Below are 57671 nucleotides of genomic sequence, written 5' to 3' on the forward strand. Positions count from 1 at the left end.
CGGAGAGGTAGGCGGCTGACGAGCGCGGTCCACACGGGGCGGCGCGCCAAGGTTCGGCGCCTGCGACCGGTCGGCGGGCCGAAGACGCCGGAGAAACGGTCTCTGCGCCCGCCAGCAGATCAGCCGGCGGGCGCAGAGCCCGGACCACCACATCAGCCGACGCGGGCGGGAGCACTGCAACCGTCCTCAACACTGGAGGATCGTTTGAACGGTACGACCGACAAGTACCGAGAGCCTGTCGTCACGGCGATCACCGGCAACCTTGAGCATGACGGCGGCGCCGAGGAACTCGGTAAGCCTCCCGCCCGGTGGTGCGACTGGCACGAACTGATCGCAGAGCACCGCCCGGACGTACTCCTGAGGCAGGAGATGACCTACAGCCGGGCGGAAGGCCACCGCCGTCTCCACGCGGCCGAACGCCGTCTGGGGATGCGGGGCTTCCTCGGCGCGCAGGGGTCCGGCCGCAACGGGACCGGGCTCTTCGTCCGGCCGGAAGTCTTCGACGTGCACCAACAGTTCGAGCACCCCAGGCTGTGGCGCACTCCCCCGACCAACATCATCGCCAGCCTGCACGAGGTCCCTGTCCCACGCATCGTGATGGCCAGCTGGCATCTCGCCTTCAACTCGCCCCACGACCGGGAGAGAGAAGCCGACGAGATCCTCGCCCTCGCGGACAAGGTCAACGGAGGTGCGGCGTTCATCGGCGGCGGCGACTGCAACGAGTACCCCCACCCCGCAGGCGAACGCGTCCTGCCGATCGACTGGACCAGCAAGACCATCACCGACCGGTTCCACATGATGCACCGCACCAACCAGGGCCTGGGCGGCAGTCGCGTCAGCTGTACCTACGCCGACGAGGCCCTGCTCGGTGCCGGCCTACACGACCCCGCCCGCTACGCTGCCCACGGCCCTCTCGCGCAGAAGGACGCTCTCCTCCCCACGGCCGGACATGGCAAGCCCACCCAAGGGGGCGACCGACGCATCGACCGCATCTACGTCGACCCCTGGCTGATCAACGCCGTCATCTCGGTCTACGTGATCGACACCACCGGTCTCAGCGACCACCACGCCGTCGCTGTCGTCTTCTCGCGCGCCGCCATGGCCGCATCACTGCGCCGCAAGATGACCGCCCTTGAGCCGTACGACCTCTCTGCATAAACCCCAGCCCTCCCCGCCGTGCCTTCCCTCGCGGGGAGGCAATGGGGCCAACCTCTCAGATGGTCTGGAGGCCACCGTGCAAGAGCTGACCAGGCCGGTAGGAGCCGACGCCGTCGACTTCACGGCCCTGCACAACTTCGCTGCCCTGCGCGGGCAACTCCGCGTGTCCTTCACGCCGCGGTGCAACATCGCGTGCTGGTTCTGCCACAACGAGGGCGACGTCCCGCCCCCGTTGACGCGGGCAGACCGCTCCCGGCAACCGCGTACCCGAGCACTGGATCCGGACGGCTACCTGAACTTCATCCGCGCCCTGATGGCCGCGGGACTCAAGCGCGTGTATTTCACCGGCGGGGAGCCCTTAACTTCCCCTATGGCCCGCCCGGTTCTCGAAGGCCTGCCGGGGCAAGGCCCGGATGCCTCGTACACCCTGATCACCAATGGAACCCGCATCCGCACCCACCAGGCGTGGCTGGGGCGAACCCGCCTGGACAAGGTGAAGGTATCGCTGCACTACTTCTCCGACGAGAGCCTGCGTGCCATCGCCGGTACCCGCATCACCATCGACACCGTCCTCGACGGCATCGAGGCGGCCCGGGAAACCTTCCCTCAGGTTGAGCTGAACACGCTCCTCCAACAAGAGAACGCGCATGAGGTGACGCACATCCTGGACTTCGCTCTGGAACGACGCCTGCCCGTGCAGTTCATCGAGCTGGTGGACACCGACTTCAACGAGGCCCGAGCCTCCTCGGCTGCTTCGGCCGATGCCATCCTGGCGTACCTGCGCACGCTCACGTCGGACGAGCGCATTGAGATCGCTGGGGTCGGCCAGGGCCGGCGTGTCTTCCGCATCGACGGCGTCGAGATCGACGTCATCCACCGCGACCTCGGCCGTCACCACGTTGGCCAGTGCGGCACCTGCGCGCTGCGCAACCGGTGTGTTGAGGGCTTCTGGGCCCTGCGCGTGGACCACAACGGCGGCGTACAGCCCTGCCTGCTGCGCGATGACCTGCGCCTGGACGTGGCTGAGCTTCTCTCCGATCCGGACCGACTGGTCGCTGCCGTCGCCGGGCATGTCACGTCATTCACCGAGGGGACACTATGACCCGCACGCCGCCTACGTACCAGCCCTTCTACTACGAGGCCGACCCGTACCCGGTCGTCGTCCTGGAGGGCGTCTCCGGCATCGGCAAGTCGACCTTGGCCGGCCTGCTCGCCAAGCGGCTCAAGGCCTCCCGCATCCACACGCTGACCAATCCGCACACCGAGTGGTCCTCCACCATCAACTCCGAACTGCGATCACTGCCTCAGTTCGCGTTCTACCTGTCCGGCGCGCTGCACACCTCCGACCGGATACGCCACGCCCGCGTGCACGGCGCGGTCGTGGCAGACCGTTACCTGTCGTCCGTCATCGCCTGCCACGCTGCAGTCCACCGTGTGCCCGTCGACGCCGTCACCGCTCTCCTGGAGCCCTTCCGCTTCTACATGGAAGCGCCCACTCGTACCTACTACCTTCGCTGCGCGGAGGACGCGCTGCGCAAGCGGATGGCCATCAAGACGGACGTGAAGAGCGACGACACCGACCTGCTCAACGTGCCCGATCGGCTCCCGCGACTGCTCGCCAACTTCGCCCAGGTGGCCGAAGAAGACGACACCGCGGTCTGGCTCGACACCGACGACAAATCGCCGGCAGAGCTGGCCGACTGGGTCATCGCCGACTTGGAGCGCAGCCTTGATTAACCCCATCGACACGGCCGCCGTCATCCGTGACGGCGGCGCAGTCGGGCAGTACCCCGGCCAGATCCACGAAGGCGTCGGTTGGTGGCTCGGCGCCTGCTTGGTGGTCACGGCCAAGGCCTCTCGCCTCGCGGTGGCCCACGACGGGCACCCGGTCAGCGCCGAATTCGCTGACCGCGTGTGCCAAGGCGCGATCAACGCCCAGCACTACGCCTGCACCGTCCGCTACCTCGGGTGGCAGCCCGAGGAGGAGCTCCTGGCCGAACTGGGCGCCATTGAGGCCCCGGGCGCGTGGCTGTCCTCGGAGACCGCAGGTGGCGTCACCACCGTACGGATCCGCCTGTACACCGCGCAGGGCACACTCCTGGACAACGCCAACGGGCTCGCGGCCATCCGCAGCCTCATCACCCAGGACCGCGTTCCTCGTCCTGTGAACTCCCAGGCCAAAGGCACGATCGAGACGTGGCTCCCCGCTTCGGCCGACGGAGGCCGCCCGTGATCGACACAGCGCAGATCATCGACTCCGGTACCAACATCCTCTTCGTGACGTTCGATTCCCTGCGCCACGACGTCGCCCACGCCGCTGCGGAGAACGGCCTTACGCCCCGCCTCGCCGGGCTGCTGCCCGGCGGGCAGTGGGAACGACGACAGACACCCGGGACGTTCACCCTGCCCGCGCACATGGCGTTCTTCTCCGGCTTCCTGCCCAAGCTGCCGCAGCCGAAGCAACCGAGCCGCCTGTGGGAATGCCGCCCGCCGACCTTCAAGGAGGTTCCCCCCGAGACGTTCGTATTCGACGCCCCGAATCTCCTCGACGGACTCGCCATACACGGGTACCGCACCGTGTGCGTGGGCGGTGTCACCTACTTCTCCCAGGAAACACCCCTCGGCTCGGTGCTGCCGGCGATGTTCCATGAGGCGCATTGGCACCCCGAGTTCTGCTCCCCCGAGCCCGACTCCACCCGCTACCAGGCGGACCAAGCCCTCGAACTCGCCGACCGGTACGACGGCCGACAGCCGATGTTCCTGTTCGTCAACGTCTCCGCCACACACGTGCCTCACGGTCATTACCTGGACAGCAGCATCGACAGCGCTGCCTCTCAGGCCGCGGCACTCGCCTACGCCGACGCTCACATGGGCCGACTGCTCGACAGGCTGTCCGGCTACGGACAGTGGCTGGTCATCATGTGTGCCGACCACGGGGACGCCTACGGCGACAATGGTTACCACGGCCGCGGTATCGCCCACCCCGTGGTGTTCAATGTGCCTTTCGCCGCCTGGGTGCACGCCTGCCGTTACTCAGGTTGAATTGGCGATGTCCGGGTGGTCGTGACGAGTGGTGATCCCTGCGGTACGACGGACTCATGCGGTATGCGCAAGGGGGCGGGCTGACGCCCGCGGAGCAGGAGAAGCGGGAGGCCGTGCGGGTGGAGGCGGCCAAGTGGTTCGAGGCCGGGGCCGGTACGGTGCGGATCGCGGCGGAGCTGCGGGTGACGGACCGGTCGGTGCGCCGGTGGCGGGCGGCCTGGCGGCGGGGTGGAGTCGCGGCGCTGGTGTCGGCGGGGCCGATGGCGGTCGAACGGTTATCGCCGGCACAGTGGCAGAGACTGGAGGGGGAGTTGAAGCGGGGCCCGCTGGCTCACGGCTTCGATGATGAGGACCAGGGCTGGACGCTCAAGCGCGTGAAGTTGCTGATCGGGCGACTGTTCCACGTCGGCTACACGATCCAGGGGGTGTGGCGGCTGCTGCTGCGGCATGGCTGGAGCTGCCAGGTGCCGGTCCGTCGGGCGCTGGAACGGGACGAGGCGACGATCGAGGTGTGGAAGGCCGAGGTGTGGCCGCGGGCAAAAGTACCGCGCACGACCTGGGCGCCCATATCTGCTTCGCGGACGAGAGCGGGCAGTCGCTGATCCCGCCGAAGGGGCGCACGTGGGCGCCGCGCGGGGCCCGGCCGGTGGTGCGGGTGGCCGGTCGCCGCGGTGGGCGGGTGAACATCGCCGGCGCGGTGTGCTTCCGGCCCGGGTACCGCCCGCGGATGTTCTACAAGCTGCACGTCTACCACGGCCGCAGGGGCGAACCGAAGTCGTTCGCCTGGAGCGACTACCGGGACTTCATCCGCATGGTGCACCTGCAACTCGGCACCCCGGTGGTGTGGGTGTGGGACAACCTCAACGTGCACCTGCAGCAGGAGCTCTTCGACTTCGAAGCGGAACACAAGGACTGGCTGGTCATTTTCCACCTGCCGCCGTACGCGCCGGAGATCAATCCGCAGGAAGGGATCTGGAGCCTGCTCAAGCGGGCCCTGGCCGACTTCGCCGCTGCTGATCTCGCCCACCTGACCCGAGCGATCAAGCGGAAGCTGAAGAGGATCCAGTACCGGCCGCACCTGATCGTCGGCTGTCTGCCGACCACCGGTCTGGACCTCGACGGGCTGATCGACGAACCGGACATCGCCGATTCAACCTGAGTAGGCTCATCCGGCATGAGCACTGAAGTGATGCGTGACGCCTCCGTGGTGGTGGCGCGCGACGCGGAGGGCCTGGTAGCCCTGCTGAGCGCCGACTTCCCCATCCACGGGGGCGAGTTCCTCTTCCTGCCCGGTGGCCGCCGCGAACACGGCGAAGACCCGCTTAAGTGCGCCCGCCGCGAACTGCGCGAGGAAGCAGGAATCACCGCAGAATGCTGGCGCCCACTCGGCGCGTACGCGATCACCCTCGGCTCTACCGCGCGAGTCCATCTATTCGAGGCCCGTGAACTCACCCTCGGCGAACAAGAACTCACCGAGACGGAACGAGACTACAAGCTCATGTGGTGGCCGATGGACGACGCCGTGCAGGCCGCCCACGAGAGGCGATTCCTCTTGCCCGCCGGACCACTGGCTCTCTTTTTGGCCAACCACACGACCTAGGGGGGATAGGCCCAGGCAGACCGCCGACTATCTAAATATGCCAACCACTTGGGTATCGAGACGCACCTAAACTGGGACTTGTCGCGTACAAGTTCGGGAACGGTCGTACCACGAAGCTGCAGTTCAAGATCGCGAACGTACGACATGCGGTTTCTGCTCCAGCACGACACACGCCACGAAACCTACGTCACGGAGGATCCGGGCCCTGCCCGCCCGGTCGTCGCCCGCGAGGTCGTCCGCGATCACCACGGCCGTGTCCTCCGGCCAGCCGAGCTCGGCGGCGATGAACCGGGCGGTCTACGGATGACCGCCGGCGAGCTACACCATCCCGCCGCTCACCACAATGCGCCAGGACGTGGAATACATAGCAGGTCCAGTGCTGGGTTCCTCAAACGGAGTACACGTATCGGCGGCGTAGAGCGCGGGTTGAAGGTGTGGGTCTTCCCCATACCCAGGGCTGGGCGCGGGTATTGAGCTGGGCTGTTGCCAGGCGAGTGGCTTGGTCGATCTCGGGTGGTCCGGCGAAGGACTAGCCTGCGAGGGCAGCCTTGCGGAAGATGCGCCACCAGCCTTCCTGGAGGTTGAGCCAGCAGGCTCCGACGGGGATGAAGACGTGCTGGATTTTGGTGTGGTCCTCACTGAGCGTTTGGTCCCTGACCTCGGTACGAAGGCCCTCTCGCGCCTTCCGGCAGAGAGGTTCTCCGGCATCGTCGGCGGTACCTATCAGCCCCGCGGAGGACCGTTCGGCCCTGTCGCCGCGTACGCCGCACGCGCGAGGAGGACATCTGGGAAATGGTCACCGTAAGTGCGGAGACCCGGCGCCAGTCATGCAGGCAATCGATATCCTGATATTGGTGGTCGAGGGTGCCTGCGCCGCCGAGATCGCGCACGATGACTGCCAGTACCGAAAATCAACGCGCTGGCACCCGCAGCTCGCCGCCGCTGGCGTTCCGGGGGCCGATTCCTACGCCAAGAAGGCCCGTCTGAAGGCTCCACAAACCACAGTTGAGGGACAGGGCCCTCCCGGGCGTGGCGCGTCCCGGAAACTCCCGACGAACTACGCGTGCTCCTGCCGCAGCCGAAGCTGGACGATCCCCCTGCGGACCACGCTTCTCAGCACCCGATCTCCGCCCAGATCGTCTTCCCCTGGGCATGGTGACGTGTCCCCCAGCGATCGGCGAACTGGGCGACGAGCAGCAGGCCGCGGCCGCCCTCGTCATAGGTGCGGGCACGCCGCAGGTGCGGCGCGGTGCTGTTGCTGTCGGAGACCTCGCAGATGAGGGCACCGTCGCGGATGAGGCGCAATCGGATGGGGGGTTGCCCGTAGCGGATCGCGTTGGTGACGAGTTCGCTGATGACCAGCTCCGCGGTGAAGGCCACCTCGGACAGCCGCCAGGCCGCCAGTCTGGCCTCGACCCCCGCGCGGGCTCCGGCCACCGCGGCGGGGTCGGAGGGCAGGTCCCAGGTGGCCACCTGGCTGGCGTCGAGGATTCGGGTGCGGGCGACAAGGAGAGCGACGTCGTCTTGGGGCTGTTGGGGGAGCAGGGCCCGGATCAGGTCGTCGCACACGGCTTCCGGCGAGTGCGCGGACTCCTCCAGGCACCGAAGCAACTGTGCGAGGCCCTTGTCGAGGTCATGCTCGGGTCCTTCGACGAGGCCGTCGGTGTAGAGCGCGAGGAGACTCCCTTCAGGCAGCTCCCACTCGACCGTTTCGAAGGGCAGCCCGCCCACGCCCAGCGGAGGTCCAGGGGGTACGTCGACGAAGTACGCCGTACCGTCGGGCGTGACGACGGCCGGAGGCGGGTGGCCCGCGGTGGCGGCCGTGCAGCGGTGTGCAACCGGGTCGTACAGCACGTAGAGGCACGTGGCGATGAGCTCGGTGGGAACCCCGAGATCGGACTCGATCTCGGGGTCCGGAGTGGGATCCTCTTCGGTCGCCAGGTGGCTGACGAGGTCGTCGAGGTGGACGAGCAGTTCGTCGGTGGGGAGATCGACGTCGGCCAGCGTGCGCACTGCGGTCCGGAGCCGGCCCATGGTGGCGGAGGCGCGCAGGCCGTGGCCCACCACATCTCCCACCACCAGCGCGACCCGCGCACCCGACAGGGGGATCACATCGAACCAGTCGCCTCCCAGCCCTGCCCTGGTACGGGCCGGGCGGTAGCGATGAGCGACCTCGACCGCGTTCTGGGCGGCGAACCGCCGAGGGAGAAGGCTGCGCTGCAGGGCCAGTGCGGTGCCACGTTCGAGGGTGTACCGGCGGGCGTTGTCCACTGCGACAGCGGCCCGCGCTGCGATTTCCTGCGCCAGGAGCAGATCGTCGTCCTGAAACGGCTCCTGGCGCTGGTGGCGGGTGAAAACGGCTACGCCCAGGGTGATACCACGGGCACGCAGCGGGACGACCATGATCGAGTGGACTCCGAACGTCCGGACCACCCGCGACCGCTCGGGGTCCGCCTCCCCCCAGTCCCTGATCGCCCGGTCCAGGGCCCGGTGGCGCGAGGGACAGCCGGTGGCCATACAGCGCACGGGCGGCGTGGACTCCGGGTAGTAGTCCACGTCTCCCGGCCGGATCACCGCTTCGGGCACACCGGGGAGCACGGACTGCTGCCCGGCGCGGCGCAGGGCGACGGTGCCGGTCGCGGACGGGCTCGGTTCGACCCCCCGGAACAGCGAGTCGAGGAGGTCGATGGTGACGAAGTCGGCAAGCCGGCCCACAGCGACATCGGCCATCTCCTGGGCCGTCTGCATCACGTCGAGAGTGCTGCCCACCTGTGTGCTGACGTCGTTCAGCAGGGCGAGTCGCTCCCGGGCCAGATGTTGTTCGGTGACGTCGAGCGCGGTGAGTTGCACACGTCGCACCTGCCCCGCCGGAGTCTTGAGCGGAGACACGGTGATGGACCAGACTCTCTCGCGCGCCTCGGGCCGGGCTCTGCCCCGCACGTGGAACTGCTCGGGTTTCCCGGTCTCGAACACATGGCGCATACCGTCCTCGACCGAGTGGCAGATGTGGGGCGGCATGATCTCGGTGACCCGCCGACCGCGCAGTCGGTCTTCGGTGAGAGCAAGTTCGCGAACGGCGCCGGCACTTGCTCGCAGGGCCCGCAGTTCGGAGTCGTACACCATGACGGGCACATGGCCCTGGGCGAAGGCTTCCTCTGTCGTCGCAGTGCCCTGTTCTGCTTCGCCCGGCTCGGTGGCCACGACGAGCCGTTGTGCATGGCCTTCGCCGTCCAGCGACGGATACGTGCGCAGCCACGCCTCCAGTCGCCGGCCGTCCCGGTGCCGGAGCAGGACGGCGCCGCTTCGCCGGTCGAGGACCTCGGTGAATCCGCCGTCTATGTGCGCGTCCGCATCAAGGAGACGGGTCGCAGGACGGCCGACGACGTCTTGGCAGGAGTAGCCCAGCAGTCGCTCGGCGCCTGGGCTCCACCCCGTGACGATCCCCCGCGCATCGACCACGGCCGAGGCCGCCGGATCCGGGAGCGCTCCAGAGCCATTACCAGCGGTGTAATCGCGCATTTGGATCATCGCCCATCCGGCACACGGAATCCGGAGCCGTGGGGAACCGGCGCCGCGGCTGCCGGCCGTCCCTGCCGCCCCCTGTCCTCCTCCACTTCTACCGTTCCCCGCGCACGCTCGCAGGTCGGCGCTGTGCCTGTCGTGTGGCCCCGCGCCGGACCGAGTTCGGCGAACCCGCAGTCGGGACGCGGGGCGGGGCCGCGTGTGGGGCCTGGCCGTGTCTTGCGCATGGTCTCCGAGGCCGAGCTGTCGGCCAGCCCCGGGAAGGCCGGAACCCCAGGTCAGGCAGCGGTGAGGAGGTTCTTCACCTCGACGACGTCGGCGATGGCCTCCACCTCCGCCACGAGGCGGGCCGCGCCGGCCGGAGTCATCCGCCCCGCCAGCGCCACGATCCCGTCGTGAACGGTCACCTCCACGGCGTCCTGGTCGCCCGGCGAGCAGCACGCTTCGATCCGGTTCTCGACCTCCGACCGAATTCCGGAGTCGTCCCTGATCAGGGCCTGCAGCAGGGCATCGCGGCGCACGACGCCGACCAGGCGGCCGTCGCGGTCGGTGACGGGGAGCCTCTTCAGCCGGGACAGCGCCGCGAGCCAGGCTGCCTCGGCGACGGTCGCGCCCGGCAGCACCGTGATCGCGGGGCTCGTCATCAGGTCGGCGGCCGTCTCACCGCGCGCCTTGCCGTAGAGCCGTCGCTCGCGCAGCCGCCCGATGGGGCCGGGCCGGTGACCGGAGGCCTCGAAGGCCACCTTGGCGAGCAAATCGGATTCCGAGACGACGCCGACGACAAGGTCCTCGTCGTCCACCACCGGGAGTGCGCCGACCTGTTCGCGCGCCAGCAGCCGGGCGATGTCGCGGTACGGCAGGTCGTCGCGCAGTGCGGCGGCGGGCACGTCCATCACCTCCCGCACCAGCCCCGGCCCGGGAGGGGGCGGGGGCAAGGCGGTGGAAGGCTGGGAGCGGGTGGTGCCCCCTACCGGTGCCGTCAGGGCCTGCGCCTCGCTGCCGGCGTGTCTGGCGGCGGCCGTGGCCACGGCGCCCAGATAGCGGAGCAGCATGTCCGGCCGTTGCGACTCGCCGGGGCTCCAGGGGCGGGCAGGCCGGTCCCGACGGGCCTCGGCCTCCGCGGAGAAGTTCTCGTGTTTGTTCACGGTGGCCTCCCGATTCCGTGGACTCGCCTTCCGTCCCAGTCTTTCGCTCCGACCGGTCCTGCCAAGAGCCGAACGGCCCAGGGAAACGGCGTGACGGCCCTGTCCGGTGCGGCATGCGCCGGGAACGGTGAGACTGAAGAAGCAGCCGACCGGGCAGAGGCCGCGATGAATATGCGGGACCTTCCGGAACGGTTCCGCCCGGCGGGGACACCGGGTGCATCCGCTGCCGGGGTCCCTGCCGACCGTACGGGAGAGAGGGCCGCGGAGCTGGGGCCCGCCCTCGCCCACTCCGCTGGGTGCCGCTGGGGCCGGACGCCGGTTCCGTAGGGACGTTCGGCCCTGGAAACCGGGCGCGCCGCCGTTCGACGGTGGGACACGGAGGGGGAACCGGACGGCGACCCGCCGTCGGATGTTCCGTGGTGAGGAGGAAGCCATGCCGCACACGGCGCAGTGGAAAGTGAGTCTCCGACTCTTCGAAGAGGACGACGGGACGACGAAGGCGCACGTGGTGCTCGACACCGGCGCCTCCGCGCTCACCGCGATCGGAACCGCACACTGTCATCCGGCGGACACGAACGTGCCCGAGATCGGCGACGAACTGGCGGCGGGCCGGGCCATGAACGCCCTCGGCCGGCAGCTTCTCAACACCGCCGAATGCGACATCGAAGGCATGGGTGCACCTCTGCCGGGCGACAGCCAGAGGACAGGATGGGCCATCTGAAGCCAGCCAGGGTGACGAGGCGGGTCCCGAGCCGCGGTACCGCCGAAAGCGGCCCACGCCACGTTCCTGATGCCCGGTTTCCGTCCCATGCGGCGACACGGCACACGTGGCACGTTGGATACAGCGGCATTCTGAGGAGAGGGTGGCGATCATGCATGCTCACCTCGGCGACCAACTCGTCGTCGAGAGCCCGGCGACCGGCGCGGCCCACCGCGACGGCGAGATCGTCGGACTCCACCACGAGGACGGCACGCCTCCCTACGACGTGCGCTGGTCGGACACAGATGAAGTCACGCTCGTGTTCCCAGGTCCCGACGCGCACATCCGCCACCTTGAACGAGAGGATCCCGCGCTGGTGCGAGAGACGCGGCCGGAATCCACGTCCGCCGCCACCGTACCCACGGGGACGGCAGACCCCGGCGACATCGGCCGGCGCGTGGCCGTCGAGCGCCGTAGACGAGGGATAACCCGGGTGGAGACGGCCCGCCGCGCCAGGATGTCGCCCGACTATCTCGCCTATCTTGAGGAGCACCCCGCGGACCCGGGGCTGGGGACTCTCGTCAGGCTCGCCGACGCGCTGGGTACCACGGTGACCGCACTCCTGGGCGCCGGCATCGGTCGCCCGCCCGGCCAGGGACATGCGCTGCTGCACCCCCGGTTCCGGGAACTCGGCCCCGAGGAGTGCCGCACCCTGCTCTCCACGCACGGTGTGGGGCGCGTCGCCGTGTCGGGGGCCGACGACCGCCCGGTGGTCGTCCCGGTCAACTACGAGGTCGTCGACGAGGCCATCGTCTTCCGGACCGCGCCGGACTCGGTGGCCGCCAGGGCCGCGGAGACCGAGGTCGCGTTCGAGGTGGACCGCCTGGACGAGGCGTTCAGCCAGGGCTGGAGCGTCCTCGCCGTCGGTCCGGCCGGCGTTGTGACGGACCCCGACGCCGTACGCAGGCTCGCCCAGCGTGCCCACACGACCCCCTGGCCGGGTGGCGAGCGCGAGATGTGGGTGTCGATCCGGCCCACGAGCCTCACGGGCCGCCGGATCACCGCGAACGGTCAATAGCCGTTCCCGCGCCGATCCGCCCCGGCGTGCCATGCCCCGGCCGCTGACTTGCGCAGAAGCCGCCGCAGCCGGGAGCCGGTCGGCGTGTCGCGGCGGTCGGCAGACGGTGCGACGGTGTTCACAGGGGCCTGTCCGCAATCACCGGGGCCTCTCTGCAACCGGACGGCGAAGGCGGTGACGACGATGGAACTCCCCCTGGTCGTGGGTGTCGACGGCTCGGACTCCAGTCTGCTGGCGGTCGACTGGGCGGTGGACGAGGCAGCACGCCAGGGGCTGGCGCTGCGCCTGATCCATGCCTCCCGGTGGGAACGCTACGAGGAGGTCCGCCCCTCGTTCGGCGCCGGGCGTCCGGCCGAGGAGGTCCTGGCACAGCACATCGTCGCCTCCTGTGCCGAACGCGCCGGACTGCGTAATCCCGAGGTCAAGGTGTCGGCCGAGGTGTTGCCCGACGACCCCGTGTCCGCGCTGCTGGCAGCGGGGTCTGACGCCTTCGCCCTGGTCACGGGCGCCCGTGGGCTCGGACGGATCGCCGGGATGCTGCTGGGTTCGGTGAGCCTGGCCGTCGCGGCTCGTGCCGCGTGCCCGGTCGTCGTGGTCCGTGGCACGGAACACGCCCGCCAGGGAGCCGGCGGCCGGGTCGTGGTGGGGGTAGGGGATCCCGAGGGCAGCACCGGCGCCGTTCGGTTCGCCGTGCGTGCGGCCGAAGCACGCGGCTGCGGTCTGACCGCCGTACGGGCGTGGCGCACCCCGACCGTCGAGCCCGTGGACCACATGCCGGCCGCCGGCGACGACGCCCGGCTGCGCGAGCAGCGGGCCTCCGCCGCCCTCGACGACGCGCTGTGCGAGGCCGAGCGGGAGCACCCCCGGGTGGAAATCCGTCGACGCGCGGTCGAAGGCCCCGCCCATCGCGTCCTGCTGGACACGACGGCAGAGGCCGACCTCGTCGTGGTCGGCGCCCGGCGTCGGCAGGGTCACTTCGGCCTGCAGCTCGGCAGGGTCGCGCACGCCCTGCTCCATCACTCCGAGTGCCCGGTCGCCGTCGTCCCGCAGCCGGTCTGAAACCCGCCGCATGGCCTTGGGGACCTGCACCGCCCCGGCAGGAGAGTGCCGCCGGGGCGACGGAAAGGTTGCGGATGTCGGAGTGGACATGGGAGTGGACGGGCTACGACCCCGCCGCCGAGCGGTTGCGTGAATCTCTCTGCACACTGGGCAACGGCTACTTCGCCACGCGGGGCGCACTGCCCGAGTGCCGGGCGGGGCTGGTCCACTACCCGGGAACCTATGCGGCCGGGTGCTACAACCGGCTGGAGTCGACCGTGGCGGGCCGGCAGGTGGTGAACGAGGACCTGGTCAACCTGCCGAACTGGCTACTTCTCCGGTTCCGCCGGCGCCGCGCCGGGGGTGCCTGGGGCCCATGGTTCTCCCCGCACCCGCACACGCTCCTTGAGCACAGCCACACCCTGGATCTGCGGCGCGCGACGCTCACCCGCTCCTTCCGCCACCGCAACCACGAGACAGGCGTGCTCAGTGTCGAGCAGACCCGCCTGGTGCACATGGAGGATCCTCACCTGGCCGCGCTGCGGACGGTCTTCGCGGCGGAGGACTGGTCGGGAGAGATCGAGGTCGAAAGCTCCCTCGACAGCAAGGTGATCAACGGCAACGTGCACCGCTACCGCGCCCTCGACCGCCGTCACCTGACCGGAGTCCGGACAGGAACTCGTGAGCCCGGCACCGTCTGGCTGAGCTGCCGGACCACCGCGTCGGGCGTCGTGGTCGCCCTGGTGGCCCGGACGACGGTCGTCGCCGACCAGCCCGTCGTGTCATCGGCTTTCCGTCCGACCCGCCACCGCGCCGTCAACCGCCTGGTGATCCCGATCGCTCCCGGCCGACCCGTCACCGTGGACAAGACCGTCGCGCTGCACACCTCACGGGACACCGCGATCAGCGATCCGCTGGGCGCGGCGCTCGACCGGGTGTCCGCAGCGGCGGACTTCTCCGCCCTCCTGGACTCCCATGCCGCCGCCTGGGAGCGGTTGTGGCGGCGCGCGGACATCCAGGTACCGGGCGAGGCGGGCCGGATCCTGCGGCTCCATCTCTTCCACGTGCTGCAGACGCTGTCACCGCACACCGCGGACCTCGACGTGGGCGTGCCCGCGCGGGGGCTGCACGGGGAGGCGTACCGCGGTCATGTCTTCTGGGACGAGCTGTTCGTGCTGCCGTATCTCGACCTGCACTTCCCGGAGGTCTCCCGGGCGCTGCTGGACTACCGCTACCGGCGCCTCCCCCGTGCCTGCAGAGCCGCCGCCGAGGCCGGCCGGACCGGGGCGATGTACCCGTGGCAGAGCGGCAGCGACGGCCGTGAGGAGACTCAGGAGTGGCATCTCAACCCGGGTTCCGGCCGCTGGCTGCCAGACCACTCCCGGCTCCAGCACCATGTCGGCTCGGCGATCGCCTACAACGTCTGGCAGTACTGCGAGGCCACCGGCGACACGCAGTACCTGCACACCAGAGGCGCGGAGATGCTGCTGCAGATCGCCCGGTTCTGGGCGGACCTCGCCGTCCTCGACCCCGGCACCGACCGCTACCGGATCCTCGGCGTCGTCGGACCCGACGAGTACCACGACGGCTACCCGGGCGCCGCGCGGCCGGGACTGGACGACAACGCGTACACGAACGTCACCGCGGCCTGGGTGCTCACCCGCGCTCTGGAACTTCTGGAGCGTCTGCCCACCTGGCGCCGCGACGAACTCTTCGAGCAGATCGGGCTCGGCCCCGAGGAGCCGCCGAGGTGGGAGGAGGTCTCCCGTCGGCTGCGGGTGCCCTTCCACCAGGGCCTCGTCAGCCAGTTCGAGGGGTACGACGCTCTCGCCGAGCTGGACTGGGACGCCTACCGCGCGCGGTACGGCGCCATACGGCGGCTGGACCGGATCCTGGAGGCCGAGGGCGACACCGTCAACCGCTACAAGGCGTCCAAGCAGGCGGATGTCCTCATGCTCGGCTACCTGTTCTCGCCCGCCGAACTGAGGTCGCTGTTCCGGCGTCTCGGGTACGAGCTGGACGACGACATCTGGCGCCGCACCGTGGACTACTACCTGCGGCGCACCAGCCATGGCTCCACCCTCAGCGAACTCGTCCACGGCCTGGTCCTGGCCAGGGCCAGACGGGCCGACGCGTGGCAGTACGTCCACGAGGCCCTGGAGGCGGACATCGCCGACATCCAGGGCGGTACCACCGGTGAGGGCATCCATCTCGGGGCCATGGCCGGGACCCTCGACCTGGTCCAGCGGGGCCTGACGGGGCTGGAGACCCGCGAGGACTCCCTGTGGCTGGACCCGGTCCCGCTGCCCCCGCTCTCCGAGTACGGATTCACGGTGCGCTATCGCGGTCACTGGGGTGTCGGCGTACGACGCCGCAACGGGCGGCTGGGGATCGCCGTACCCGATTCGGAGAGGTCACCGATCCGTGTGGTCCTGGCGGACCGGGCCGTGACCATCGCCCCCGGGGAGACGTGCACGCTCATGCTGCGGGAGGAGTGACCGGGGGCGAGCCGGTACCTGGGCCTGCTGCGTCGGCGTACCCGCGGAGATCCCTCAGGCGTGGGCCACGACGGCCACGGGGCAGCCGACATGGTGGATGGCGGCGTGGGTGACGGGGCCGGTGTGCGGTCCTGCCGGGCGTTCGGTGATACGGCGCCCGACGACGAGCAGGCCCGCCTCGGCCGTCGCGTGGACCAGCACGGTCTGCGGCCGGCCCTCCGTGACGGTCTCGACGACCTCGACCCCGGGATACTTGTCGCGCCACACCCGCAGGACGGCCGTCAGGAAGCCGAGCCACTCGTCGCCCCGCTCCGGGGCGCTGACCAGTCCGAGGTCCCCGGGGCCGAGCCCGATCGGGAAGGGTTGCCGCCAGGCGTGGACCACCCTGAGGCGAGCCCCGCGCAGCCGGGCCGCCTCGAAGGCGAACTCGATCACCTCGTCGCAGGGGTCGGCGAGGTCGATGCCCAGGACGACATCCCGGCATGCGGTGCGGGTGGACGCGCTGCCGTCGGCGGCGGGCAGGTGTTCGTCGGCAGGCTCCTCCCCCGCCCGGACGAGGACGACAGGGCGCTCTGCCCGTGCCACCACGCCAAGTGCCACCGAGCCGACCACGAAACCGGTGAATGCGCTCAGCCCACGCGAGCCCAGCACCAGCAGCTCGGACTGTTCGGCGGTCTTCAGCAGGGCGGCGATCGCGGGTCCCTCGACCTGCTCGTCGTTCAGGCGGACATCGGGGCAGGTGCGGCGGACGCGTTCCTCGGCCTGGCGCAGGGAGCGCCGGGCAAGGTACCGCTGGGCGGCGTTGGCCTGTTCACCGGACTCCTGACGGGGGTGCCAGTTCCAGGCGTGTACGAGGCGGAGCGGCCGGTCACGGCGGACCGCCTCGTGCGCGGCCCACTCGGCGGCGGCCAGGCCCTCGGCGGATCCGTCGACTCCGACGGTGACGGGCGCAAGCATGACGGTTACCTCCTGTGTTCGGACTGGTCTCGGTCCCAGCGTCTTCCTGCGGCCCGCCACCGGACAGGGGCCGCCAGGGCTCCGGCCGGGTCCGTTCGGCCCCCTCTCACCCACTCCGTCCTGGGAGATGTTCTGTTCATGTCTCCCGGCGGCCAGGCCTTGTCTCTGGAAGCGCCGTGTTGGTGGTGCTCGGCCGGCGCACGGCAGCAGCGCACGAGCGCTGCCGGACGGCGTCCGATGCTGGGTCGCCGTCATGCCGTCGTTGGTCCCGGCGGGGCAGGTCGACCGGGCCGTCGTCTTCCCCCCTGCGCGATGACCGCGCCTGCTCGACGACCTGGACTGCGAGGTGCCCGTCTTCCTGGCGGCCGGGCATGTGTGCGCGGTGATGGGCCGGCGCGAGTACGAACCCGTCGTCCGTTACTCGTCCGTCGCCGTGGAGATCGAGGAGAGTGCCGTACCCGAGACGGAGGCGGTCGCCTCGACCTGCGATCTGCTCCATCTCGACCCGCCGGTGGTCGCCGACGAGGGCTCCATGGTGGCGTTCGTCGACGCGGACGCGTCCGCCGCCCTGCGGGCGATGCCGGAGGGCGCGCAGGCAGTGCGCATCGTGGAGATGCCGCTCGGTGAACAGTTCCCCAGGATCTGCCGGGCGTCAGCCCTTCCTCCCGCCCCGCTGCCGGTCCATCCGGGCCCACTCCGTCTCCCACCGGGCGAGCCGCCTGCGGTCGAGCCAGGCACACCCGCACCGGCCGACGAGGAGTACCGCGACCGCGCCGGTCACCGCGGCCACCATGCCCAGGGCCGCGCCCTCCAGCCGCACCTGGCCTGCCGTCGCGGGCGCCGGAACCAGGCGGCCCTCGTCGTCCAGCCAGACCCGCGTGGTGCTCCCGGCCTTGGCACCGGCTTCGACCCGGGCGACGCCCGTGCGCGTCGTGCCGTCCTGCGCGGTCCAGCGCACGCCGGCCCAGTCGTCCGCGCTGCCGGTGCCGTCGACCGCGGCCGTGGAGCGCACCGGGTCCTCGGTCAGTACGGCCGACACCGGGTGCCGCTCGGTGCGCAGGGCGGCGGCGTCGCGTGCGACGAAGTCGGCGGTGAGCACGCCCGCGGCGACGGCCGCGAGCAGGGCCAGGGTCCAGAAGGCCGGCAGCAGCCACCCCTCGACGAGGTAGCTGCGGGGCCTGAGCGGGTTGCGGCGCAGCCGCCACCACCGGCTCCCGGCCGTCCGTACGGGCCGCACCGTTGCCATCGTCACCACCTGGCCAGGCTGCCGTCGCGGACCAGGACCTCGGCGGGCGGGCGGCGCGGCGCGGTCCATGTCTGTGCGGGGTGGCCAAGCCTCAGCAGCGTCTGCGGAAAGTTCCCGGCCGTCAGGCGATGGCGCATCTGGGCGCGCAGCACCGGTAGTTCGAGGGGCTGGGTGTGAAAGGCGGCCATGACACCGCGGGCGGCGGCGGCCAGCAGGACACGCTGGAGTGCCTGCCCCGACCGCAGCCAGTCGTGGCGGTCGTCGCATGGGGTGGACAGCACCGCGACGGTGCCCGTCCCGTGGTGGCGCCTGCGGGACGGCAGGAGGTAGCGGCGGGCGAGGCCGAGGTAGTCGCGACCGGCGAGGAGGGTGCCGTCCGGGTGGTACCGGCAGGCCTCGACAGGCACCCCGCCGTGCCCGAGGCCGCGCATCACCTCGGCGGCGTGTCCGGGATCCGCGCGGTGGGTGTCCTCGGCAGTGCGCACCAGTTCCGCGAGCACGTCCAGCTCCTCGGACTCGTCGAAGAGCTGGAGGACGGCGCCCTCCACCCGGGCGTGCTCGCGCAGCTCGTCCACGAGGTCGTCGGGCAGCGACTCGTCCATGAACGGCCCGCGGTGGGTGTGGCGGCGGGCGATCGCGTCGGCGAGTTCCGCCTCGTCGGGGGTGACCGGGGCGTGCGTCGCGAAACCCACGCGGGCCAGGAAGGCGGGGCTGCCGGGCTCCGGCAGGAGCTCGACGACCGGCCGGAACCCGAGGTGCCGTACGGCCGTCCGCGCGTTGAACAGCGCCGCCCCGCAGGCGATGACCATCTCCCTGCCGCCGGGGTCGGTGAGGATCATGCGGCGCCCGACGTCGGCGTGCACCTCGAAGCCGTGGTCGTGGCCCTCCTCGACGAAGAACCAGGGCTGGCTGTTGTGCGGGGAGGGCGCGAGGGAAGCGGCGCGAGTCAGGTGCACCGCCGCGTGGCCGGGTTTCTCGTACGACACGGACATGGTGGATCCCGCCTCTCGCGGACGGTCCACCCTTCGTGAACCGTCCAACCCCAGCGTCCCCGCTCGTGCCGCCCCGCGGCATGGGCCGACGGTCCCGGCACCAGGCCTCAGCGGCCCTCCCTCATCCCGGCAACTGCCGATCGCCCGGCCCACGGTGGTCCTTCCTGAGCCGAACCGCCCTGGCCTGCACGTCCGTTCGGCCCGATGTCGGGGGCCGAACGGCACTGGGGGATGCCCCCGGCGGGCGGTTCGCTGGAAGTGTCGGAGGAGGCTGCCATGTTCAGCGACACACCGTACGCCCGCCGCGCCCGCCGCCACCGCTCCACCGTGGTCACGGCGGCGCTGGCTCTCCCTCTGCTCACGCTCGCCGGCTGCGGCACGACCACCGCTCCCGGCACGCCCGCCGGAACGTCGTCCCTCGTGGACAGCGGGACGTCGGGCGGCACGACCGGTGCCCCGGCGCCCTCCGCCTCCCCGGCCCCGACCTCCGCGGCACCGAAGGCGGCGGCACCGAAGTCCTCGGCCGACGGCTCCGGCACGTCGGCGGCCAGGAAGGTCCGTACCGCGGTGTACTTCCTGCACGGCGCGAAGGTCTCACCTGCTCCGCGCACGGTCGCCGCCCCGGCAACCGCCACGGCGGCGCTGCGCGCCCTGCTGGCCGGCCCCAGCCGCTACGAGGGCAGCCGGTCCCGCACCACCGCGATCCCGCCAGGCACCGAGCTGCGTTCGGTCGCCGTCCGCAACCACGTCGCGACGGTCGATCTGTCCGGCCGATACGACGACACCGGCGGCAGCGGGTCGATGCGGGCCCGCCTGGCTCAGGTCGTGTTCACACTGACCCGTTTCCCGGCCGTCCACAAGGTGGCGTTCGAGATCGAGGGCAAACCGGTCACGTACTTCGGCCCGCAGCGGATCGTGCTCAACGGGCCGGTCGGCCGCGCCGACTTCGAGGACGTGTCCCCGGCGGTCCTGGTCGAGTCGCCGCTGCTCGGCGATACGGTCCGCACGCCGCTGCACGTGTGGGGCAGCGCGAACACGTTCGAGGCCGAGTTCCGGCTGAAGGTGACCGACGCGACCGGGCACAAGGCCGCCGACGTCCTGGTACGGGCCACGTCCGGCACCGGCACCCGCGGCACCTTCGACGTCACCGTCCCCTACCGGGCCGTCCGGTCCGGTCCCGGCCTGCTCACGGCGTACTTCGTGTCACCGAAGGACGGCCGGCCGGTGACCGTGGACACCGTGCCGCTGACGGTGAACCGCTGACGCAGGCCTACGGAGTGTGTGGTCCCCGGCGCGTGACGCGCCGGGGACCACACACTCCGTGCCGGCGGCGCCGCGTCACAGCTTCCGCAGCCATTCGTCGGCGACCCCGTGCATCGCCCGGTCGTCGGGTCGGACGTGTGAGTCGTCCAGCCGGAAGGTGAGCTTGTCGACGACCGCGACCACGCCGTCGATCTGACGGGTCATGGAGACGGCGATCTCCGTGTCGGTCTTGCGGTCCATCTGGCCGGCCAGGGTGACCACGCCCTCCGTGACGGACACGTCGATGCTGCGCGGCTGCAGCCACAGGGCGCGCTCCAGCACCTCCTCGACGACCTGTGTACGGATCTCCGCGTCGGGTCGCAGGAAGACCTGCAGCAGGTCGCGGCGGGTGACGATGCCGACGAGCCGCTGCTCCTCGTCCAGGACGGGCAGCCGCTCCACGTGGTGCAGGGCCATGGTGCGGGCGGCCACGACGATGGTGTCGTCGGCGTGGACCGTGACGGGCGGAGCCGTCATCAGCCGACCCGCGGTGCGGGCCCGCGCCTTGGCGGCCCGCGTCCGGCCCCTGCGGGTCAGGCCGGCGAGTCGATGGTGCTTCTTCGGCTCGTAGGGGTCCGGGGTGTCGGCCTGCCGGATCATCAGGTCGGTCTCCGAGACGACTCCGACGACCTTGTCGTCCTCGTCCACGACCGGCAGGCCGCTGATGCGGTACTCGCCGAGCAGCCGGGCCACTTCCTTGAAGGGCGTCGCCTGCGCGGCGCGGACGACCTCCGTGGTCATCACGGAGCCGACCTTGTTGTGCTTCATGGCTTTCCTCCTCGACGGAGCCGACGCGGACACGAAGTCGGGGCCCGGGCGCCGGCAGGCGGGTGTTCGACCGGAAGCGGCCGATGCTCCGGTGGGTGTACCTCCGAAGTCCGGCGCGGTCGTCGGCCCGCGCCTCATCGCCGAGTCTTCCCAGGTCTGTTGACACCTCGAAGCGTCCACCTGAACCGGCCGCGTCCCCATGGGCTGTTCGGGACCGATCGAGGACCTGTCGGCCTTCGATCCGGGCCGGGTCTCCGGTAGGGCGGGCTCGGTCCGCGGGCGAACAGGTCTGCCCTGTCCGCCGGTTCGCCTTCGTCCCTGCGGTCGGCCGCGTCCGGGACTTCCGGCGCGGCGCGGGGCCGTCCGGCCCCTGCCCCACCGCCGGCGGGCGGGGCCACCGTGGACGGAGCTTCCGACCAAGCCCGACGGCCCCTGGTCACCGAGCGGGGAGGAGACCCCATGTCCACCACGCTGCTCGACGTGGCGACCCTGGAGAAGATCGTCTCGGCTGCTGTGGCCGCCCCTTCGATCCACAACACCCAGCCCTGGCGATTCCGGCTGGACCCGGAGACGGCGACCCTGCAGATCCGGGCGGCCGCCGACCGCGGTCTGCGACACATCGACCCTTCCGGGCGCGCGCTGCACCTCTCGGTGGGCTGCGCGCTGTTCAACGTGCGGCTGGCTGTCGCGCACTTCGGCTGGGAACCGGTGACCCGGCTGCTGCCCAGGCCCGACGAGCCCGACCTGCTGGCCGCCGTCCGCCTCGGCGGTCCCGTCCGCTTCTCGCCGGCCGCGGGGCTGTACGACGCCGTGTGGCGCCGGCACAGCAGTCGCTTCCCCTTCTCCGACCGGCCGCTGCCCACCTCCCTGCTGCACGAGCTCGCCGAGGCGGTGCACGCCGAGGGGGCCCTGCTCGGCTACCCGGATCCCGGCGAGACGGACCGCCTGCTACGGGTGACGCTGGAGGCGGAGCGGCGCAACACGGCCGACCGCGAGCGGGGAGCGGAGAGCCGCCGATGGATCCGGGAACCGGACGGCACGGCGCTCGGCGTTCCGCCGTCGGCCGTAGGGCCGCAGGACTACCGGGACCGGGTTCCGATGCGGGACTTCGGGGCGCACCGCCACCCTGCCGAGCTCGCCGCCCGCACCTTCGAGCAACGACCCACGATCGCCGTGCTCTCCACCGCGCACGACCGCCGGGCGGACTGGCTGCGGGCCGGTCAGGCGCTTCAGCACGCCCTGCTGGTGGCGACGGCCGCCGGCGTGCGGGCGTCGCTGCTGCACCAGGCACTGGAATGGCCGGAGCTGCGTGAGCAGTTGACAGGGCCGCAGGACGGCCGGGTGTTCGCGCAGATGGTGATCCGTCTGGGGTACGGACCGGAAGGGCCTGCCTCCCCGCGGCGTACGGCGGCGCAGACCCTGGAGTAGGACCCGCCCGTGCGTCGCCGGGAGCGCGCCGCGGGTCGGCGTTCCCGCGCTGCGCCCACCTGCAAGGCACCGAACGGGCCACTCGGGCAGTCCACTCGGCCCTCGCGAGCGCCCGCGGACCGCGATCTCCTGAGAGTGCGGGATGTGAGCTGATGTCCGTTTCGGGGTTGGGTCTGGGTGAGGAGCCCTGGTCGGCGGGGCGAGTGGACGGTCAGGGGCGGGGCTGCCCCGTGTGACCAGGCGTTTCAGCTTGAACCGGATACGGCGTCGGTCCATGACGGCAGCGCCCACGCCGTCCAGGCCCGCCGCGCGGACGTCCTGCACGCGGCCTACCGCTCCCACCCGGAACGCTTCCACCGCCGCCCCGTCCCGCCACCCCTGCCGGAGCGCGTGTGGATCAACCTACCCACCACCGAATCCACTGACGAAACGTCATCACAGGTCGCACAAGCAGCCTGACCTCTCACTCGGATTGACAGTTACCGGACGGTTGACAGTCAAAGGGATCGAAAATCAAACTTCTGTTCACAGCTGCCATGAAGATCCGGTGGGGGGATGTACATGCGTACAGTGCTTCAGGCTGGCTCCAGACCTGGTGTGCGGCGAGGCGTGTGGCGGTGGGCCATATTAGGTGGTGCCTTCACTCTGATGGCGCCACTGGTCAACGCGACCGGCATGGCTGCGGCAGCCGCGCCGCAGCATGACACGTCGTTGTTGCAGTCGGCCTCAGTGCCGCCTCTGAAGGCGGTGACACCTTCGGGGCGTCACAAGGCCGAGAAGCCGCGAGCGAAGCGGCCCACACCGGTGTCGGAGGTCGTCGCCGATCGGACGGCGTTCACGTCGACCTGGCGCAACTCTGACGGCAGCCTGTCGGTGCGGCACTACTTTACCCCCCACTTCTACAAGGGAGCGGGCGGGACATGGTCGAAGATCGACACGAAGCTCGCGCCGTCATCCCAAGAGGGATGGTGGCAGTCCGGTTCAAATAGTTGGTCGGTCGCCTTCGGGCCGGCTGGGAGCACCGGCGGCGCGGTGCGGTTCACCCGGGGCGGGCACACCTTCGGCTTCGCCCCGCAGGGCGTCGCCGACCCGGCGCTGACGCCGTCGGTATCCGGGGACTCCGCTACCTACAAGAAGCTCTGGCCGCAGGCCGACCTCGCTGAGCAGGTCAACGCTGTCGGGGTGAAGGAGGACCTGGTCCTCAAGGGGCCGGACGCCCCGTCGAGCTTCTCGTTCCAGCTGTCCGGGGCCACGGCGGTGCCGAACCGCGCGGGCGGCGTGGACCTCCGCGCGGGCGGTACCCGGCTGGGCACCCTGCCGGCCCCGACGGTGAGTATCGCCAAGCCGGGCCCGAAGGCGGCTGCGAAGGCGAAGAAACCGTTGGACCGGACTGCCGAGTCGCGGGCCCGGATGACGGTGGCCGGCGATGTGGTGACGGTCTCTGTGTCGCCGGAGTGGCTGGCGCAGCTGCCCGCCTCGGCGTTCCCTGTGGTGATCGATCCGACGTATGCCGCGTTGTCGCCCGCCGCTGGCTGGACGGTCTCCAGCGTCAGCGATTCCGGCCAGACACTGCCCGGCGTCCTCCAACTCGGCCAGGACGCAGGGGGAAGCAACTGGCGTCCCGAGGTGTACATCCCCGCCCCGGCGCCGCCGAGCGTCGAGTCGGGCGACCAGCCGTACCAGTTCTCCTACGCGTGGTTCCTGGCGCAGAGCGACAGCCAGCTGACCGACGTGCCGCTCTACGGCCTGTCCGGCTCCTCGACGTTCGCTCAGATCCCGGGCGGACAGCTTCTCGAAACCCTGGCGGGACCGCAGGCCGGCTTCCAGACGGCCTACGCCGCCGGCAGCCCGCAGTGGTCGTACTTCGCGGACCGGAGCGACGGCTGGTGGCTCGGGATGGGCACGCCGAGCTCGGTGGCCGGACCCGCCGGCAGCAGCCTTGCGACCTTCAGTGCCAGCAGCCTGTACTTCATGGCGCAGTACGAGCAGCAGCCGAAGCCGACGACGATCAGCTCGCCGGCCGACGGGAGCGTCGTGTCGTCGACCACGCCGACGCTGACCGCGCCGGTCACCCCGCCGACCGGCACCACCGGTTGCCAGGTCTCGCCGGACGGCTCCAGCACCTACTGCGATGAGGGCAGCTACTACTACGATTTCAAGGTCTCCACGTCGTCGGACGGCACGGGCGCCGTCATCGACTCGGGGTGGCTGTTCCACGACGGCCCGACCTCGGACTCCCCGGCCACCCCGGTCACCTGGGCGGTTCCGCCGGGCAGCCTGCGTGACGGCGTCACCTACTACGCCAAGGTGCTCACCGCCTATACCCCGATCTACTCCGGCGACGTGGGCTACGAGGGGAACCTGAAGCCCTCGTCGAGCCCCTCGGTCCGGTTCACGGTCAAGCAGCGCCTTGGCAACGGGGGGCCGTCGCCGACCGACACCATCGGCGCGCCGCCGGCCGGCACCACCACACCGGCCAAGGGCTCGCCCGCGCCGGGGGTGCCCACCGCCACTGAGACCGTGAACCTGCTGACCGGCGACCTGTCCGTGTCGCTGGGAACGCCGACCATGCAGACCGTCTCCGGCCCGGCCGGCGTGGCGCTGAGCTACGACTCGGCGAAGTCCTCGATCGCCAAGGGCGGCAACTACGGCCTGACCGCGCAGTACTACCCCGACAGCGGAACCCACACCTTCACCGGCCAGATCGCCGGGCAGCGCACGGACGCCTCGGTCAACGCGAGCTGGAACAACGCCACCCCGCCGATCGGCGGGCTCCAGACCACGGCCACCGCCGCCGCCACACCGTTCCTGGTCCGCTGGACCGGGGCGCTGAGCCTGCCGGCCGGCACGTGGCAGCTCGGCGGTGCGACCACCGGCGGCATGCGGGTCTTCCTCAACGGGTCGTCCAACCCGGTGTACGACGACTGGTCGGGTGCCGCCGGCACCGCGACCCCGTCGTACGGCACAGTCACCTCCAACGGCTCGCAGGTGTATCAGGTCGAGGTCGACAGCTGGGTGAGCGGGCACAAGAACACCACCGACACCGTGCAGTTGTGGGCCAAGAACACCGAAATCTCCGACCCGGCCCAGGTATCGCAGTGGGTGGTGCCCAGCAGCTGGCTGACGCCGACCGCTACCGGTGTCCCGGCGGGCTGGAACCTGCTGGCGAACCCGGCCACGGCGCAGTGGTTCCACGCCGACGACGAGGGCAGCCAGGTGGTCGTGCAGGGGGCGTCCGGGGAGACCGCGTCGTTCACCTTGCAGGCTCCCGGCTACTACCAGGCGCAGGCCGGTGACGACGACCGGCTGAACGTCGACGGCGCGGGTCACCTTCAGCTGGCGACCTCTGACAACCAGCTGTACACGTTCAACCCGGACGGCAGCCTGGCTGCGATGACCAGTGCCGCCGACGACCGGCACCCGGCTGCGCTGCGGTACACGTACTCGGGCACGCCGGCACTGCTGCGGGCCATCACCGACCCGGTGTCGGCCCGGTCGATCACCTTGTCCTACGGCGGAGACGCCGCCTGCCCGGCGGCCGACCCGGCGCCTGCAGGCATGCTGTGCAAGGTCGCCTTCTGGGACGGCACCGCGACCACCTTCGGCTACAACGCCAACGGCCAGATCGCCTCGGTGACCGACCCGATGGGCCAGACCGACCTGCTGGCCTACGACAGCGACAACCGGCTGGCCGACATCCGGGACGCACTGGCCGGCAACTACGTCGCCGCCGGCGGCTCGGCCGGCACCGCAGCCGACTGCCCCAGCGGTGACACCGGCCTGTCAGTGACCCCGGTGGACACGCAGATCTGCTACGACAGCTCCGGCCGGGTGGCCACAGTGACCCAGCCCGCTCCGACCCCCGGTGCGGCGCGCCCGGCCCGGACCTACACCTACGCCACCGACCACACCGACACGGCCATTGCCGGGTTCGCTCCGGCTTCCGGCTATGAATCGCGGACGTTCTACGACGCCCAAGGCCGGATCGTGCAGCAGCTGGACTCGGCGGGGCACGCCACCACGACCGTGTGGGCCAACGCCACGACACCGGGCGGCGACTGCACCGGCGTGTGCGGGACCGACCAGGCGGTGGTCACGGCCACCCCTGCCGGGCTGCAGACCAGCACCGTGTACGACGTGCACGGCAACGTCACGGACACCTACGGGCCTGCGCCGCTGGCCTGCTTTGCCGGCGGCTGGCCGACCGGAGTCACCCCGAAGGCTCCGGTGGTCGGCTACCTGCCGGTAAGCAACCCGCAGGACACCTCGGGCTGCGGAGTGGCGAAGATTCCGCATACCCGCAATGGATACGACGATGGTATGGCCGGTCTAGCGGCCACCTTCTGGGCCAACGGCCAGGCGGCCGGACCGGCTGCCTCGCACTCCTTCAACCCCGGCGGCTCCCAGTCGGCAGCACTGTGCGGGACCAGCGGCGGTACGTCCGGAGGCATGCTGTGCGCCCACTGGGACGCCGGCAGCCCGCCGACCGGTTCGGACACTGCCGGGCAGTGGAGCATGCGCCTGACCGGTACGATCAGCCTGGCCACCGCCGGTTCCTACACGGTCGGAGCGGCCACCAGCCAGGCGATCACCGTGAACCTGGACGGCACCCCGCTGGTCCACGACGGCGCGGACGTCACCGGCTTCGCCGCCGGCACCACCCGCACCACCACCGGAACCGGCACCCAGCTGGCCGCTGGAATCCACGCCATCCAGGTGGACTTCCAGGGCTCAGCGACACAGCTGAACGAGTTCGCCGTGACGCTGACGCCGCCCGGCGGCACCAGCGCGGTCATCCCGAACGCCGTCCTGGACCCGGCCTACTCGCTCAAGACCAGTGTCACCGACCCCGACGGCGTGGTCACCACCACCAAGTACGCCGACGGCACGGTGGGACCGCAGTACGGGCTGGCCACCTCCACCACGGTCGGGGCGGGCAGCAGCACGGCACTGACCACCACCACAGCTTACGAGGCGCCCAGCGACAGCACCTACCTGCGAAAGACCAGCCGCACCCTGCCGGCCGGCAAAGGCAGCACCTACACCTACTACACCGGCACCGCCGGCCCGCTGGCCGCGGTCTGCGGCATCGCCGCCGACACCCCGCAGGGCGGGAACCTGCGATCGGAGACGGACCCGGCTCCCGCGTCCAGCACACCGGCCCGGGAGCAGCAGTACGTGTACGACGCCGCGGGCCACATGGCCGGCCACCGCGTCGGGGCCGCCGACGGCATCGACACCGCGCCGTGGGAGTGCACCAGATACGACGCCAACGGCCGGATGACCAGCCAGAGTTGGCCGGCGTTCAACGGCGCGCCAGCCCGCACCGCCACCTACACCTACGACGTAGGCGGCAACCCGCTGACCACCAGCGTCGCCGACGCCGCCGGCACCATCACCACCACCGTGGACCTGCTGGGCCGGCTGGTCAGCTACACCGATGTCGCCGGCAAGACCAGCACCACCACCTTCAACCAGGCCGGGCAGGTTACCGCCACCACCGGGCCGCAGGGCGCGATCACCAACACCTACGATCCGGACAGCGGCACCCTGGCCACCGTCACCTCCGGCACCAACCTGCTGGCCACCGCCCACTACGACAGCACCACCGGCCGCCTGGCCACGGTCACCTACGCCGACGGCACCACCGGCACCCTGGGCTACGACAGCCAGGGCGACCAGAACAGCCTGGTGTTCACCAGCACGGCCACCAGCACGCTGGTGACCGGGGATCAGACCACCAGGTCTCCGGGCAAGCGCGTCACCACCGAACTGGAGGCAGGCAACGGCAACGCGCTGACCAACCCCAACCCGGCCGGATCCGCGACCTACACCTACGACGGCGCCGGAAGGCTGGCCACCGCCTACCTGCCCGGTGCGACGGCGGCCTACGGCTACGGCGCCAATCCGGCGGGCGAGAACTGCGCCGACCCCGGCATGGGCGCGAACTCCAACCGCACCAGCATCACCATCACTCCGGCCGGCGGCACCGCCGTCACTACCGGCTACTGCTACAACAGCGCCGACCAGCTCGTGTCCACCACAGTCGGCGCCACCACCGACACCGGCTACGCCTACGACACCCACGGCAATCAGACCGAAGACCACGGCACCACCCTGACCTGGGACGCGGCCAACCGCCTGGCTGCCGCCACCCCGGTGTCCGGCACCGCCACGGAATACACCTACGACGCCGTGGACCGCGTCGTCTCCCACACCGCCGGCCGCACCGTCACCGGCTACGCGTACAACGGCTACGACGACAGCGCCGCCGCCGCCTTGGATGGGAACGGCAACGTCGTGCAGCAGTTCGTCGCGCTACCCGGCGGCGTGATGGCCACCATCCAGACCAGCGGCACCCTGTGGTCCTACCCGGACCTGCACGACAACATCACCGTCGTCACCGACAACACCGGCACGAGCCTGAACGACCCCATCGCCTACGACCCCTGGGGCCAGGCGTTGTCGGGAAGTGCCACCCCGGCCAACGCCGCCGGCGGCAACGTCCTGGGCGCCTTCGGTAAGGACAGCAAACTCACCGACACCGGCACCGGCATCACCGTCCTCGGCGCTCGCGCCTACGAAGCGGCGGAAGGACGCTTCCTGAGCGTGGACCCGATCGAGAACGGCTGCGCGAACAACTACGTGTACGTGTTCGGCGACCCGTTCAGCAAGAGCGACCTCACCGGCCGCTTCAGCTGCACGGCTAATCTCTCATCGCATGCGGCGCACGCGAACCGCTATTTTGCCAGTACCTACGCTGGCACGGTCGGTGGCATGTGGGGGATAGTCGGCAAGGTCGGATGGCTCGGGAAGCACGCCCGAGGGGCGGGCAGTATGTCCGGCGGCTTCGCGGCCTTCGGATTCAACTTCGGCTACTCCATGGCGACTGACGGAAAGTGGAACTGGTGCCAAGCCGCCATCGAGGGCGCGGCTGGCGCGGCGTTCGGATGGCTACTGGGATAGCAGGCGCCAGATAGAGCGGACGGGCCGTGGCTGGCGTGCAGCCGCGGCCCTTCCGTGTTTGGCGGCGCGGCTCGGTGCGACAAGTCCGGCCGGGCTACGTCCACCGCCGGTCGACGCGGACCTTTCCGCTGGGCGCGAGGAGGCCCCTGGAAGCTCGGGGAAGGGCCGATCGTTCCGTGGCCAGCAAGGAACGACGGAGATAGAATTTGCCGACATCTTTCGAGTCGTGGGGCGAGCGGCGGGGGCTGACGACGTGGACGCGGTACTGGTGCTGCTCGGGGCCTTGGCGTGGGCGGGCGCGCTGCTCGCCGGCGTGGCCGTGATCGGCGACGGACCGATGGGCCCGGTGCTGACGCTGGGGGGCATCGCAGCCTTCATCGTGATGGCGATCGGCGTGACGATCGTGCCTCGTCGGCTGCGTTGGCGGGGGGATGTCCGGCCACGCAGTACCGGCCGTCCTGCCGAACCTGGGTATCGGCTGAAGCCTGCACAGATCGCGGCCGAGGAACGCTGGGGCGTCACGCAGCAGATCACGGACAAGGGGTGGGTGAGGGAGGTCGGACGGCTGAGCTGGCGTCAGGCCACGGTGTTCCTGGTGGGCGATAAAACGGGGTTAGTCGTCGACCCGTGGTTCCTGTCGCGCCGGGCCTACATCTTCGACAGCACCTGCCACGTCGGCCCAAGTCCGACGCCGGCAACGCTCAACCCCGGGTTCAACCTCCGGCGAAAGAACGGCGTGCTGCGGATTTCCCAGGGGACGCAGGTCATCGACTTGGCTGTCCCGATAAAATCCGTACCCGCTGTCGCGCTCATCGGGGCGTCGAGGCCGGTCGACACGGTGGTCGACACCGCCGTCACCGTCTCCGAGGAACGGCTCGCCCGGATCGCGCGGGCTGATCGTCGAGCCGCGCGACGCCATGCCTTCTTCGCCCAGATCAACGCGCGGTCCAAGACGAATCGCTGGGTTGCCGCGGCCTGCTCGCTCCTCTACTTTGCGCTGGCCGTCGGCTTCTTCATCGGGGGTGCGAAGCTGGGCCAGTACGGCGTCATCGCCGTCATGCTCTCGCTGCTGTGCTTGGGCGCGGCGGGCGTCTACGCAGGTCGCGTGATACTTCGGAACGAGCACGAATGGCCGTCGGGACGGCGGCAAGGGGGGTAGCGCCCTGAGGCGACGTGCGGTCCTGGGCCGGTTCACGGACCATCGACCTGCCCGCATCGACGTACGTACGGTGTGCTGGAGGATGGCTACTCGGCAGGGCGACTGCGACTCACCGCCGGGATCGTGAGCAACGCAACGCTCGTTCTCCGCATCCTTGCCCTGTTCATCGTCGCAACGACAGCGGCGGAGCTATGTGACGTGATGCCGCGTTTGTTGTCGCTGGAACGTGTGGCGCACGCGTATCGGGGCTGAGCCGGGGGGTCCTGTCGTGCTGGAGTGTTCCTCGTGAGCGATCGCCAGCCTTACAAGAGCGACTTGTCCGACGAGCGGTGGGCCCTGATCGAGCCCGTCATCGCCTCCTGGAAGGCCCGGCATCCCTCCGTCAGCGGCCACCAGGGCGCCTACGAGATGCGGGAGTTCGTCAACGCGCTGCTCTACCAGTCCCGTACCGGCTGCCAGTGGGACTACCTCCCCCACGATCTGCCACCGGCCGGCGCGGTGAAGTACTACTTCTACAAATGGCGTGACGACGGCACCGACCAGACCATCCACGACCTGCTGCGCTGGCAGGTCCGCGAGAGCCGGGGGGCGCAAGGCCGACCCGAGCCTGGTGGTGCTCGACACCCAGAGCCTGCACGCTGGCGCCGGGGTGCCCGCCGGCACCACCGGAAGGGACGCGGCAAAAAAAGTCCCGGGCCGCAAGCGCGGCCTGGCGGTTGATGTTCTCGGTCTGGTGATCGCGGTGGTGGTGCTGGCCGCGTCCACGCACGACAACTCTGCCGGTATCGCCTTGCTGGACAAGGTCGCCGCCGAGACCGACACGGTGCAGAAGGCCCTGGTGGACCAGGGGTTCAAGACCGCCGTCGTCGACCACGGCAAGAAGGTCGGCATCGACGTCGAAGTCGTCGAGCGCAACCCGGCAACCAGCGGGTTCGTGCCGCAACCGATCCGGTGGCGAGTGGAGCAGGTGAACGGGATCATGATGCTGCACCGCAGACTGGTCCGCGACTACGAACACCGGCCCGCCTCGGCCGAGTCGAGGGTGTACTGGGCCATAAGCGACCGGATGTCCAGGATGCTCACCGCGACCTCCACCCCCACCTGGCGCGGCGCATGAACAACGATGAGCTCACCCTGGGGGCGGTCCTCGCCCGCCTGGAGGAGCAAGAGCGTGAGATCGCCACGCAGGCCGAAGCGACGCGAGCGCGGATCACGGAACTCACCGCGCAACTGGAGGAGTTCGGCCGAGTCGCCGAAGAGGTGCGCATCACCCGTAAGACGCTGCTGGCACTGCCCGAGCCGGCCTCGCCGACACCGCCGCCCGCGAAGCTGCCGGACCATCCGGCCTACCAGCAGATCATGGCGGTGTTCGCCGCAGCCGATGCCCCGCTGCGGGCGCGGGCGGTCTGCGAGGCGATGAACCTGGAGATCGCACCCAACAATGTCAACAACGTCCGGCTCAAGCTCAAGCGGCTGGCCGAACGCGGAATCCTGATCGAGCCCGAGCAGGGCTTGTTCACCAAGCCGCAGTCGTAGCCGCCCGGTCAGGCCACGAACAACCCGACAGCCCCACCCGAAAGCCCGAAAGGGGCATCACGTCACATACCGCCCCCTGAGAGGATGTTCGCGTCATTTATGCGCCGGTTTGCGATAGTTGGGTCGCGTCGGGATTCGCCGCGTACAGGCAGAACAGGTGATATGTCTCTTCGGCTGAACCGTGCCGGGGCTTGCGTTTCAGCCCGCTTACTACCGATAGCTTCTGTCCGATTCGAATAGGTCCCTGAAGTCTGCTTTTGCCTCGCTCGATCGAGCGATATGCCCGGTTGGGGACCTCGTGCATGAGTGGTCCCATGACCTCTTCGAAGCAGCGTGAGCCCTCCCTGAGCGATCTCTCCGATGCCCGTTGGGCGTTGATGGAACCGACCTTGACGGCCTGGCGGGCCGAGCGGCAGAAGACCTCGCTCAACCTTGGTGGAAAGGTCACTGACCTGCGAGAAGTTATGAACGCGATCCTCTTCCTCAACCGGACCGGCGTCCCCTGGCGCTACCTGCCCCACGACTTCCCGCCGCACACCACCGTGTTCGGCTACTTCAGCGCCTGGACCGCCGACGGCACCATCGAGAAACTCGGCCTCCACCTGCACCGGATGGTCCGTGAGCAGGTAGGACGCACCGCCGAACCCACTGCCTGCGTCATCGACGCCCAGAGCGTCAAGACCGCTACCAGCGTGCCCACCGACACCCAGGGCACCGACGCCGGCAAGAAGATCGTCGGCCGCAAACGCAGCATCGTCGTCGACACTCTCGGCCTGTTACTGCTGGTCATGGTGACCGCCGCCAGCGTCTCGGACAACGAGGCCGGCATACAGCTCCTCACCCGCGTCGCCGCCGACCACCCCGCCATCAGCAAGGCATGGGTCGACACCGGCTACAAGAAGAAGGCGATCGAGCACGGCGCCGCCCTAGGCATCGACGTCGACGTCGTCCCGCGAAACGAGCAGGTCAAAGGCTTCTCCGTCATCCCGCGGCGGTGGGTCGTGGAGCGGAGTTTTGGATGGATCATGATGCATCGCCGCCTCGCCCGCGACTACGAGACCAAACCGGCACACTCCGAGAGCATGATCCGCCTCGCGATGATCTCCAATCTCGCGAAACGAGCAACGGGCGAAACGCCTATAACTTGGCACAACCCATGAACTGTCAGGTCTTCAACCTGAACGTCCTCTGAGAGCGAGGAACCGCTCCTGTTCCTCTCCGGGAAGGAGGAGAATTCCATGTCCGAGCCCTCGACGGTCCGCCACATCACTCCGGGTTCCACGGTGCCGCCTCTCCCGTCGCCCGAGCCGGCCGCTACCGCACACGTCGCCCTCGGGCATGCGGGCAGGCCGCTGTCCGCCGTCGACCATGTCGCCGACTTCTACGGTGCCTACACCGACGCGCTGCGCGACCGGGGCCGGGGACAACTCGCCGACGCACTGCGGCATCACTACCTCGCACCCGAGTTCCGCCGCAGCCTGATCAGCTGGGAAGCGGTCCACGACCGGGACGGTGTGCTGCGGGCGCGGGGCGTGCCGTCCTCATGGCGGGTGGTCTACGACAACAGCGGCACGGGGCACTGCTGGACCCGAGTCACCCTGGTCTGGGAGGACGACGAGAACCGGCCGTACCGCACCACCCGCCTCCTGGTCCGGTCGGATCCGGCCACCCGGCGCATCTGCGGCATACGGTCCCTGGGCACGTCGGACGCGGTCGATGCGACCTGACCGCACCCCCGCCAGTGCCTCCGCCGAGGTGGGCCTTCAGGCCCGAACGGCCCACCAGCCGGTCCCGCTCCGGGACGTTCAGCACCTCACGCCGACGGCCCCACGCGACGCTCCATGGGGTTATGACAAACATCCATGACATGCCATCAGCGGCCGCCGCACCGCGTGGGCAGGAGACGCGGAACCGGTGGGTCACCCTTGTGGTGCTCTGTGTGTCACTGCTGATCGTGACACTCGACAACACCATCCTGAACGTCGCGCTCCCGACCCTGGTGAAGGAACTCGGGGCGACGACCACCCAGTTGCAGTGGATCGTCGACGCCTACGCCCTGGCCTTCGCCGGGCTGATGCTGGTCACGGGCAGCAGTGCGGACCGGTTCGGGCGCCGCCGGGTCTTCGTCACCGGGCTGGCCGTGTTCGGAGCCGCCTCGGCGTGGGCGGCCTACTCCGGCTCGGTGGGCATGCTGATCGCCGCCCGGGCGGGCATGGGCGTCGGTGCGGCGATGATGATGCCCGCCACGCTCTCGATCATCACAGACGTGTTCCGTGATCCCGGCGAGCGGCAACGTGCGATCGGCCTGTGGGCAGCCACCAGCGGACTGGGCATCGCCATCGGACCGGTGGCGGGTGGACTGCTGCTGCAGCGCTTCTGGTGGGGATCGGTGTTCTGGGTCAACATCCCCGTCGCCGCCCTCGGCCTCGTCTGTGCCGCCTTCCTGGTGCCGGAGTCCCGCAATCCGGCGGCGCTGCGGCCGGATCCGACCGGTTCGGTCCTGTCGATCGTGGGGCTCGGCCTCCTGCTCTGGGCGATCATCGAGGCCCCGGTGCGCGGCTGGTCCTCAGGCGTCGTACTCGGCGCGGGCGGCACCGGCCTGGTGGTGCTGGTGCTCTTCGCCGTCTGGGAGCGGCGCAGCGCGCACCCCATGCTGAACCTGTCCTTCTTCCGCGACCGCCGGTTCTCCGTCGCCACCTCGTCGGTGGCGCTCGCGATGTTCGGGCTCTTCGGGGCCCTGTTCGTGCTGACCCAGTTCCTGCAGTTCGGTCTCGACTACAGCGCGCTGCAGACCGGTGTGCGGGTACTGCCGGTGGCCGGGCTGCTGGCGCTGGTCGCCCCGCTGTCCCCGGTCCTGGTGCGGTGGGCCGGCACCAAGGCAGTGGTCGGAACAGGTCTGCTGGCCGTGGCGACCGGGTTGTGGCAGCTGTCCACCGCGAAGTCGTCCGCCACGTACGAGGATCTGCTGGCCGGTCTGCTGATGCTCGGCCTCGGCGCCGGACTCGTGGTGCCCGCCGCCCTCGACGCCCTGATGGGCACCCTGCCCCAGGGCGACACCGGGGTGGGCTCGGCCACCAACGGTGTCTCCGTCCAGTTGGGCGGGGCGGTCGGAGTGGCCGTGATCGGCAGCCTGCTGACCACCCGTTACCAGGACCGTATGGGCCCGCCGCTGAGGCCGTACCAGCTGCCGCACGACATCTCGGACAGTGTGCTCGGCTCGCTCGGCGGCGCGCTCGCGCTCACCGAACGGGTGGGGGGCGTGTCGGGGCGGATGCTGGCGGACCTGGCCCGCTCGGCGTTCGTCAGCGGTATGGGCCTCGGCCTCACGGTCGGCGCCTGCGTGGCCGTCGGCGGAGCCCTGCTGGCCTTCGCCGCGCTGCCCGCCCGGCCGTCCAGGACCTCCGTCGAGCCCAAGGAACTGCAGTAGGCCACACGACTGCGCGATGCGCGGGTCCGCAATGGCCAGGTCGGCCGGTGAACTGCCCGTTCAGCCCCTGCGATGTACGCCGGCCGCCGAGCACGCTCAAAGAGAGGGATGGAGGAGATCCGCCATGACCGAGGTCCGCAACGCATCGTCGCGCGTCCGTCGCACCGGGGTTGTCCCCAGGGGCGAGAGCCTGGGCAGACCCGTGCGGACGCGGCTTGCGGCGACCGGCCGGAGCGCGGCGCGGCGGGTCGGCTCAACGGTGTCGGAGGCCGCCCGTGGGCGGAAGGCAGAAGGAAGGCAGTCATGTTTCCCCTCATCCTGGTGGGCGCGACCGTCGTGGGCGCCTGCATGGTGTTCGGCTACAGCTCGTTCGTCGTCGGCTTCGCGCTGATGGCGGTCGGCATCCTCGGCCTGATCGTGTTCATGGCCACACCGGGCATGGTTCGGCGCCCGGGCGAGCGCGGGACGGTGATCGAGGAGCGCCACTACATGGGGACGGGCGAGCACGACGACTACCGGCACCACTCCCGGTGACGTCCCCTCCGGGCGCTGTCCGCGGCTCGTCACGCCCCGGTCCGGAAGGGACCGTTCGGCACGAACGCGGTACCGCCCGGCCCACGCCCCGGCCACTCCGGCCGGGGCACCGTGGGAACACACGCCGATCCCGGAGGCAGCCATGAGCGAGAGCACGTTCGGCAACGGCATCGTCGTGGGTGTCGACGGTTCCGAGGCGTCCCTGGCCGCACTGCGCTGGGCAGGGGACCAGGCGCGCATCCTCGGCATCGAGGTCGTCGCCGCGCACGCCTGGGAGCCTGCCGCCCCGTTGGCGCCCTATGCTTCCGCCGCCGGCCGGCCGACGACGGCCGAACAACGCGAGCGGGCCGCCGCCCTCCTTCACTCGACCGTGCGCAGGGCTTTCGGCGCGCGGCCCGCCCCCTCGGTCCGGGTGGTCCTCGTACAGGGCCCGCCCGCGCAGGTGCTGCTCGGTCGGACACGTGGTGCCAGGATGCTGGCGCTCCGACGCCGGGCCCATGGGCAGTGGCAGCTGCCGGCCCTGGGTACCGTCGGCCGCGATTGCCTGCGATACGCGCAGGTACCCGTGGTGACGGTGCCGCCGTCTTCGGGCGAGGCGGTCCAGCCGCTCACGACCGGGGGAACGGCGCTCCCCCATGGCAAGGCCCGAACGTCTTCCGTACGGACGGGGTGAGCGGGCCGTTCGGCCCGTCACCGAGGCCACGCAGCCCCTGTCGGGCCGTCGCCCCCGGTCGGATGCTGGGAGTGAAGGGCCCGTGTCCGTAGCACGGGGTGGGCGTGGATCAAGGGGAGGTGTTGACTGTGCTTCGCCCTGTTGTCGTAGGGCTGGACGGTTCACGTGAGAGTCTCGCCGCCGCCGACTGGGCGGCCCGCGAGGCGTTGCGGCGCGGATTGCCGCTGCGGCTGGTGCACGCGTACGAGGGGTTGGCCCCCGAGGCATCCGGCCTGCCGGAGCTGGAGGTACCCCGTTCCTGGGCGGCCGGCATTCTGCGCGGCGCGATGGACCGGGTCAACGAGCGGTATCCGCAGCTGCGCCTGAGCGCCGACCAGATCTCACGGTCGGCCACGGACGCGCTGGTCAAGGCCGGTGAAGAGGCCGAGCTGCTGGTGCTCGGAAGCCGTGCGCTCAGTCGCTTCGGCGGCTTCATGGCCGGTTCGGTGGCACTGGCGACGGTGGCCCGTGCGACACGGCCCGTGGTGCTGGTGCGCGCCGGCCAGTCCTCCGAGGACGACCGTCTCCCGGACGGCGAGGGCCGGCCGTCGGCGCGTGCGCCGTACCGCGAGGTGGTCGTGGGTGTGGACACCGGCCACCCGTGCGAGGAAGTCCTCGGGTTCGCCTTCGAGAGCGCGGCGCTGCGCAACGCTCCGCTGCGGGTGGTGCACACCTGGCAGCCGCCGGGGCTGCTCGGCACGGTGGACGCGGAGGCCGAGGTCATCGCCCGCAGGACCGCCGAGCAGGCCCTGGCCGCGGCGGCGGGGCCGTGGCGGGAGAAGTTCCCGACGGTCCCGGTGTGCGACGTCGTGCAGAGTGGGCGCCCCGTCCCGCAACTGCTGCGCTCGGCGAAGGACGCCGGATTGCTGGTCGTCGGCCGGGAGAACCGCCCGGGCGGACTCGGTGTCCACACCGGGCCGGTGGCGCACGCGGTGATGCATCACGTCCGCTGCCCCGTCGCGATCGTCCCGCACGCCTGACCCGCCGGGCCCGGTCGGCCTCCGGCGGGGACCTTCGGCCTCTGCGGAAGCAGGCCACCCGGGGGTTACGACTGGAGGACCAGCCCCCGGGAGGAGGGTGCCGTGTTCCAGGTACGCATTCACGGTCGTGGCGGCCAGGGCGCCGTCACGGCCGCCGAGCTGTTGTCGGTGGCGGCTTTTCTGGAGGACCGTCACGCGCAGGCGTTCCCGAGTTTCGGCTCGGAGCGCACCGGCGCGCCGGTCATGGCGTTCTGCCGCATCGACGGCCGCCCCATCCGGGTGCGCGAGCCCGTCATGCGGCCCGACGCTCTGGTGATCCAGGACGCCACGCTGCTGCACCAGGTCAACGTCTTCGACGGGCTGCGGCCCGACGGGGCGGTGCTGATCAACTCGCCGGGCCGGATCGAGGAACTGGGGCTCGCCGATCTCGCCGCGAGCGTGCCGCACGCGGTCGCTCTCACCGTGCCCGCCACCGTTCTCGCCGTACGCCACTTCGGCCGGCCGGTCCCCAACGCGGTCCTGTTGGGCGGACTCGCCGCCCTCACCGGATGCGTGCGGATCGACTCGCTCACCACGGCGATCGAGGAGCGCTTCCCCGGGAAGCTGGGCGCCGCCAACGCGGCCGCCGCCCGGGAGGCGTTCGCCCATGTCCGCGCCGAGCGTGAGGAGCACGTCCGTGCTGAAGCAGACTGAGGGGTCGCGGGCGGTCGCGGAGACGGTGGCGTACTGCCGTCCCGAGGTGATCGCCGCCTACCCCATCTCGCCGCAGACCCACATCGTGGAGGAGCTCAGCCGGCTGGTGAAGTCGGGTGTGCTGGAGCCCTGTGAGTACGTCAACGTGGAGTCGGAGTTCGCCGCGATGTCCCTGTGCATCGGGGCCTCGGCGGCCGGCGCCCGCGCCTACACGGCGACCGCGAGCCAGGGCCTGCTGTACATGGTGGAGGCGCTCTACAACGCCTCAGGCCTCGGCCTGCCGATCGTGATGACGGTGGCGAACCGGGCCATCGGAGCCCCCATCAACATCTGGAACGACCACAGCGACACCATGTCCCAGCGCGACTCGGGCTGGATCCAGCTGTACGCGCGCGACAACCAGGAGGCCGCCGACCTGCACCCGCAGGCGTTCCGGCTGGCCGAGGAGCTGTCGCTGCCGGTGATGGTGTGCATGGACGGCTTCGTGCTCACGCACGCCTGGGAGCGGATCGAGGTGCCGGAGCAGGCACAGGTGGACGCGTTCCTCCCGCCGTACGAGCCCCGTCAGGTCCTGGACCCCGACGAGCCGGTGTCGATCGGCGCGATGGTCGGACCCGACGCCTTCACCGAGGTGCGCTATCTGGCGCACGCCAAGCAGATGCAGGCCCTGGAGGCGATCCCCCGGGTCGCCGGGGAGTTCCGGCAGGTCTTCGGGCGTTCCTCGGGCGGGCTGGTGCATCCGTACGCCTGCGCGGACGCCGAGACGATCGTCGTGGTGCTGGGCTCGGTGTTCGGCACCGTGTGCGACGTCGTGGACGAGATGCGTGCGGACGGGGTGCGGATCGGGGCGCTGGCGATCACGTCGTTCCGGCCGTTCCCGCTGGACGCGGTGCGCGAGGTTCTCGGCGGTGCCCGTCGGGTGGTCGTGCTGGAGCGGGCGTTGGCGGTCGGCATCGGCGGGATCGTGTCGGCGAACGTACGGACCGCGCTGTCCGGCATCCGGCTCGACGGTCACACCGTGGTCGCCGGGCTGGGCGGACGGCCGATCACCAAGGAGTCCCTGCACCGGCTGTTCGACGACGCGGTGGGCGGCCAGCTGGGGCAGCTGACCTTCCTCGACCTCAACACCGGGCTTGTGGAGCGAGAGCTGGCGCGGATGGCTCAGACCAGGCGGTCGGGGCCGTCCGCGGAGAACATCCTGCGCGACGTGGGGAGCAACCGATGAGTGCCGCACCACAGGTCAAGTTCTATCAGGTGGGCAGTTACGCGGCCGGAAACCGGCTGCTGGGCCCTCAGGCGCAGTCCGGCCAGGCCGATCCGGGCCGTTCCAACGCACTCACCTGCGGCCACCGTGCATGCCAGGGCTGCGGCGAGGCGCTCGGCGCCCGGTACGTCCTGGACGCGGCCCAGCGGGCGGCCGGCGGCAAGGTCATCGCGGTCAACGCGACCGGATGCCTGGAGGTCTTCTCCACGCCGTATCCCGAGACGTCCTGGCAACTGCCGTGGCTGCACTCCCTGTTCGGCAACGCACCCGCCGTCGCCGCCGGAGTCGCCGCCGCGCTGCGCGCCAAGGGCCGCACCGACATCCGGGTGGTCGGGCAGGGCGGCGACGGCGGCACCGTCGACATCGGGCTCGGCTGCCTCTCCGGCATGTTCGAGCGGGGCGACGACGTCCTCTACATCTGCTACGACAACGAGGCCTACATGAACACCGGCGTGCAGCGCTCCGGGGCCACACCCCCGACCGCTCGCACGGCCACCACCCAGGCGGTCGGCGAAGACCCCGGCGCCCCCTTCGGCCAGGGCAAGAACCTTCCGCTGATCGCGATGGCGCACGAGATCCCGTACGTCGCCACGGCCACCGTCGCGGGCCTGCGGGACCTGGAGGCCAAGGTGCACCGGGCGATGGAGTTGCGCGGCGCCCGCTACCTGCACGTCCTCGTCCCCTGTCCGCTGGGCTGGGGCACGGCGTCCCACGACACGGTGCGCATCGCGCGGCTGGCCGAACAGACCGGGCTCTTCCCGGTGTTCGAGGCCAGGGACGGCGTGGTCACGGACGTCACACGGATCCGGCGGCGCCTGCCGGTCGAGGAGTACCTGCGCCCGCAGAAGCGGTACGCGCACCTCTTCGAACCGGAGCTGCGCACCGACGTCATCGCCCGCCTCCAGCGGGCCGCCGACCGCAACATCGCCCGGTTCGGGCTGTATTCGGGTCCCCCCTGCCGGAGGCCGGGGGAGCATGAGGAGGCCTCGTCGTGAAGGAGAAACCGTTCGCGATCACCCTGGACGTGGGCTCCAGCCTGGCCAACCGGACCGGCGCCTGGCGCACCGAACGTCCCGAGTACGTCGACCGGATGCCGCCGTGCAACCAGGCGTGCCCGGCCGGTGAGAACATCCAGCAGTGGCTGTTCCACGCGGAGAGCGGCGACTACGAGTCCGCGTGGCGGCAGTTGATGCGGGACAACCCGCTGCCCGCCGTGATGGGCCGGGTCTGCTACCACCCCTGTGAGACCGCCTGCAACCGCGTCCAGGTCGACAACGCCGTCGGGATCAACTCGATCGAACGGTTCCTGGGCGACGAGGCGATCAAACGGGGTTGGACCATCGAGGCACCTTCGGTGTCGAGCGGCATGGGGGTCCCCCCGGCCGGAGGCTGGGGGAGTGTACTGGTCGTGGGCTCGGGCCCGGCAGGACTGTCGGCGGCCTGCCACCTCCGTCTGCTCGGCCACGAGGTGACGATCCGCGAGGCACAGGAGAAGCCCGGCGGGATGATGCGCTACGGCATCCCCCGCTACCGGCTGCCGCGCGAGGTCCTGGACGCGGAGATCGCCCGTATCGAGGCGCTGGGCGTCACGCTGGAACCGGGGACGAAGGTCGACGACGTCCTCGCCGCACAACGGGAGGACGGCTTCGACGCCGTGTTCCTGGCCGTGGGAGCGGGCATCGGCAAGCGCGCCTACATCCCGGCCGGGGACAGCGCGCGCATCCTCGACGCGGTGTCGCTGCTGGGCAGCATGGAGGGCGAGGGCCCGCCGCTGCTGGGTCGCAGGGTCGCCGTCTACGGCGGCGGCAACACGGCGATGGACGCAGCCCGCACCGCGCGGCGACTCGGCGCCACGGAGGCCGTGGTGGTCTACCGGCGCACTCGGGACCGTATGCCCGCGCACGACATCGAGGTGGAGGAGGCGCTGGAGGAGGGCGTGCGGATGAAGTGGCTCTCCACCATCAAGCACGCCGACGAGGGCCGTCTCACCATCGAGCGGATGAAGCTGGACGAGAGCGGATTCCCGCAGCCCACCGGCGAGTTCGAGGAGCTGCAGGCGGACAGCGTGGTGCTGGCGCTGGGTCAGGACTCCGACCTGTCCCTGCTGCGGGACGTTCCGGAACTGGCCGTGGACCACGGCATGGTGCAGGTGGCCGAGGGCCTGATGACGGGCCGTCAGGGTATCTTCGCCGGCGGCGACATGGTGCCGGCGGAGCGCACGGTGACCGTGGCCGTGGGGCACGGCAAGAAGGCGGCGCGGCACATCGACGCGTATCTGCGCGGCACGGCGAACGAGCCGGGCGGGAAGCACGCCCCCGCCACCTTCGACCGGCTCAACACCTGGTACTACTCCGACGCCCCCGCCACCGTCCGGCCGCGGCTCGAACTGGCCCGCCGGGTCTCGACGTTCGACGAGGTCGTGGAGGGACTGGACGAGTCCACCGCCCTCTTCGAAGCCCGGCGCTGCATGTCCTGCGGGAACTGCTTCGAGTGCGACAACTGCTACAGCGTCTGTCCCGACAACGCGATCACGAAGCTGGGGCCGGGCAGGGGGTTCGCGATCGACCTCGACTACTGCAAGGGCTGCGGGCTGTGTGCGGCCGAGTGCCCGAGCGGGGCGATCGAGATGGTGCCGGAGGAGTGAGCGGACGTAGGCCGTCGCCCCCGTCCGGGACGGGGGCGACGGCTTGTGCGGGGTCAGCCGACGAACTCGCTGACCGCCGCCTTCAGTTCGCTCAGTCCCTTCTTCGCGTCGGTGAAGAACATCCCGGTCTTCGGGTCGGTGTAGAGCTCGTTGTCGATGCCCGCGTAGCCGTGGCCCATGGAGCGCTTGATGACCACGACGCTCTTGGCCTTGTCGACGTCGAGGATCGGCATGCCGGAGATCGCGTTGCCGGGACGGCGGGCGATCGGGTTGGTGACGTCGTTGGCGCCGATGACCAGGGCCACGTCCGCCTGCGGGAACTGCGGATTGACCTCGTCCATCTCCTTGAGCTGGGTGTACGGCACGTTGGCTTCCGCAAGCAGTACGTTCATGTGCCCGGGCATCCGGCCGGCGACCGGGTGGACGGCGTAGCTGACGTCGACGCCGTGGTCGGTGAGCAGCTTGGCGAGGTCGCCGAGTTCGTGCTGGGCCTGGGCGGCGGCGAGTCCGTAGCCCGGGACGAAGACGACCTTGCTCGCGTACGCCAGCTGGATCGCCACGTCGTCCGCGGAGACCGACCGCACCTGGGCCGGGGCCCCTCCCCCGGTGGCCGCCGGGGCGCTGTCGCCGGTGCCGAAGCCGCCGATCACGATGTTGGCGATGGAGCGGTTCATAGCGTCGGCCATCAGCTTGGTGAGGATGCCGCCCGACGCGCTGACCAGCATGCCCGCGATGATCAGGGCGGTCTCGTCCAGCACGAACCCGGCCATCGCGACCGCGGATCCGGTGAAGGCGTTCAGCAGGGCGATGACGACCGGCATGTCGGCGCCGCCGATGGGCAGCACCATCGTCACACCGAAGAGGAGCGCGACGGTCACAAGCCCGTAGAGAGCCACCAGGGAGTCAGGCGCCAGCACCAGCCAGACCGTACCGGCGACGAAGGAAGCCGGCAGCACCGCGTTGAGCAGGCGCGCGCCCGGGAACGCCACCGGCGCGCCGGAGACGACGCCCTGGAGCTTGCCGGCCGCGATCAGCGATCCGGAGAAGGTGACCGCGCCGATGACGATGTCCAGGGCGCCGGGCAGGGACACCCGGGCGCCGAGGCCCGCCGGGTCGTCGGCCTGGAGCAGGTCGTTGACGGCGATCAGGGCGGCCGCCCCGCCGCCGACCGCGTTGAAGAGGCTGACCAGTTGGGGCATGGCGGTCATCTTGACCTCGCGCGCGGCGTACAGGCCTAGCGCGGCGCCGACCAGGCCGCCGGAGGCGAGCACGAGCCAGCCGGTGGTGGTGATCGTGCCTTGGTCGGCCACCAGCCACACCGCGGCGACGATCGCGACGGCCATCGCCCCTGCGGAGAGGGTGTTGCCGCGGCGGGCCGTGCGCGGGTGGTTCATCAGGTGCAGGCCGAGCACGAAGCAGGCGGCCGTGGCGAGGAAGACGTAGTGGACGACGTTGGCGACGGTGTCCATGGCAGTCACACCTCCGCCTTCTCGTCGGTGCGAGGCGAGGCATCGTCGGTGCGGGGCCTGGCCTTGAACATCTCCAGCATCCGGTCGGTGACCACGTAGCCGCCGACGACGTTCATCGCGCCGAACACCATGGCCGCGAAGGCGAGGACGTAGCCGAGCCAGGTGTGCGACTCCGCCGCGATCAGCATGGCGCCGATGACGACGATGCCGTGCACGGAGTTGGAGCCGGACATCAGGGGGGTGTGCAGGGTCGCGGGGACCTTGCTGATCACCTCGATACCGACCAGGATACTCAGCACGAACACGGTGATCGCGGTGAGGAGATCTAGGTTGTTCATGAGGACGCGCCTCCCTTCTGGGGCACTTCGCCCGTGAGCGCGGCCGTGATCTCGTCGGCCGGATCGAGAACGAGTTCGCCGTCCCGCACCAGGTGGCGCAGGAGCGCGACGAGGTTGCGGGCGTAGGCCGTGGACGCGGCGGTGGCCATCGCGGACGGGAGGCGTCCGGCACCGATGACGGTGACGCCGTTGTCGAGGACGGTTGTCTTGTCGGGCTCGGAGCCCTCGACGTTGCCGCCGAGTTCACCGGCGGCGAGGTCGACGACGACCGAGCCGGTCCTCATCGCCGCGAGCGCGCCGGCGGTGACCAGCAGCGGCGGTGTGCGGCCCGGCACCTGTGCGGTGGTGATGACGACGTCGGTGCGGGCGATGTGGGCGTCCAGGGCGGCCCGCTGGGCCTGCTGCTCCTCCTCGGTCAACTCCCGTGCGTAGCCGCCCCGTGCGGCGCCCGGTTCCCCTGGTGGCGGGCTCTGGATGTCCAGGAACCGGGCGCCCAGTGACTCCACCTCCCCTCTCGACTCGGGGCGTACGTCGTACGCCGTGACGACGGCGCCGAGGCGGCGGGCGGTGGCGATCGCCTGCAGCCCGGCCACTCCGGCACCGAGGACCAGGACCTGCGCCGGGCGCATGGTGCCCGCCGCGGTGGTCAGCATCGGGAGGAACCGGTCGTACGAGTCGGCCGCGAGCACGGCCGCCTTGTAGCCGGCGACATTGGCCTGGGACGTCAGCGCGTCCATGGACTGGGCGCGGCTGAGGGTGCGCGGCAGCAGGTCCAGGCTCACCGTCCGCACCCCGCGCTGGGCCAGTCGCTCGACCAGGGCGGGGTTGCGCAGGGGTTCGAGCAGGCCGATCAGGAGTTGTCGGGCGCGCAGCGACTCGGCGGTCTCAACGTCGGGCGGGCCCACGCACAGGACCGCATCGGCGTGTGCGTACAGCTCGTCCGGGGGTACGACGGTGGCGCCCGCCTCGGTGTAGTCGGCGTCGGCGAACCAGGCGCCGGAGCCGGCCCCGGTCTCGACCAGGACGTCGATGCCGGCGCGGACCAGCAGGGTGACGGTCTCCGGGACGAGGGCGACACGGCGTTCGCCGGGCGCCCGCTCCCGTACGGCACCTACGGTGACGTTTGGCATGATCTGCTGCCTCTCTGCGCGGCCGGGGGTCTCCCGGGCCCCGAACCTCAGAACTCGAAGACGAGCCGGGCCTCCGCCCGTCCGCCGAGCACCTCGTCGAAGGAGTCGTTGACCTGGTCCAGGCGGCGCGTCTCGGCGATGACCTGGGTGCGTCCGGCGGCATGCAGGGCGAACACCTCGGACAGGTCCTGGCGGGTGCCGACGATGGAACCGATCACGGAGATGCCGCTGAGGACGGTCTCGAAGATCGGCACCTTGATCGCCGCGTTGTCGGCCGGCAGGGCGACCATGACGAGCCGTCCGCCGCGGTTGAGCGACCTGAAGGCCTGTTCGAACGCCTTGGGTGCGGCGGCGAGCACGACGGCGACGTCCGCGCCGCCGGCCTTCCTGATCTCCTCGACCGGGTCGTGGGTGCGGGCGTTGACGATCTGGTCGGCGCCGAGCCGGTGGGCCAGGCCCAGCTTGTCGGGTTCGAGGTCGACGGCGGTGACCAGGCCGCCGACCAGACGCGCGTACTGCAGGGCCAGGTGGCCGAGCCCGCCGACGCCGAAGACCGCGACCCGCTCGGCCGGGACCACGCGGGCGACCTTGATCGCCTTGTACGTGGTGACGCCGGCACAGGTCAGGGGCGCCGCGTCGAGGGACGACACACCGTCGGGCACCTGAACGATCGCGCTCGCGTCCGCGACGGCGTACTCGGCGTAGCAACCGTCCACGGAGTAGCCGGAGTTGACCTGGGACTCGCACAGGGTCTCCCAGCCGGAGACGCAGTAGCGGCAGGTGCCGCAGGACGAGCCAAGCCAGGGGACGGCGACCCGCTTGCCGAGAAGGTCCTTGGAGACGCCGGCGCCGACGACCGCCACCGGGCCGATGCCCTCGTGGCCGGGGATGAACGGCGGCCGCGGCTTGACGGGCCAGTCGCCGTGTGCGGCGTGGATGTCGGTGTGGCAGAGGCCGGAGGCCTCCATCTTCACGAGCACCTGGCCGGGGCCGGGCTCGGGCACGGGCAGGTCCTGGATCTCCAGGGGCTTGCCGAAGTCGGTGACGACCGCAGCCTTCATGATCTGCTCCTCAACTCGGGTGGTACCGGGCCGCCTTGACCCGGGTCACGAAATGCAGTCCGTCCCCGGCCGCGAGGGAGAAACCGCCGGGGGTGCCCGGTTCGACGTCCAGGACGTAGAAGGGGCGACCAAGGGCCTCGTACAGGTCGGCGTCCATGTGGACGGTGCAGCCGTCCACCACGCCGATGAGCATGTCGCCGGCTCCCAGGGCGAACTCCCCGTCCGGGAAGCACATCGGGTCGCTGCCGTCGCAGCAGCCGCCCGACTGGACGAACATCACCGGCCCGCCGTGGGCGGCGCACAGGGCCGCGATGGCCTTGCGCGCCGCACGGGTGGCGGTGACGCGCCCGACGGTGCCGTTCTCCAGCTTGGCGGGCATGTCTGCGCACTCCTTCTCAGAACAGCCCGAGCGGCTTGCTGCCGTAGCTGACCAGGAGGTTCTTGGTCTGGCTGTAGTGGTCGAGCATCATCTTGTGCGTCTCGCGGCCGATCCCGGAGACCTTGTAGCCACCGAACGCGGCACCCGCGGGGTACTGGTGGTAGCAGTTCGTCCAGACCCGGCCGGCCTTGATGGCCCGGCCCATGCGGTAGGCGAGGGCGCCGTCGCGGGTCCACACGCCGGCGCCGAGGCCGTACAGCGTGTCGTTGGCGATCTCCAGGGCCTCGGCCTCGTCCTTGAAGGTGGTGACGGCGAGGACCGGTCCGAAGATCTCCTCCTGGAAGACCCGCATCCTGTTGTGGCCCTTGAGGACGGTGGGCTCGAAGAAGTAGCCGTCCGCGAACTCCTCGCCGAGGGTGGGCCGGTGGCCGCCGACCAGCAGTTCGGCGCCCTCCTTGAGGCCGATCTCGACGTACGACGCGATCTTCTCGACCTGCTGTTTCGACACCTGGGGGCCGATCATGGTCGCGGTGTCGAGCGGGTCGCCCTGCCTGATGGCGCGGATGCGCTCCAGGCAGCGGCCCATGAACTCCTCGTAGATGTCCTCCTGGACGAGGGCGCGCGAGGGGCAGGTGCACACCTCGCCCTTGTTGAACGCGTACAGGACGAGTCCCTCGACCGCCTTGTCGAGGAAGTCGTCGTCCTTGGCGGCGACGTCGTTGAAGAAGATGTTCGGCGACTTGCCGCCCAGCTCCAGGGTGACCGGGATGATGTTCTGGGCCGCGTACTGCATGATCAGGCGGCCGGTGGTGGTCTCGCCAGTGAAGGCGACCTTGGCGATGCGCTTGTTGGCGGCGAGCGCCTTGCCGATCTCGGCGCCGGGTCCGTTGACGACGTTGAGGACACCGGGCGGCAGGATGTCGCCGACGACCTCCATCAGCTTCAGGATCGACCACGGGGTCGGCGAGGCGGGCTTGAGAACGCTGGCGTTGCCGGCGGCAAGCGCCGGGGCGAGCTTCCACGCGGCCATCAGCAGCGGGAAGTTGAACGGGATGATCTGCCCGACCACGCCCAGCGGCTCGTGGAAGTGGTAGGCGATCAGGTCCTTGTCGATCTCGGTGATCTCGCTCTCCTCGGCGCGGATCGCGGCCGCGAAGTAGCGGAAGTGATCGGCGGCCAGGGGGATGTCGGCGGCCAGGGTCTCGCGGACCGGCTTGCCGTTGTCCCAGCTCTCGGCGACCGCGAGTTCCTCGCGGTGGGCGTCGATGGCGTCGGCCATCTTGTTGAGGACCGCGGCCCGCTGGGCCGTGGAGGCCTCGCCCCACTTGGGCTGCGCGGCGTGGGCGGCGTCGAGGGCGTGTTCGATGTCCTCGGCCCCTGACCTCGGGACCTCGCAGATGGCCTTGGCGGTCGCGGGGCACAGGTTGGGCGAGTACTGCCCTGTGGTGGGCGCCTGCCACTTGCCTGCGATGAAGTTCTCGTAGCGCGGTGCCACGTCGACCGGGCTGCCCGGCCTGCCCGGAGACTCGTACTTCATGACCGTCCCCTTCCGGTGGTTGGCGATCCGGCCGATGGCGACCGGATCTGGGGTGATGGGCGATCGGATCTGGTGCGATCGCGGGGATCGCTCTGATGTTCAACACGCTAGGAGCGGCAACGCTGCAACACCGCTGCATGCCGTCCGGCCTGCGGTACGACGGCCCTTGGGAGCCCCAGAGCGCGGGCGCGGGCCGCGGCCGCGGCGCGCTGCGGAGAGCCGCCCGGCAGGGTGTCGGCGAGGGTCGCCCAGGCCTGGGCGTCGTCGGCCGCCCAGTCGGCGTCGACCCAGCGGCGCAGCAGCCGGTGGTCGCCGCTGCCGAGGACGGCGCCCCGCACCTGCTGTTCCAGACAGCGCCGGTGCTCGACGACCACGGGGGCGTCGGAACGCGGCAGCAGCGGACCGGTGTAGCGGGCGAGCGCCTCGCCGATCCGGCCCTCGGCGAGCAGGTCGGTCACCTCGCCGTAGTCGGTGCGGACGGGGCGCAGCAGGGCGTAGGGCCGCGAGCCGAGGAGTTGGGGGCCGAGCAGAGCGCGCAGCCTGGTCAGTTCGGCCCGCAGGGTCGAGGCGGGCACCTCCCGCTCCGAGAGGTCCACGGCGAGCCGGTCACCGGTCACGCCGTGGCCGGCCAGAGCGAGCGCCAGCACGATCTCGCTGTGCCGTGGGCTGAGTCGGTGCGTGCGCCCGTCGTACTCCAGCAGCACGCCGTCCCGGCCCAGTGCCCGCAGCCGGACGGCTTCACCGGCCTGGGACGCGGGTGCGCGGGCGATCTCCGCCTGCGCGGCCAGCGCCGCGGCGCGTACCGCCGCCAGAGCCGGCGGTGTGGCGATGGTCGGGCCGCCGGACAGGTCGACCACACCGAGGAGCCGGCCGGTCCTGGGATCGCACACGGGGGCTGCGGCGCAGGACCAGCCGTGCACGGCGGCGCTGTAGTGCTCGCCCGTGACGATCTGAACGGCCCGGCCCAACGCCAGTGCGGTACCAGGTGCGTTGGTCCCGGCCTGCCGCTCGGACCAGCCGGCGCCCTCGGCGAAGTGCATGCGCTCGGCACGCGCGATGGCCGCGGTGTCCCCCTCGACCCACAGCAGGGTGCCGTCGGCGTCCCCTATGGCGAAGACGTGCCCGTCGTCGGTGGCACCCGCGCCCAGCACGTCACGGAGCATCGGCAGAGCCACGGCGAGCGGATGGGCGTGCCGGTAGGCACGCAGGTCCCGTGCGGGTGTGGTCAGCGACGGCAGTACGCTGCCGTCGGCGGGTACGCCACACCGGGCGCTGCGGCGCCATGACTCGGCCACCAGATCCCGCACCCCCGACGGCATGCCCGGGGAGGTCGTGAACCGCTCGTGTGCGGCGCGCAGTGCGAAGTCCGAGGCTGCGGTGGAAGCATCCATACGACCGGCACCTCCCGCATGTCTTACTCCCGGTCCGTGCGCATCAGCCTCGTGCGTCCGCCGGGCGGCCTGGAGAGGCCGAACGGCCCCGGGCCAGGGCCGGTCGGACCGCCCCTGGCCGGGAGTGAACTCTCCTGGGTGTCCCCACTTACCAGGGTGGTCCCGCGAATCGAGCACGGCGATGGGCCACGCGGTCACAACGAACCGCCGTACGGCCTTACTTCGCCGTCGGCGTGATAGTGGAAGGTTCGGCTACCGCTCGCCCACGGGCACCTGCCACACCAGCGAAGTGCCGCCGCCCTCAGGGCGGTTCACCTCCAGCGAGCCGCCCAGCTGCTCGGCCCGCTCGGCCATGTTGCGCAGCCCGCTGCGCCGGCCCCCGGCCGGGATGCCCACGCCGTCGTCGGTCACCGTCAGCCGTACCTCACGGCCGTTCGCCTCCAGGGCCACATCGGCCCGCTGGGCCCGCGCGTGCCGGGCGATGTTGGTCAGGGCCTCGGACAGCACGGCGATCACGTGATCGGCGATCTCCCGCGGCACCTCCGTGTCGACCAGGCCCTCCATGCGCACGCTGGGCGGGAAGCCGAGGACCTGGGCGGCCTCGCCGATCGCCCGTACGACACGCGCCCTCAGTCCCGTCCCGGCTCCGCCGTCACGTGCCCGAAGCCCGAAGATGGTCGACCTGATGATCTTGATCGTCTCGTCCAGGTCCTCCACCGCCCGCATGACGCGCTCGGCGGCCTCCTCGTGCTCGATGAACCGGCCGGCGCTCTGCAGCGTCATACCGGTGGCGAACAACCGCTGGATGGCCAGGTCGTGCAGGTCCCGGGCGATGCGGTCGCGGTCCTGGAGCACCGCGATCTCCTCGGCGTCCCTGCGTCGGTCCGCCAGCTCCATCGCCACGGCGGCCTGAGCGGCGAAGACCTGCAGGGTCTCGGTCTCCGTGCCCGTGAACGGCTGCCGCCCGGTTTCCCGCGACAGCAGGACCACGCCTCGCGGACCCGCCTCGCCCGTGCCGATGGGCACCGCCACGGCAGGGCCCAGTCCCCCGAAGCGCGGAGGCTCCAGGGAGATGCGCTCATCGTGGCCGACATCCTCGCTGGTGACCGGAGCCGCAGCGGAGAATGCCAGGCCCATCAAGGTCCGGTCCAGGGACAGAACCAGCCCCTCGTGCGCCTCGGCGTCGAGGCCGACGGCGATCTCCACGGCCAGTGACCCGGCACCCTCCACGGGCAGGGCGACCACGGCGAGGGCCGACCCCGTGATCTCACCGGCCCGCTCCGCGATCAGGGCGAGGACCTCGGTGCGGTCGCCACCGGACATCAGCCTGTGGGTGATCTCGGCGTTCGCCTGCAGCCAGCGTTCCCGCAGCCGCGATTCCTCGTACAGGCGTGCGTTGTCGATCGCGACGCCGGCCGCCACCGCCAGGGTGGACAGGACCGACTCGTCCTCCTCGTCGAACTGCAACCCGCCGCGCTTCTCGGTCAGGTAGAGGTTGCCGAAAACCTGGTCGCGTACCCGGATGGGCACGCCGAGGAAGGTGTTCATCGGCGGATGGTGGGCGGGGAAGCCGTGCGAGGCGGGGTGCTGGGAGATCTTCGTCAGCCGCAGCGGCTCGGGGTGGCGGATGAGCTCCCCGAGGATGCCGTGGCCTTCGGGGAACGGGCCGATCGCGGCGATCTGGTCCTCGCCGACCCCGATCGTGTGAAAGGCGGACAGCCGCTTGCCGTCCGGTCCGATCACGCCCAGGGCCGCGTACTCGGCGTCGACCAGCACGGCCGCCGCCTCCACGATGCTGTGCAGCGCCTGCTCCAGGTCGAGCTCCCGGCCGACCGACAGCACCGCCTCCAGCAGGCTGTGCACCCGGTCCCGCGTGCTACGGGCCGCGTCGAGCCGCGCCTGCAACTCCTCCAGCAGCTCGTCCAGCCTGAGCTGGGGCAGCCGCACTCGAGCCCCTCCGGGCTCCTCGGAGCGTGCCACCGGTGACCCTCCCGATTGTGTGCAGGCCGGGCCGACAGTCGGCTGTCCGGTCACCTGACACCGTAACGTTCCAGGCCCGGTGAGAAAACAGAATCCGCCGCGCTGCGACATCCTCATGGGTCGCCGGACACCTTCGCGCACGGTCCTGACCGTGGAGCTGGGAAGTACCGGCGGTGAACGCCCCACGCCGTCGCCCGCCGCCCACGAGTCGGGGCCCACCGAACCCGACCGGCTGCGGGCCTGCCCGGAGCGGCTCGCGCCACAGGCCGCCGGCGCCTCTCCCGCCGTGGCGAAAAGCGCTGTCGCAGACATATCGGCCGTAGCGATGTGAAGGGCCCACCAGGCCCGGGAGTGGCCCGAACGGCCCTAGTACCGAAGGCTGTCTCCCCGTTCGAATGATGTGATCCATCAGAATCGGCCCGCGGACGAAACCACCGTGGCCGAGTGACCAGAACACCTACGGATACCGCCTATGGCCCTGGACCAAGCGCAACCGGTCTCCCCGGGACCCCGCCAGAGCGTGACGCTCGACGCCACGGAGGCCTTCAGGCTGCTGGGCAGCGTCTCGATCGGGCGGGTCGTCTTCACCCAGCACGCCCTGCCGACCGTGCGACCGGTCAACCATGTCCTCGACGGTGGGGACGTCGTCATCCGCACCCACGAGGGCGCGGCCCTGACCTCCCGCAGCCGGCAGGCGGACGCGCCGGGCGTGGTCGTCGCCTACGAGGCCGACTCCATCGACCCCGTCACCCATCTGGGCTGGAGCGTCGTGATCACCGGGTACGCCCGGCTGGTCACCGACGCCCGGGAGCTGGCCCGCTACCGCGAGCTGCTGCACCCCTGGGTGGGCGGTGCGATGGATTACGCGGTCCGCATCCACCCGGATCTGATCACCGGCATCCGCCTGGCCCCGGCCGCCACCTGAGTCGGGCGGTGGCAGATGTACGGCCGGACGTGGCGGCTCGGCCTGGCGTGAGCGTTCAGGCGTGCGGGACGACGGCCGCCGGGGCAACCGTGTGCTGGACCACCTCGGGCGTCTCCGGGCCGATCGGCGAAACCGACGGTCGCGGTGCGGCGGTTCCAGCAGGGCCCGCAGGTCCCTTTGCGGTGCCGAAGAACCGTTGTGGCGCCAGGTGACGACATGTGACAGCACCCGAAAGGGCGCCGCCGCTGGGGATGATGTTCCCCTCAGCGGCGGCGCCCCTGGCGCGATGCGCTCCGGGCTGTCAGAGCAGCCACCGGTTTGGGAGCCGCTCACGGTTGCGGCCGACGGTCACAGCAGCCAGCGGTTACGGTTGACGAAGGGCAGCCGTGCCCAGACCTTGCCCAGGCCCCAGGTGGCGCCGGCGCCGGCCGCCGCGAGGGCGATCAGCACGACGGCGTAGATGAGGTGGTAGTCGGCGAACGGGTTGGTGGACATGCTCAGCGACCCGTCCGACAGGTGCTTGGCCGGGGGCCACTCCGCCATCCACATCAGGGCCATCATCGCCGTGCCCGCCACCGCGGTGAGCCGCAGCGCGACGCCCGAGACGAGTGCCAGGCCGATGCCCAGCAGGCCGAGCATGAACAGCCAGTCCGCCCAGCCGGCCCCGGCCCAGTCGTGGAACGTGGACTCCAGGGGCCCGGCCGCGACCGAGCTCAGGAAGCCCTTGGTGGGCGAACCGCCGTCGATCCAGCCCTTGCCGGACGGTGTGGCGTAGCCGAAGCCGAAGGTCTTGTCGAGGAACGCCCACAGGAAGACGAACCCGGTCAGCAGGCGCAGCCCGGCGAGCACGTGCGCACCGGTCACGGTCGCCGTCGCGGTGTCCGCGGCCTGCGGAGCTGCTTCCGCCCGGTTCCGGGACGGGAGACGGAATCCCAGGTGACGTTGCGGGTGGTTGTGCACTGCCATGATCTTCATCCCCTCCGAGGAGTGTCACGCGGGGGCTGTCACAGCCCTTGTCGCGTTTCCAATGTCCCGCCTGCGCCCCGCCCGCCGGAGGGGCTGCAAGGGCCCCGTCGACGGCCCGAACGTCCCGTGTCTCAGGGCCACTTGGCGACCGCGAACGTCCGGGTCACCGGCCCGTGGGCACCAGCACGACCGGGCAGTGCGAGCGGTGCAGCAGGGTGTGCGCGACGGGGCCGAGGTGCGGCCCGGGGTGTCCGGTCCGACGGTGGGCGCCGATGACCACGACCGCCGCCTCACGGGTCGCCTCCAGCAGGGCGTGGGAAGGTCCGCTGTGCACGGTACGGGCGTCGACGCTCACGCCGGGGTACCGCTCCTGCAGACGGGAGAGGCTGAAGCGAGGCACGGCCGCCTCCGCCCGGTCCCGCTGGGCAAGACGCTGCCGGCCGGGGCTCGACGCGGAGACCAGCCAGTGCAGTTCGGGCGTGATGTACCGCTGGTCGGGTGCGTGCAGGGCCCACAGCCACACGCCACGACGCTCCGCCTCCTCGAAGGCGTACACCGCTGCCCGGGCGTCGGCGTCGCCCCGCAGACCGAGCAGCACCGCCGGCCGCTCCCCGGGGGGCACGTCGCCGGTGTCGCACGGGTGGTCCTCCCGTACGACCATCAGCGGACCGTGCACATGCGCGGCCAGCCGCAGGCTCACCGAGCCGAACAGGGCGCCGGTGACCCCGCCGAACCCCCGCGTGCCGACGACGGTGAGGGCGGCGCACCTGCTCTCGTCGGTCAGCACCTTTACGGCGCTTCCCTGTACGGCCTTGGTCATCACTCGCAGGGCGGGGTGGCGAACGGCGACGCGAGCGGCGGCCGACGCCAGGATGGGCCCGGCCTCGTCGTCGTCGGGCACCGCGTAGACGACGCGCAGTTCGGTGTGACGGCGTACGGCTTCGTCGGCGGCCCGGTCCAGGGCCCGTACGGCGACCAGTGAACCGTCCACACCCACGGTCACGTGATGGAGAGTCATGTCCCTTTTCCCTTCTGTGCCTTGCTGCTCGCTTGCAGCGGAAGGGGCCGCCGGGACCAGAGCGCGGACACCGCCGGGCGGCTCGCGGGTTCCGATACGGCTCCGAGGACGATGCTCGTGCCGCGCGCACGCCGGGGGCAGGGACCGCGAGAACCCCACCGCACGCCGTACGGCCTCTTGTCGTGGGGTCGTACGGCCCGTCGGCGGCTCTCGGCGCGACCACCCGCCGCCCGTTCACGGAGGAGGCCGAGCGGCCGGGGGGAAGCCGAAGCACGCCGGATGAGGTTGCGGCGGGGACGGCTATCGGTTCTCGGCCCGGCCTATCAGCCGGAGGCCCTCAGGTCCACGCCGTACATCGTGCGTCCGGCGACCAGTTCGCGTCCGGTCACCAGCTCCGGCTCGATACGGACGAAGGACTCTTCCGGGGAAGCCACCCAGGAGGGAGGCCCGGTAAGGGATAGGCGCTGCTGCTCGACGGGGTCGGTGACGACCGTGGCGCGCCCGGTGACGACGACACTCCAGCCCGAGTGGGCCTCCGCATCGACCTCGTCGGCCTCGAAGGCGACCACCGCGCCGTCGATCGCGCGGACCAGCTCCGAGACGGCCGAGGTACGCAGCAGCACCGCACCGTCCCGGTCCAGACAGAAGTTGACCGGAAGCACGGCGGGCAGGGCGTGGCGCGTGTGAACGATACGGCCGACAGCCGCCCGCGCCAGCAGCCGCAGACACTCGTACCGATCGAGTTCGCGGAATCCGTCGTTGGGGTACATGAGTCAGCCGTCTCTCAGACCGTCGTCCACCGCCGGGTGCGGCGGTATGGGCACGACTCCATCTTTCACTTCGCAAACCCAGAAACCAGGGGCCGTTCGTCCCGGCCTGTCCGGACAACGGCCCTTCTGTCGCGACTCGGCTCCGGCGTACGGGAAGGTCGTCCCGGAGTGACGGTCGTTCAGAACGTCGAACGCTGTGGTGACCAGCGCGGCGAGGATCGTCGACATCGCCGGCGCCGGCGGAGCGGAGCAGTGGTCCCAGAGCTCCGACGGCGCTCCGGACGCATGGACCGGGCGGCCCTCCGCACAGGGAGCCCGAATCCGGTCCGAACGTCCCGTTCCGGGGTCCGAGCGGGCTGTGGCGTTCGGACATTCCGCCGCTCACCCTGAGAAGAGGGGCCCCTCGGGCCCGCCCGTCCATCCGAGGAGGAGACCATGCACGGAAAGCCGCACACCGTGAGCGAGGTCATGACGCACGCCGTGGCCGCCGTAGGCCGCGATGCCCCGTTCAAGGACATCGTGTCCCTGATGGAGCAGCGGAAGGTCAGTGCCGTGCCCGTCGTGGAGGGTGACGGCCGGGTGATCGGTGTCGTGTCCGAGGCCGATCTGCTGCGCAAGGAGGAGTTCCGGGACAGCGACCCGGACCGGTTCACACAGCTGCGGCATCTGGACGATCTGGCGAAGGCCGGCGCGGCGACCGCCCAGGAGCTGATGAGCTCGCCCGCCGTGACCGTGCATCCCGGTGCCACCCTCGCCCAAGCGGCGCGCACCATGGCGCACCGCAGGGTCAAGCGGCTCCCCGTGATCGACGACGAGGGCCTGCTCAAAGGGGTCGTCAGCCGTTCCGACCTGTTGAAGGTCTTCCTCCGCGACGACAAGGAACTCGCCGAGGAGGTGCGTCACGAGGTCGTCGACCGCCTCTTCCCCCTCTCCGCCGACCACATTCAGGTCGAGGTCGCCGAAGGCGTCGTCACCCTCACCGGGTGGATCGACGGCCCCGGCCTGGCCGCGGTCGCCGAGCGGCTGGCCCGTGCCGTCGAGGGCGTGGTGGACGTCCACTGTCTCCTCGTGCCGATGTCCGCACGGAGTGACCTGCGATAACGGAGCCCTACGTGACAGGACCCCGGTATCGCGGGTTCTCCTGTCCGGTATCCGAGGTCATCCCTTGCCCCCGCTGAAGTTCCGCCACTGGGGACCGATCTGCCGCCACTCCGCGTCCCACTCGTCGAGGCGGTGTCGCATCAACTGCCGACGGATCACCCAGCCGGCACCCCAGACCCCTGTGCTGACGAGCGGAGCCACGAGGGCAGCGGTCATGACGGTCTCGAAGGTCGCCTCTGCCTGGCTCGGCGGCGGGCCGACGAGCCGCTCATCGTGGTTCACCCAGACCTGTAGCCGGCTGCCCGTGGTGGCCGTGGGGTCGGCCTTCGCAAGACCGGTGTGCGTGGAGCCGTCGGCGGCCGTCCAGCGCACCGTGACCCACACCTTCCCCACGTCGTAGCCGGCGACGACCGGTGAGCCCTCGGCCGCGTTCTCGGTCAGTTCGGCGGACACCGTATGAGCGGCCGCGCGCCGTTCGGCGAACGTCTGGTCCACGGCCTGACCCGCGGCCCATCCGGCGAGCAGTCCGCCGAGAAGGGTAACCGTCCAGACGGCGAGCACGATCCAGGCTTCGACGACGTCGCTGTGCCGGCGCAGCGGATTGCGCCGCCAGCGCCAGAGCGGTCTTGTGGTCACGTGTGCTCGGCTGGTCCGTGCCATGATCCGTCGCCTCCTTCCCGGATCCGGGACATGCGGGCGCCTGCGCCCTCAGGCCGGAGAGACGCGCTCGTCGCCGGGGAGATCGGGGTCGAGGTCGGGGCGGTGACGCGGGCCGGTGAGTGCGCAGTCCACAGCGATCACCCCGTCGACGCTCCGTACCCACCCGACGGCCACCGGGATCAGCGTGGTGTCCGTGACGCGGCCGGTGAGGGTCACGACGCCGCCGTCGACCGCCACACGTATCGGTCCGGCCGAGTCGGCGAAAAGGTGCGGGACGATCGTGTGCCGGATTTCCTCGGCGATGTCCTCGTCCTCACGCAGGAACACCTTCAGCAGGTCCGAGCGGCTGACGACGCCCTTCAGCAGGCCGTTCGCGTCGACCACCGGAAGCCGTTTGACTCCGTGCCGTGCCATCGACCGCGCCGCCTCGGGCAGCGTGGCCCCGGGGTGCACGGTGACGGCCGGGACGGTCATCAGCTCCTCGACGGTGACCGATCCTGCCTTGGCGGAGCGGGAGTCCGGCGGGCTGTCGTCGTACCGGACGGGAGCGCCGTCGC

Annotated in this window: 50 protein-coding genes and 2 pseudogenes (2 of these 52 running past the window's edge); 32 read left to right on the top strand and 20 right to left on the bottom strand. The window is 70.8% G+C overall.

Going from position 1 to position 57671, the window contains the following annotated elements; all coding sequences use genetic code 11:
- From ACFZB3_RS37060 to ACFZB3_RS37100, 9 genes are all read left to right on the top strand, one after another.
- Positions 1–11, top strand: the 3' portion of a protein-coding gene (locus ACFZB3_RS37060) for a LexA family protein (RefSeq protein ID WP_391383977.1). The gene continues 553 nt to the left of window position 1, outside the view; only the last 11 of its 564 coding nucleotides appear in the window; its start codon lies beyond the left edge, outside the window; its stop codon occupies positions 9–11.
- Between the two features lie 193 nt (positions 12–204).
- Positions 205–1158 carry an endonuclease/exonuclease/phosphatase family protein gene (locus ACFZB3_RS37065; protein ID WP_391383982.1) on the top strand — a complete coding sequence of 318 codons (954 nt, stop codon included), beginning with the start codon at positions 205–207 and terminating at the stop codon, positions 1156–1158.
- 76 nt (positions 1159–1234) lie between these two features.
- The gene (locus ACFZB3_RS37070) at positions 1235–2260 is read left to right on the top strand and encodes a radical SAM protein (protein WP_391383985.1); all 1026 of its coding nucleotides are present in this window, start codon (positions 1235–1237) and stop codon (positions 2258–2260) included.
- The gene (locus tag ACFZB3_RS37075) at positions 2257–2895 is read left to right on the top strand and encodes a dTMP kinase (RefSeq protein WP_391383988.1); all 639 of its coding nucleotides are present in this window, start codon (positions 2257–2259) and stop codon (positions 2893–2895) included. Before ACFZB3_RS37070 ends, ACFZB3_RS37075 begins: the two co-directional genes overlap by 4 nt.
- Positions 2888–3391, top strand: a complete 504-nt coding sequence (locus tag ACFZB3_RS37080) for a hypothetical protein (protein ID WP_391383991.1) — start codon at positions 2888–2890, stop codon at positions 3389–3391. The genes ACFZB3_RS37075 and ACFZB3_RS37080 overlap by 8 nt, the downstream gene beginning before the upstream one ends.
- Positions 3388–4200: an STM4013/SEN3800 family hydrolase gene (locus ACFZB3_RS37085; RefSeq protein ID WP_391383994.1), complete on the top strand. Its 813-nt coding sequence runs from the start codon at positions 3388–3390 to the stop codon at positions 4198–4200. The genes ACFZB3_RS37080 and ACFZB3_RS37085 overlap by 4 nt, the downstream gene beginning before the upstream one ends.
- 56 nt (positions 4201–4256) lie before the next feature.
- On the top strand, positions 4257–4802 hold the full coding sequence (locus ACFZB3_RS37090; RefSeq protein WP_391383995.1) for a winged helix-turn-helix domain-containing protein: 546 nt from the start codon (positions 4257–4259) through the stop codon (positions 4800–4802).
- A complete protein-coding gene (locus ACFZB3_RS37095; RefSeq protein WP_391383998.1) occupies positions 4727–5359 on the top strand; it encodes a transposase in 633 nt (210 codons plus the stop codon). Before ACFZB3_RS37090 ends, ACFZB3_RS37095 begins: the two co-directional genes overlap by 76 nt.
- Before the next feature lie 15 nt (positions 5360–5374).
- Positions 5375–5800, top strand: coding sequence for an NUDIX domain-containing protein (locus tag ACFZB3_RS37100; protein WP_391384001.1), 426 nt, complete (start codon positions 5375–5377; stop codon positions 5798–5800).
- Positions 5801–6913: 1113 nt separating this feature from the next.
- Here ACFZB3_RS37100 and ACFZB3_RS37105 read toward each other — a convergent pair.
- Positions 6914–9319, bottom strand: a complete 2406-nt coding sequence (locus tag ACFZB3_RS37105) for a SpoIIE family protein phosphatase (RefSeq protein WP_391384005.1) — start codon at positions 9317–9319, stop codon at positions 6914–6916.
- Between the two features lie 281 nt (positions 9320–9600).
- Positions 9601–10467: a CBS domain-containing protein gene (locus tag ACFZB3_RS37110; RefSeq protein WP_391384009.1), complete on the bottom strand. Its 867-nt coding sequence runs from the start codon at positions 10465–10467 to the stop codon at positions 9601–9603.
- A gap of 433 nt (positions 10468–10900) precedes the next feature.
- Here ACFZB3_RS37110 and ACFZB3_RS37115 point away from each other — a divergent pair, with 433 nt between their 5' ends.
- The 4 genes from ACFZB3_RS37115 to ACFZB3_RS37130 all read left to right on the top strand — a co-directional run bounded on the left by ACFZB3_RS37115 (position 10901) and on the right by ACFZB3_RS37130 (position 15781).
- Positions 10901–11188, top strand: coding sequence for a dsRBD fold-containing protein (locus tag ACFZB3_RS37115; RefSeq protein WP_391384012.1), 288 nt, complete (start codon positions 10901–10903; stop codon positions 11186–11188).
- A 151-nt stretch (positions 11189–11339) separates the two neighbouring features.
- The gene (locus tag ACFZB3_RS37120) at positions 11340–12245 is read left to right on the top strand and encodes a DUF1918 domain-containing protein (RefSeq protein WP_391384015.1); all 906 of its coding nucleotides are present in this window, start codon (positions 11340–11342) and stop codon (positions 12243–12245) included.
- A 183-nt stretch (positions 12246–12428) separates the two neighbouring features.
- Complete coding sequence (locus ACFZB3_RS37125; protein ID WP_391384016.1) at positions 12429–13304, top strand: universal stress protein; 876 nt, start codon at positions 12429–12431, stop codon at positions 13302–13304.
- Between the two features lie 74 nt (positions 13305–13378).
- Positions 13379–15781 carry a glycosyl hydrolase family 65 protein gene (locus ACFZB3_RS37130; protein ID WP_391384019.1) on the top strand — a complete coding sequence of 801 codons (2403 nt, stop codon included), beginning with the start codon at positions 13379–13381 and terminating at the stop codon, positions 15779–15781.
- 54 nt (positions 15782–15835) lie between these two features.
- Here ACFZB3_RS37130 and ACFZB3_RS37135 read toward each other — a convergent pair whose 3' ends face one another.
- Positions 15836–16738, bottom strand: coding sequence for a universal stress protein (locus ACFZB3_RS37135; protein WP_391384022.1), 903 nt, complete (start codon positions 16736–16738; stop codon positions 15836–15838).
- 297 nt (positions 16739–17035) lie between these two features.
- Here ACFZB3_RS37135 and ACFZB3_RS37140 point away from each other — a divergent pair.
- Positions 17036–17180, top strand: a pseudogene (locus ACFZB3_RS37140) (hydrogenase formation protein HypD); the annotation flags it as partial.
- Here ACFZB3_RS37140 and ACFZB3_RS37145 read toward each other — a convergent pair.
- From ACFZB3_RS37145 to ACFZB3_RS37155, 3 genes are read right to left on the bottom strand one after another with little or no spacing between them, the layout of a single operon-like run.
- A complete protein-coding gene (locus ACFZB3_RS37145; protein ID WP_391384644.1) occupies positions 17156–17344 on the bottom strand; it encodes a hypothetical protein in 189 nt (62 codons plus the stop codon). The pseudogene ACFZB3_RS37140 and the gene ACFZB3_RS37145 sit on opposite strands and share 25 nt — an antisense overlap.
- Before the next feature lie 46 nt (positions 17345–17390).
- Positions 17391–17984, bottom strand: a complete 594-nt coding sequence (locus ACFZB3_RS37150) for a hypothetical protein (RefSeq protein ID WP_391384646.1) — start codon at positions 17982–17984, stop codon at positions 17391–17393.
- A 2-nt stretch (positions 17985–17986) separates the two neighbouring features.
- Positions 17987–18976, bottom strand: coding sequence for an Acg family FMN-binding oxidoreductase (locus ACFZB3_RS37155; RefSeq protein WP_391384025.1), 990 nt, complete (start codon positions 18974–18976; stop codon positions 17987–17989).
- Positions 18977–19252: 276 nt separating this feature from the next.
- Here ACFZB3_RS37155 and ACFZB3_RS37160 point away from each other — a divergent pair, with 276 nt between their 5' ends.
- Entirely contained in the window at positions 19253–20239 is a 987-nt protein-coding gene (locus ACFZB3_RS37160) for a GerMN domain-containing protein (RefSeq protein WP_391384028.1), read from the top strand.
- A 75-nt stretch (positions 20240–20314) separates the two neighbouring features.
- Here the strand turns inward: ACFZB3_RS37160 and ACFZB3_RS37165 are convergent, their stop codons facing one another.
- On the bottom strand, positions 20315–21046 hold the full coding sequence (locus tag ACFZB3_RS37165; protein WP_391384031.1) for a CBS domain-containing protein: 732 nt from the start codon (positions 21044–21046) through the stop codon (positions 20315–20317).
- A gap of 459 nt (positions 21047–21505) precedes the next feature.
- Here ACFZB3_RS37165 and ACFZB3_RS37170 point away from each other — a divergent pair, with 459 nt between their 5' ends.
- The 15 genes and pseudogenes from ACFZB3_RS37170 to ACFZB3_RS37240 all read left to right on the top strand — a co-directional run bounded on the left by ACFZB3_RS37170 (position 21506) and on the right by ACFZB3_RS37240 (position 42389).
- Positions 21506–22474, top strand: a complete 969-nt coding sequence (locus ACFZB3_RS37170; protein WP_391384034.1) for an Acg family FMN-binding oxidoreductase — start codon at positions 21506–21508, stop codon at positions 22472–22474.
- 804 nt (positions 22475–23278) lie between these two features.
- A complete protein-coding gene (locus ACFZB3_RS37175) occupies positions 23279–29440 on the top strand; it encodes an RHS repeat-associated core domain-containing protein (RefSeq protein ID WP_391384036.1) in 6162 nt (2053 codons plus the stop codon).
- 253 nt (positions 29441–29693) lie between these two features.
- On the top strand, positions 29694–30599 hold the full coding sequence (locus ACFZB3_RS37180; RefSeq protein WP_391384039.1) for a hypothetical protein: 906 nt from the start codon (positions 29694–29696) through the stop codon (positions 30597–30599).
- A 285-nt stretch (positions 30600–30884) separates the two neighbouring features.
- Positions 30885–31716: pseudogene (locus tag ACFZB3_RS37185) on the top strand (IS5 family transposase).
- The gene (locus tag ACFZB3_RS37190) at positions 31713–32135 is read left to right on the top strand and encodes a hypothetical protein (protein WP_391384041.1); all 423 of its coding nucleotides are present in this window, start codon (positions 31713–31715) and stop codon (positions 32133–32135) included. Before ACFZB3_RS37185 ends, ACFZB3_RS37190 begins: the two are co-directional and overlap by 4 nt.
- A 314-nt stretch (positions 32136–32449) precedes the next feature.
- Positions 32450–33295 carry an IS5 family transposase gene (locus ACFZB3_RS37195; protein WP_391384044.1) on the top strand — a complete coding sequence of 282 codons (846 nt, stop codon included), beginning with the start codon at positions 32450–32452 and terminating at the stop codon, positions 33293–33295.
- Between the two features lie 78 nt (positions 33296–33373).
- Positions 33374–33862: a hypothetical protein gene (locus tag ACFZB3_RS37200; protein ID WP_391384048.1), complete on the top strand. Its 489-nt coding sequence runs from the start codon at positions 33374–33376 to the stop codon at positions 33860–33862.
- Positions 33863–34002: 140 nt separating this feature from the next.
- Positions 34003–35562 (top strand): DHA2 family efflux MFS transporter permease subunit, encoded by a 1560-nt coding sequence (locus tag ACFZB3_RS37205; RefSeq protein WP_391384052.1) that lies wholly within the window; start codon positions 34003–34005, stop codon positions 35560–35562.
- A gap of 303 nt (positions 35563–35865) precedes the next feature.
- Entirely contained in the window at positions 35866–36096 is a 231-nt protein-coding gene (locus ACFZB3_RS37210) for a hypothetical protein (protein WP_316783670.1), read from the top strand.
- A 142-nt stretch (positions 36097–36238) separates the two neighbouring features.
- Entirely contained in the window at positions 36239–36769 is a 531-nt protein-coding gene (locus ACFZB3_RS37215; RefSeq protein WP_391384055.1) for a universal stress protein, read from the top strand.
- A 128-nt stretch (positions 36770–36897) separates the two neighbouring features.
- A complete protein-coding gene (locus ACFZB3_RS37220) occupies positions 36898–37788 on the top strand; it encodes a universal stress protein (protein WP_391384058.1) in 891 nt (296 codons plus the stop codon).
- A gap of 102 nt (positions 37789–37890) precedes the next feature.
- Positions 37891–38481, top strand: a complete 591-nt coding sequence (locus tag ACFZB3_RS37225) for a 2-oxoacid:acceptor oxidoreductase family protein (RefSeq protein ID WP_391384061.1) — start codon at positions 37891–37893, stop codon at positions 38479–38481.
- Positions 38465–39706, top strand: coding sequence for a pyruvate ferredoxin oxidoreductase (porA, locus tag ACFZB3_RS37230; RefSeq protein ID WP_391384065.1), 1242 nt, complete (start codon positions 38465–38467; stop codon positions 39704–39706). Before ACFZB3_RS37225 ends, porA begins: the two co-directional genes overlap by 17 nt.
- On the top strand, positions 39703–40740 hold the full coding sequence (locus ACFZB3_RS37235; RefSeq protein ID WP_391384069.1) for a thiamine pyrophosphate-dependent enzyme: 1038 nt from the start codon (positions 39703–39705) through the stop codon (positions 40738–40740). Before porA ends, ACFZB3_RS37235 begins: the two co-directional genes overlap by 4 nt.
- Complete coding sequence (locus ACFZB3_RS37240) at positions 40737–42389, top strand: NAD(P)-binding protein (RefSeq protein ID WP_391384072.1); 1653 nt, start codon at positions 40737–40739, stop codon at positions 42387–42389. Before ACFZB3_RS37235 ends, ACFZB3_RS37240 begins: the two co-directional genes overlap by 4 nt.
- Positions 42390–42442: 53 nt before the next feature.
- Here the strand turns inward: ACFZB3_RS37240 and ACFZB3_RS37245 are convergent, their stop codons facing one another.
- The 8 genes from ACFZB3_RS37245 to ACFZB3_RS37280 form a co-directional block, all read right to left on the bottom strand.
- A complete protein-coding gene (locus ACFZB3_RS37245) occupies positions 42443–43858 on the bottom strand; it encodes an NAD(P)(+) transhydrogenase (Re/Si-specific) subunit beta (protein ID WP_391384074.1) in 1416 nt (471 codons plus the stop codon).
- Positions 43859–43863: 5 nt separating this feature from the next.
- Positions 43864–44196 carry a proton-translocating transhydrogenase family protein gene (locus ACFZB3_RS37250; RefSeq protein WP_391384077.1) on the bottom strand — a complete coding sequence of 111 codons (333 nt, stop codon included), beginning with the start codon at positions 44194–44196 and terminating at the stop codon, positions 43864–43866.
- On the bottom strand, positions 44193–45326 hold the full coding sequence (locus ACFZB3_RS37255) for an NAD(P) transhydrogenase subunit alpha (RefSeq protein ID WP_391384081.1): 1134 nt from the start codon (positions 45324–45326) through the stop codon (positions 44193–44195). The genes ACFZB3_RS37250 and ACFZB3_RS37255 overlap by 4 nt, the downstream gene beginning before the upstream one ends.
- Before the next feature lie 47 nt (positions 45327–45373).
- Entirely contained in the window at positions 45374–46387 is a 1014-nt protein-coding gene (locus ACFZB3_RS37260; RefSeq protein WP_391384084.1) for an alcohol dehydrogenase catalytic domain-containing protein, read from the bottom strand.
- 10 nt (positions 46388–46397) lie between these two features.
- Positions 46398–46766, bottom strand: a complete 369-nt coding sequence (locus ACFZB3_RS37265; RefSeq protein ID WP_391384087.1) for a DUF779 domain-containing protein — start codon at positions 46764–46766, stop codon at positions 46398–46400.
- Positions 46767–46782: 16 nt separating this feature from the next.
- The gene (locus tag ACFZB3_RS37270) at positions 46783–48303 is read right to left on the bottom strand and encodes an aldehyde dehydrogenase family protein (RefSeq protein ID WP_391384091.1); all 1521 of its coding nucleotides are present in this window, start codon (positions 48301–48303) and stop codon (positions 46783–46785) included.
- A gap of 107 nt (positions 48304–48410) precedes the next feature.
- Positions 48411–49694 (bottom strand): transcriptional regulator, encoded by a 1284-nt coding sequence (locus ACFZB3_RS37275; protein ID WP_391384094.1) that lies wholly within the window; start codon positions 49692–49694, stop codon positions 48411–48413.
- A gap of 252 nt (positions 49695–49946) precedes the next feature.
- Positions 49947–51674, bottom strand: a complete 1728-nt coding sequence (locus ACFZB3_RS37280) for a GAF domain-containing protein (protein ID WP_391384097.1) — start codon at positions 51672–51674, stop codon at positions 49947–49949.
- A gap of 472 nt (positions 51675–52146) precedes the next feature.
- Between ACFZB3_RS37280 and ACFZB3_RS37285 the strand changes: the two genes are divergently transcribed.
- The gene (locus tag ACFZB3_RS37285; RefSeq protein ID WP_366357712.1) at positions 52147–52599 is read left to right on the top strand and encodes a pyridoxamine 5'-phosphate oxidase family protein; all 453 of its coding nucleotides are present in this window, start codon (positions 52147–52149) and stop codon (positions 52597–52599) included.
- Positions 52600–52947: 348 nt separating this feature from the next.
- Here ACFZB3_RS37285 and ACFZB3_RS37290 read toward each other — a convergent pair whose 3' ends face one another.
- The 3 genes from ACFZB3_RS37290 to ACFZB3_RS37300 all read right to left on the bottom strand — a co-directional run bounded on the left by ACFZB3_RS37290 (position 52948) and on the right by ACFZB3_RS37300 (position 55353).
- Positions 52948–53565 (bottom strand): hypothetical protein, encoded by a 618-nt coding sequence (locus tag ACFZB3_RS37290; RefSeq protein WP_391384100.1) that lies wholly within the window; start codon positions 53563–53565, stop codon positions 52948–52950.
- A 163-nt stretch (positions 53566–53728) separates the two neighbouring features.
- A complete protein-coding gene (locus ACFZB3_RS37295) occupies positions 53729–54583 on the bottom strand; it encodes a universal stress protein (RefSeq protein ID WP_391384103.1) in 855 nt (284 codons plus the stop codon).
- Positions 54584–54906: 323 nt separating this feature from the next.
- Positions 54907–55353, bottom strand: a complete 447-nt coding sequence (locus ACFZB3_RS37300; protein ID WP_391384106.1) for a pyridoxamine 5'-phosphate oxidase family protein — start codon at positions 55351–55353, stop codon at positions 54907–54909.
- 435 nt (positions 55354–55788) lie between these two features.
- Between ACFZB3_RS37300 and ACFZB3_RS37305 the strand changes: the two genes are divergently transcribed.
- Positions 55789–56454 carry a CBS domain-containing protein gene (locus ACFZB3_RS37305; protein WP_391384109.1) on the top strand — a complete coding sequence of 222 codons (666 nt, stop codon included), beginning with the start codon at positions 55789–55791 and terminating at the stop codon, positions 56452–56454.
- A gap of 57 nt (positions 56455–56511) precedes the next feature.
- Here ACFZB3_RS37305 and ACFZB3_RS37310 read toward each other — a convergent pair whose 3' ends face one another.
- Positions 56512–57114 (bottom strand): hypothetical protein, encoded by a 603-nt coding sequence (locus ACFZB3_RS37310; protein ID WP_391384112.1) that lies wholly within the window; start codon positions 57112–57114, stop codon positions 56512–56514.
- Between the two features lie 48 nt (positions 57115–57162).
- Positions 57163–57671 carry the 3' portion of a CBS domain-containing protein gene (locus tag ACFZB3_RS37315; RefSeq protein WP_391384116.1) on the bottom strand. Its footprint extends 193 nt past the window's final position, so only the last 509 of its 702 coding nucleotides appear in the window; the start codon falls outside the window, past its right edge; the stop codon is at positions 57163–57165.

Source organism: Streptomyces sp. NPDC008092, from assembly GCF_042957285.1.
Classification (GTDB): domain Bacteria; phylum Actinomycetota; class Actinomycetes; order Streptomycetales; family Streptomycetaceae; genus Streptomyces.

Excerpts from the sequence above, each read along its gene's own strand:
- ACFZB3_RS37135 (WP_391384022.1), bottom strand. The coding sequence starts at position 16,738 with ATGCTTGCGCCCGTCACCGTCGGAGTCGACGGATCCGCCGAGGGCCTG.
- ACFZB3_RS37300 (WP_391384106.1), bottom strand. The coding sequence starts at position 55,353 with ATGTACCCCAACGACGGATTCCGCGAACTCGATCGGTACGAGTGTCTG.
- ACFZB3_RS37195 (WP_391384044.1), top strand. The coding sequence starts at position 32,450 with ATGACCTCTTCGAAGCAGCGTGAGCCCTCCCTGAGCGATCTCTCCGAT.
- ACFZB3_RS37290 (WP_391384100.1), bottom strand. The coding sequence starts at position 53,565 with ATGGCAGTGCACAACCACCCGCAACGTCACCTGGGATTCCGTCTCCCG.
- ACFZB3_RS37145 (WP_391384644.1), bottom strand. The coding sequence starts at position 17,344 with ATGCGCACTGCCTGCGCGCCCTCCGGCATCGCCCGCAGGGCGGCGGAC.
- ACFZB3_RS37115 (WP_391384012.1), top strand. The coding sequence starts at position 10,901 with ATGCCGCACACGGCGCAGTGGAAAGTGAGTCTCCGACTCTTCGAAGAG.
- ACFZB3_RS37165 (WP_391384031.1), bottom strand. The coding sequence starts at position 21,046 with ATGAAGCACAACAAGGTCGGCTCCGTGATGACCACGGAGGTCGTCCGC.
- ACFZB3_RS37305 (WP_391384109.1), top strand. The coding sequence starts at position 55,789 with ATGCACGGAAAGCCGCACACCGTGAGCGAGGTCATGACGCACGCCGTG.
- ACFZB3_RS37105 (WP_391384005.1), bottom strand. The coding sequence starts at position 9,319 with ATGCGCGATTACACCGCTGGTAATGGCTCTGGAGCGCTCCCGGATCCG.
- ACFZB3_RS37285 (WP_366357712.1), top strand. The coding sequence starts at position 52,147 with ATGGCCCTGGACCAAGCGCAACCGGTCTCCCCGGGACCCCGCCAGAGC.
- ACFZB3_RS37205 (WP_391384052.1), top strand. The coding sequence starts at position 34,003 with ATGCCATCAGCGGCCGCCGCACCGCGTGGGCAGGAGACGCGGAACCGG.
- ACFZB3_RS37255 (WP_391384081.1), bottom strand. The coding sequence starts at position 45,326 with ATGCCAAACGTCACCGTAGGTGCCGTACGGGAGCGGGCGCCCGGCGAA.
- ACFZB3_RS37155 (WP_391384025.1), bottom strand. The coding sequence starts at position 18,976 with ATGTCCGTGTCGTACGAGAAACCCGGCCACGCGGCGGTGCACCTGACT.
- ACFZB3_RS37215 (WP_391384055.1), top strand. The coding sequence starts at position 36,239 with ATGAGCGAGAGCACGTTCGGCAACGGCATCGTCGTGGGTGTCGACGGT.
- ACFZB3_RS37100 (WP_391384001.1), top strand. The coding sequence starts at position 5,375 with ATGAGCACTGAAGTGATGCGTGACGCCTCCGTGGTGGTGGCGCGCGAC.
- ACFZB3_RS37125 (WP_391384016.1), top strand. The coding sequence starts at position 12,429 with ATGGAACTCCCCCTGGTCGTGGGTGTCGACGGCTCGGACTCCAGTCTG.
- ACFZB3_RS37310 (WP_391384112.1), bottom strand. The coding sequence starts at position 57,114 with ATGGCACGGACCAGCCGAGCACACGTGACCACAAGACCGCTCTGGCGC.
- ACFZB3_RS37265 (WP_391384087.1), bottom strand. The coding sequence starts at position 46,766 with ATGCCCGCCAAGCTGGAGAACGGCACCGTCGGGCGCGTCACCGCCACC.
- ACFZB3_RS37275 (WP_391384094.1), bottom strand. The coding sequence starts at position 49,694 with ATGGATGCTTCCACCGCAGCCTCGGACTTCGCACTGCGCGCCGCACAC.
- ACFZB3_RS37260 (WP_391384084.1), bottom strand. The coding sequence starts at position 46,387 with ATGAAGGCTGCGGTCGTCACCGACTTCGGCAAGCCCCTGGAGATCCAG.
- ACFZB3_RS37270 (WP_391384091.1), bottom strand. The coding sequence starts at position 48,303 with ATGAAGTACGAGTCTCCGGGCAGGCCGGGCAGCCCGGTCGACGTGGCA.
- ACFZB3_RS37200 (WP_391384048.1), top strand. The coding sequence starts at position 33,374 with ATGTCCGAGCCCTCGACGGTCCGCCACATCACTCCGGGTTCCACGGTG.
- ACFZB3_RS37210 (WP_316783670.1), top strand. The coding sequence starts at position 35,866 with ATGTTTCCCCTCATCCTGGTGGGCGCGACCGTCGTGGGCGCCTGCATG.
- ACFZB3_RS37160 (WP_391384028.1), top strand. The coding sequence starts at position 19,253 with ATGTTCAGCGACACACCGTACGCCCGCCGCGCCCGCCGCCACCGCTCC.
- ACFZB3_RS37150 (WP_391384646.1), bottom strand. The coding sequence starts at position 17,984 with ATGGCAACGGTGCGGCCCGTACGGACGGCCGGGAGCCGGTGGTGGCGG.
- ACFZB3_RS37190 (WP_391384041.1), top strand. The coding sequence starts at position 31,713 with ATGAACAACGATGAGCTCACCCTGGGGGCGGTCCTCGCCCGCCTGGAG.
- ACFZB3_RS37250 (WP_391384077.1), bottom strand. The coding sequence starts at position 44,196 with ATGAACAACCTAGATCTCCTCACCGCGATCACCGTGTTCGTGCTGAGT.
- ACFZB3_RS37075 (WP_391383988.1), top strand. The coding sequence starts at position 2,257 with ATGACCCGCACGCCGCCTACGTACCAGCCCTTCTACTACGAGGCCGAC.
- ACFZB3_RS37120 (WP_391384015.1), top strand. The coding sequence starts at position 11,340 with ATGCATGCTCACCTCGGCGACCAACTCGTCGTCGAGAGCCCGGCGACC.
- ACFZB3_RS37295 (WP_391384103.1), bottom strand. The coding sequence starts at position 54,583 with ATGACTCTCCATCACGTGACCGTGGGTGTGGACGGTTCACTGGTCGCC.
- ACFZB3_RS37130 (WP_391384019.1), top strand. The coding sequence starts at position 13,379 with ATGTCGGAGTGGACATGGGAGTGGACGGGCTACGACCCCGCCGCCGAG.
- ACFZB3_RS37245 (WP_391384074.1), bottom strand. The coding sequence starts at position 43,858 with ATGGACACCGTCGCCAACGTCGTCCACTACGTCTTCCTCGCCACGGCC.
- ACFZB3_RS37090 (WP_391383995.1), top strand. The coding sequence starts at position 4,257 with ATGCGGTATGCGCAAGGGGGCGGGCTGACGCCCGCGGAGCAGGAGAAG.
- ACFZB3_RS37170 (WP_391384034.1), top strand. The coding sequence starts at position 21,506 with ATGTCCACCACGCTGCTCGACGTGGCGACCCTGGAGAAGATCGTCTCG.
- ACFZB3_RS37235 (WP_391384069.1), top strand. The coding sequence starts at position 39,703 with ATGAGTGCCGCACCACAGGTCAAGTTCTATCAGGTGGGCAGTTACGCG.